We start from the raw sequence: 55,865 nt of genomic DNA on the forward strand, positions 1-55,865 counted from the left end.
CACCTACTCATCCTCGACGCCTCCGGCCTCAACCACGTCGCCACCATCCACCTGCCCCACCGCGTCAGCGCCGGACTCCACGGCACCTGGATCCCCGACGCCGCTCCGCAGCTGAGGTGACCTCAGACCGCCATCCTCCCAGCGGATCCCGGCCCCGCATCACACGTTGACACCGAAAGGCACCATCATGAACCTCCACAGGACCCCCGTGGTGTCCGCCCTGTCCGCCGTCGTCGGCGTCGCCCTCCTGGGCGGTACCGCCTTCGCCGACAAGGCCCCCGACGGTCACCTCCCGAGCCAGGTCACGGCCTGGGCCGCGGCCTGGAACGGCACCGATCCCAACCAGCTCGGCAGCCTCTTCACCAGCAACGGCACCTACACCGACGAGGCCGTCGTCTTCACCTCCCACGGCCGCCAGGAGATCAGCGGATGGAAGGCCCGCACCGACACGCTCATCGACCAAGTCCACGTCACCGTGACCGGTGCCTACCAGAGCGGTGACCACATCACCATCGAGTCGGTGTACGCCGGGCACATCAAGGGCGCGCCCAAGCCGTTCGCAGTGCCCATGGCCACCATCCTCGTCCTCGACGGGAAGCAGATCGCCAGCGACAAGGACTACTACAACCTCAACGCGGTTCTCACCCAGTCCGGCCTGCCCACTGACTGGACCCCCGGCAAGTAGGCACAGTCCTGAGTGCACGCGCCGGTCAAGGGCAGGGCCCGGCCAACACCGAGTGCAGACGCCGCTGGTCCCGGTACCCGCCAATGGGTACCGGGACCAGCGGGTACCAGCACCAGCGGGTACGCGGATCTCCGACGGCGGGGGTCGCGGAGACCCCGGCCTCCTGCCCGGGAAGTGGCTCACGCGGGTGGCGGCCGGCGAGCAAAGCTGCGACGACGGATCAGTTCGTGCAGGTGTCGGGCATCGATCACTGCGCCGACTTCTCCGCCGCGGTCGGCCGTCCGGACCTCTGTCGCCCTTCGACCGTCGCCTTCACGACCTCGGTCACCGTGGTGCTGTCGTACACGAAGTACCAGGAACCCGAAGCGGGCTGACAACTGCCGGGCTCGTCCTGGACGTTCTTCCCGTCCCGGGCCGGCACCTCCTGCCGGGCCGTGCAGCCGTCGGGCCGGGAGATCCACATGTCGGGCTCGTCTCGGGACGGACTCTCCCATCGTCCACGCGAGCGCGTAGTCACCGAGCTGACCGCGTCGAAGTACTGGTGGACCACTGGCGGCCGGCGCCCGGCGGCTGGAACGGGATCGATCCGCAGGGCGCAGAGCCGGGCGGCGGCGTCCGCGACGGAGGGCGGGCCGAGTTGACGGCAGTGGGCGACGGCGTCCTCCAGGCCGGCCGGGGCGGCTGCGCGCTCGCCGAGCGCGAAGGGTGCGGCAAGCAGCGCCTCCAGGGCGCGCCTCGTCCAGCGGGCTGCGGGTGTCGCGGGCAAGTCGCAGGGCACTGCTGGTGGAGCGTCAGCGCCGAGCACGGATCGTCCGTCCGCTCACTCAGGGGTCCGAGGCCGACTGGGCTGGTTCGGGACGGCAGTCCCCGGCAGTCCTGTCCGGGCAGGCCGCCCCCGCGCCACACGGACTCCTGCGACCGCGGCCGGAAAGCACAGGCAAGACATACGCGCCCGAACTCGCCGCCCGGATCCCCTCCCGCGACACCTGGCGCGCCGGCTTTCGCAGGACACAACCAGCGTCACGTAACACGGCTCACCCCATCACGTCCGCAGCGACACGCCACGGCAAGGGATGGATAGACGCCAGAAGATCACCTTAAGGGACTAATAGTACGTCAATCCTCTTTATTTCTCTCCCATTTGAAGCCCTGCTCAATGTTTCCAATGCCCCGATCAGCGCCATGGAGCCGCCCTTTCGAAATGCCCGGAATGACAGCCACGAATACGTTTGATCACAAGCCGGCTGACGAGTCGGTGTCTCAGAGGAAGAAACAGGAGAAGCGACATGAAGCTTTCCAGTTCCACTATGGTCACCGCCTCTGTCTCAGCCGCCGCAGCCCTCGTCGCGACCGGCATCACCTACGCCTCCGCCACTTCCGCCGAGGCGCCCCAGGCAGCCCCGGCCGGCGTGGCCGCGGCGCCCCTCGGCGGCAACTCCGGACAGGGCAAGGGCAACGAAGGAAAAGGCAACGAAGGCGGTGAGCACCACCACCGAGAGGGCCGCATCCTCGTCAACGAGCGGTCGTACTCAAGCCGCTCGGGTGACTGCATCACCGTGGTCAGCGGCCTCGGTGCCCGGAGCCTGAACGTCCTCAACGAGAGCCGCAAGACCGTCGAGGTCTTCCGCGGAGCCGTCTGCGAGAACGGCGCCCCCATCGCCACCGTCGGACCCCACAGCTCCAGCTACGGCCTCCACGTCGACGAGGACGACAACGTCCACGTCCGTGACGGCGTCGTCGCCAGCTTCCGCGTCACCCGCCACCACTGGGACGGCGGGGACGACGACTTCGGCGACGAGGACTGACCCGAAACCGCACCACCACACGGGGCCCCGGACCGCCGCAATCGGGCCAGGGACCACGGACACGGCCATTGTCCGACACCCCACACCCATCCAGACGCCGCCGGGCCCGGACACCAGGCACCACACCCCTGGTGTCCGGGCCTACGCACTTGCCCTCGCCAGCCGCCCCACCCGGGCATTCCCAGCCCCGAACTCCTCCCGCAGCCACGCATCCCCACACCGCCACCGCCGGCACTCTCCCTGGCGATTCCACCACCCCCGAACGGCTGCGGAACGCGCCACCCCTCTACGCGGCCATCACGCGCCACGGCCCCATCCCCCCGCGACGAGGCAGGCCCGCGGCGGCAGCGGACGCGGTGTGCGAGCCGGTCGCCACGGTGGTCGTCTCCTCGTTCGTGCCCAGGCCGGCGAAGAGGACCGCGTGAGCCAGCAGGGCATCGGCAACGTGCTCCAGGACGGCCGCCATGACTGCCTCCGCCTTGGCGGTCAGGTCGTCCACGGCCTTCTCCCCAACCACCTCGCAGCGACCGAACCACACCAACTGCCGCCCCCTCCAGTCAATCTGCGAAACGTCAGGTCAGCACACACACCACTGCGCGGATCCACTGACCGACTACAGGGGAGCCGGCTCGTACCGCGTCATCGGCTGCCCCCCATCCTGTCCTGGCCGGGTTCGGCCAGCGTCCGGAACCGGCCGGAAAAGTGCCGTCGCACGGTCCCTCAGCCGTCGACACCACCCTCGTGGACGTCTAGCGTTCCGGTGGCCGCAGGAACGCACCGGTGCCCATCGCTCCCCACCCGGAGGTCCACAAATGGCACGCCGTATGACCCGCACGGTCCACGCCGCACTCGCCGCCCTCGCGCTCGTCACCGCCGCAGCCACCACCGCCCATGCCACCACAACCTCCTCGCCGCGTCCGTCGGTCGGCACCCTGTGGACCTCCGACGCCACCGACAGTGGTGACGGCCAGAGCCATCTGATCGGCATCGATCCCTCCACCGGCAAGGAGACCGCCCGTATCGGCGTCGGTGCCGAGGCCGAGCCATGGTCCATCGCCGTCACCCGCAACGGCCGCACCGCCTACGTTGCCAACTTCCACAACGGCACCCTCGGCATCGTCGACACCTCCGCGAAGAAGATGACCACCGCCGTGCCACTCGGCATCGACGCCGACTACGTAACCCTGAGCCACGACCAGAAGTACGCGTACGTCACCTCGATGGTCGCCCAGCAGCTGGCCATCGTGGACACCGCCACGAAACGGCTCGTCAAGACGGTCACACTCCCCGGCCCCGCGGAGGGCGCCGCCGTCAGCCCGGACGGCAAGACCGTGTACGTCGGCGTCTACTCCAGGCATGAAGTGGTCGCTCTCGACACCCGAACGGGCGCTCAGCGCGCTGTCTTCTCCGCAGGCGGCCCGTTCGCCCGTCGTGTCCAGCTGAGCCCCGACGGCAAGCAGCTCTACACCACTGACTATTACGGCGGTGCCGTCGACGTCTACAACACCGCCAGGCCCGCCCAGGCGCCCAGAAAGGTCCCAGTCGGCGGCCGGCCTCTGGACCTCGCTCTGAGCCCCGACGGCCGCACGCTCTACGTCTCCGACACCCGCAGCGGGCTCGCTGCCATCGACACCCGCACCCTGAAGGCCCGGCAATTCACCATCACGCCGTCATTCGGTGATCTCGCGGTGTCGAGGGACGGCAAGGCGGTCTACCTCGCCCAGTACGAGTCCGCCGGTTCCGTGTCCGCCTTTGACGCCGGTTCCGGTGAGGTCACCGCGACCTTCGCCGACGGCCTCGCCTATCCCAATGGCCTCGCGCTGGGCCGCGCTTCATGACTACGTGACCTCCCGCCGGGTCGGCTAGGGTCGGCCCGGCACAGTACGTGACAGGGGGGCGGGCCATGTGGGAGCCGATAGGCCTCGACGAGGCCGCGGAGCGCGTCTACCACGCGATGTTGCGGGACTTCCCCGGCACCGCCGCCGCCTACGCCGAGGTGACCGGCTTGCCCGAGCCCGCCGTTCGCGACGCCCTCACCCGGCTTTGCGCCGTCGAACTCGCCGCTCCGGTCCCCGGCGGCGGCCATGTACCCGTCGACCCCCGTGTCGGCCTCGGCGCCCTCATCCGCAGCCGCCGCACCGATCTCGACCGTCTTCAACAAGCGGCCGACCAACTCGCGGACGAATTCCGCGAGACCCGGCTTCGCGACGACACCCGCCGCCTCACCGAGATCGTGCACGGAGCCCCCGCCATCGCGGCGCACGTGGCCGACCTGCTCGCAGCCACCGAGCGGGAACTGCTCGTCCTCGTCGGCCCCCCGTTCCTCGACCCCGGTGACGACAGTCTCGATCCGATGCTCGACGTGCTCGGCCGCGGTGTCACTTGCCGGGCCGTGCACGCCGCCGATGTCATTGCCGCACCCGGCGGCTACGCACAGGCCCAGCGCTTGACGCAGGCGGGCGAGCACATCCGCGTCCTGCCGGACATCCCTGTCAAACTGCTCCTCGCCGACCGCCGCCGTGCCCTCCTCCCCCTGTCCGCCAGCACGGACCGGATGATGGAGACCGCGGTGGTCGTCCGCGAGTCCGCCCTGACCCAGGCACTCGCCGCGATGTTCGAGGCACTGTGGGAGCGAGCCGTCCCCTTCGGCTCGGCGGACGTGACGATCACCGCCGAGGTCACCCCGCCCCCGGCCGACCGGGCGCTCCTCACGCTTCTCGGCACGGGCCTGAAAGACGAGGCGATAGCACGTCAACTCGGCATCAGCGAACGTTCGTTGCGTCGGCGCCTGACCCGCCTGCTGACCAGGCTCTCCGCCACCAGCCGCTTCCAGGCCGGTGCCCAGGCGGTGCGGCGCGGCTGGCTGTGAACCATCGGCGACATTGATCAGGCTGCGGCGCAGAGACCCGGCAGCGGCCTTGGCCAGGCAGGTGGCGGCTTCCTCCGCCATTCGGCCGCCGCGCGACGCACCGGTGATCTTCCGCGATAGCGCCACGGAGCGCAGGAGGACGTGTGCCGTCGATGCGCTCTCGGGACGGGCCGGCCGGAGCGGTCCGTCTTTCTATCTCCAACCCGTGTTGTTCCTAGAATGGCAGGGTGGAGGACATCGATGCGATCGCGGTGTTGCAGGATCCGGTGCGGCGCCGTCTGTACGAGTACGTGGTGGCACAGGGGCGCGAGGTCGGCCGTAACGAGGCCGCCGAGGCGGCCGGGGTGGCGCGCACACTCGCTGCGCACCATCTGGACAGGCTGACCGAGGCCGGGCTGCTGGAGAGCGGCAGTCGCCGTCTGACGGGCCGCTCGGGGCCGGGGGCGGGCCGGCCCGCGAAGGTGTACACGCGGGCGCAGGCGGAGCGGTCGGTGTCGCTGCCCGCCCGCGACTACCGCACGGCCGCCGAGCTGCTCGCCGAGGCGGCCGAGCAGGCCGGGCTGGACGACGGGCTCCGTGCGGCCGCGCGCCGCCGCGGTGAGGTCCTGCGCGGCTCGGCGGCGCCCTGCGGCAGCCTCGAAGAGGCCACGCAGATGCTGGCCGCCCGCGGCTACGAACCACACCTGGAAGGCATCGGAGACGCCAAAGGGGCGTCGGGGGCGGCCGCGCGTGTCGTCCGTATGCGCAACTGCCCCTTCCATACCGTCGCCGAACGCTTCCCACCGCTCGTGTGCGGCATGAATCTCGCGCTGCTGGAGGGGCTGCTCGGCACCGACGGCCCCGTCCGGGCTCGCATGGACCCCCGGCCGGGGGGATGCTGCGTAATCGTCGAAGCTTCTAAAAGCATTATTCACTGACATAGAAACGCAGGGCGCGGAGGGCCGAGGCCATGACCTCAGCCCGGCACGTCGCGCACCTCGCCCAGCTCGACGTCGCGGCACTGCGCCACCCCTTCCGCGACGCGCACATGATGCCGTTCGTCGAGAGGAGGGTCGGCCGACGCCACGGGGCCGCGCCCGGCAGGCGTGGACGTCATCCTCATCCTGTCGGTGCGGCAGTCCCGGGAGGCCCTGTGGGGCTTCACCTACCGAAGCGGGCACTTGGAAGTGACGCGGCGACGTCGCGAATGGTTCGAGCGGCGCGTCGAGGCGCTCCTGGTGGTCTGGCGGGTCCTTGCCGGTCGCCTCCCGGCCGTCGACGAGGCCCCTCAGCGGCTGGCGGACCTGCGAACGCACGGACCCGTCCCCGTGCGCGTTCTCCTCCTCCGTCACCGCCGTCGAGGCCGCCCAGCGGCTTCAGGCCGAGCCGTCGACGTGACCCGAGCAGTCCAGCCACCGACGCAGCCCGAGCAGTCCGGCCACAGCGCGCGGCCGACTCCGGGCGGCCGACCTCGCACGCGGTCCACCTCGGCGGCACAGCCACTGCGTCGGTGGCCACCGGTTCTGCTTTCGTCCGCCGCGGCCGCCTTCTGAAATCTTCTGCCGCCTTCTGAATTCTCTGCCGCGTTCTGAAATCTTCTAAGGGATCGCCAGCTCGGCCCAGATGGTCTTCCCGGACGAGGTGTACCGCGTGCCCCAGCGCTGGGACATCTGGGCGACGAGGAACAGGCCGCGGCCTCCCTCATCGTCCCGACGCGCTCGCCGCAGGTGAGGCGCGGTGTGCGCGGTGTCGGAGACCTCGCACAGCAGGCAGCGGTCCCTGATCAGTCTCAGCATGACGGGCCCGGTCGCATACCGGATGCCGTTGGTGACCAGCTCGCTCACCACGAGTGCGGCGGTGAAGGACACGTCGGACAGGCCCCAGGTGTCCAACTGGCGCTGGGTGACTGTGCGGGCGTGAGCCACCACGGCCGGGTCGGGCGGCAGCTCCAGGTCCGTCACCCGGTCAGAGCCGAGCCGCCGGGTGCGAATGAGCAGCAGTGTGGCGTCGTCCGCCTGCGGCCCGGGCGGCAGGGTCGACAGGGCCCGGTCGCACAGCTCCTCCAACGGGCATCGCTGCCAGGTGAGCACATGGGCGAGCCGGTCGATTCCGCTGTCGATGTCGGTGCGCCGGTCCTCCACCACGCCGTCGGTGAAGAACGCCACCACGCTGCCGCTGGACAAACCCACCTCAACGTTCTCGTAGGGCAGGCCGCCCAGCCCGAGGGGCGGTCCCGGCACGAGTGACGACAGGGCCACCGAGCCGTTCGCGTCGGCCACGATCGGCGGGGGGTGGCCCGCGCTCGCCCAGACGCACCGGCCGCTGACCGGGTCGTAGATGGCGTAGAGGCAGGTCACTCCGAGCGCCTCGTTGCCCGGCCCGTCGTCCGCGTTCGGTTCCGACTCCTGCGCGACCAGAGCGTCCAGCCGGGTGAGCAGCTCGGCCGGGTCCAGGTCCAGCAGGGCCAGGGTTCGTACGGTGGCGCGCAGTCGGCCCATGGTCGCGGCCGCGTGCACGCCGTGGCCCACCACGTCACCGACGGTCAGGCCCACTCTGGCGCCGGACAGCGGAATCAGGTCGAACCAGTCACCGCCCACGCCCACGCGGCTGTCGGCGGGAAGGTAGCGGTACGCCACGTCGACCGCGCTCTGCTCCGGCAGGTGCTGTGGCAGCAGGCTGCGCTGCAGTACCAGAGCTGCCGAGTGCTGGCTGGTGTAGCGGCGGGCGTTGTCGATGCCTACGGCGGCTCGCTCGGTCAGTTCCACGGCGAGCGTCTGCTCCTCGGGCCCGAACGGGTCAGGATTGCTGCTGCGCCGGAAGGTGACGAGGCCGAGGACCCCATCGCGGGCGAGCAGCGGGACGAAGAGGCAGGAGTGCGCGACGGCCGATCCCTCGCCGCCCGCCGCCTCGGGCCCGGAGGCGTCGACGACGGGGCGGCTGGTGGTCAGGCTCAGAGCCTGCGGTGACGACGGCGGGTAGGAGACGGGACTGGTCCGGAACTCCTCCGGCGTACGGCCGTGCATCCGCAGCAGGCTGTGCCCCGGCGCCGACCCCGTCGGTGGCTGCCGTCCCTCGATGACCGCCGGCGGGAGGTCCACCTGAACCTCGTCGGCCAGCTGCGGCACCGCCACGTCAGCGAGCTCCGCGGCAGTACGACGCACGTCCAGCGAGGCACCGATGCGCTTTCCCGCCCGCACGAGCAGCGACAGGCGTTCCTGGGCGTGGTAGCGGTCGGTGATGTCCAGGGACTCCTCGAACAGCCCCAGCGGTTCGCCTCGGGCGTCCACCAGCCGGTGGTACGAGCAGGACCAGACGTGCTCGCGCACCGGGTCGACGGGAGCACGACCGCGATAGTGCATGCCCATGATCGGTTCCCCCGTCTTCAGAACGTGCTCCATGATCTGGTCTTCGTCCGGGGGGTGGTGGCGGGAGATGAATTCACCTTCGGGAAAGAGATCCTCGGCCGGTCGCCCGATGTACGGGCCGATCCCCCCGAGCTCCAGATCGGTGGAGACGTTCCCCCAGACGACACACATGTCGGTGTCGAAGATCGTCAGGCCCACGGGAGACTCGGTCGCCAGTCCCTGGAGCATCGCGAGCTGCGCCTCCCAGCCGCGTTGCGCCTCCAGGTCGGCCGCGACGACGACGGTCGCGGCGACGCCCTGGTGCGCGAGCGGACTGAAGGTGACGGCCGCGCGCAGCGTACGTCCGTCCCGACAGCTGAGGTCCAGGACTGCGCTGCGGGGCCTGTGTGCCGTGCAGAGGGCGGACTGGCGCTGCCCCGGGGCCGCTGCCAGCAGCCGGGTGGCCGGCTTGCCGAGTACATCCTCCGGTGCATGGCCCAGGAGGCGCTGGGCCGAGGATCCCCATCCGGAGATACGGCCTTCGGCGTCCAGTACTGCGGCGGCGGCCTTGGAGAGGTCCAAAGGACTGTGGAAGTCGACGTTGGCCGCATTCGGAAAACGATCCATGGCACCGCTTCCCTCCGTGCTCCCTCAGCATCCCGTGCGGCACGACGGACGACAACCGCACACGCGATCGCCACCGGCCTGCGCAGAGCGACCGCCGATGACTGCCCGGCGGCGACCTGCCAAGGTGGGCACCCACCCACTGATCGAGAAGCTGCTGCCGGCTGGCACAGCCAGCGCGGTCCGTCGCTCTCCGGAGTCAAAGACCTGCGGCAGGAGAGGCGAGCGGAGCCGTGGTGACGTTCCTGGGACGACTGGCGACAGCCGGCTTGCCTGCCGCCCGGCACACCGCCGCCCTCAGTCACTCGCAGTCGCTCACAGTCGCTCGCTACGACGACCTGCTCGCGCTCTCCTCCCACAGTCACGTCTTCTCTGAACTTCGCTGCGTGAGAATGAGGCGCCGTTTCGTCTTGGCGCTATCGATGTGATGAGTGGACCGATCCGGAGTGGGCTCCCCTGCCTGGTGCCCGCACCGGCGTCGGACTAGGTTTGCGGTCGGCAACGGACGATCAAGCGGGGGAGCGCATGGCGGAGTTGGGTGATCTTGTGCGGCTGTTCGGCCCGCCTCCGGCTCGTGAATCGTCTCCGGAGGACTGGGCCGAAGTCGAGGACTATGTCGGCTCAGCACTGCCGTACGACTTCAAGGCGTTTCTGGACGCCTATGGCACGGGCGCGATCTGCGGCGAGCTGGTCGTCTTCCACCCGCGAGGTACCAGCCCGCTGCTCACTAGGATGCGGAAGGTCCACGAGTCGTTCGGCCAGTCGTGGCGGCGTGGCTCGGACGAGTATCCGTTCCGGTTCCACCCTGACCCGGGCGGCCTCATCTCCTGGGGATACGACTACTCGGGCGACGAGCACTTCTTTTGGCCGTGCGCCCAGCAGCCGGACCGCTGGAAGGTTGTCACCAACATCAACGGGGCCCACCCCGAGGTCTTCGACGGACCGTTCACCGACTTCGTACTCTCCTTCGTCAAGCGCCTGCGCGACGTGGATCCGTACCACGGCATCGATCCGGATGCCGTGGCGTTCCTTGAGCCGGAAGATCTGAACGAACTGGCAGCGCGTGGCGAGATCGGTCCAGTCAATCCGAGCTTCGAGCCGTTCTGACCTGCTTGGGGGCGTTCTTTCGCGCTTGATCGAGCGACGGAGCGCTTCATGGATTTTCCATGGCCTGCCGTAAGCCTCACGGTTGACGAGCGCAGGTGATCAGGCCTTATCAGGCCTGCCTGCTCCCCGGCTCTGTCGCGCTCTCCAGCCCGCGACGGTAGGCGGCCCACGCCTGCAACTCGTCCCTAGCTGTCGCCTCTACTTCATTCAACAGGCGTTGACGAACCTCGTCGTTGCGATTCTCTTCGGGAACCAACTGGTAACGCTGGATGGCCAGACGCAGTCTTGTCCAGGCTTCTGCGGCGAGGACATAACGTTCCGTGTAGTTGAATACCTGACGGAATCCTCCGATAAAGACCGTGGCTCCGGCCACGGTAGCTGTGACAACTGCGGGTGCCCCGACACCTGCGGCGACGACCGTGGCAGCCCCGGTGAACAGGGCCCCGAGCTCAGTCGCCCAGTGCCATCTGCGGGCACGCACACAGGTGCGCGCATACCAGGCCGAATCCGCGAGGGCCTGCGTGAGGAGTCGATCTTCGCCCGTTGACGACATGGGTATCTCCTTCAGCATCGGAACATACGAGTCCTTGGCCGACCGTGTGGTCGCGTACTTCTAGCGGTACTGCCCGGTGGAAGGACACTCCATCGCCGCGTGAAACGCCCAGTCGCTCGCCCGTCGGCCGACGTTTGCGGCGCGGGCGATCCAGTCGCCGGCGGACGTCTTGTGCCACTGGACGGCGACCTGGCTGTGGACGCCGAGCACTCGGCGAGGAGGGCGGCGGGCAGATCGGTGCCAAGGGTGAACAGGGTGGTGGGGCGGTCCCGCCGGGGCTGGATTCCGACCTTGTGGAGGCGCTGCCCGACTCGGTCATCACCGCGGGGTGTCCGGGAAGCCCACCGGGGACAGCCAGGGGACGTCGTCCGGTGTCTCGTGAAGCGTCGGGCGGCGTCGGACGTGCGCTGGCCGGCCGGGAGTTGTGACGAGGCGCTCGGCGGTGTGTTGCCCGAAGGCGTTCGGCTTCGGTCCGCAGGTCCACAGATCCACAGGTCCGGCTGGCCGTAGATCTGTGAACTGGCGACCTGTGGATTCACACCCGCCTGATGCAATTCCCGAGGAATGGCGTAGTGGTGGCGGTGTTGGAGGGCTTCGGCGATGGTCCCGTCGCCGCCGCGCGGCCGGCCCTGAGGGCAAGGGTCCGTCACATCGGGAGCGAGAGCAGGCGCACCGGGCCTGAGGGCCAGTGAGCGTTGTCGCGGAGGGGTGTCACCATGGTCCGCAGCGGCATGACGACGACGCGGGCCTCGGGTTGTTCGACGAGTACGTCCTCGTCCAGCAGGTGCCATCCGAGGCACTGGTACAGGGGCACGAGAGGAGGCCGGCAGAACAAGAGTGCGTGCTGAGGGCCCATGGCGCGGGCGTTCTCCAACGCGGCTGTGACAACGAGCCGTGCCAGTCCCCGGCCTCGCAGGTCGGGTGCGACGGCCACCCCGCCGACACCCACCACCTGAGTCTCGGCCTCGCCGATCACGACGGGCAGTCGCAACAGGCCGGCATGTGCCACGAGCCGGCTGCCGCGTCTGATCCCGACGTGTTCTTCTTTGGGCAGCCACGTCAAACCGGCCGCCGCCACACCGAAGGGATCATCGCCGTCGCCGAGGATCTCGTCCTGCTCCGCTTTCGTGTATCGCGGGAGCCGCACCACAGTTGGTATCGCAGAGTATGGGTTCTCAGTCATCCCCCCTATCATGATCTCTCCGCCGGGCACTGGCCAGGACATCCCTTCCAGCCGGTCTGCGCCATCCTGTGAGAGGGGCTCGTCTCCCCCGGCAGGTGCGAGGTCGGTCTCCGGTGGCGTCCCGGGCCGCGTCCCGCACCTGGACGACGGCAAGCCGGGGTGAACCATCCGCGGGCGTCGGCCGACCCTGCCCCACCGGCTCGCCGCCCAGTACCGGTACGCGCCGTCCGCAACACGATCCGCAGCGCCATCGACGACGTCCTCCACGAAGTCCCCGAGAAAGCCGACGGGTTCACCCCGTACGTCTCCCTCGCTACATCCCGAGCGCCAGCCCAGCTGCACCCGTCAGCCATGCCCTCGGCGAGTTCGAGTGCGCCCCAGCACGCACCCGGAAGACACCCCTCCCGCACCGACGACGCCGCGCCCGGTCGGCTGCACACGAAGAGGCGGGCCGCCCGCACCAGAAGTGGCCCGTCAGCAGATCGCCTCCCCTGCGTAACACCAACGCCGCCCAGGCAGGGGTCGCCCAGGGCAACACCTTCCTGAACACCGCGCTCCGATGACACACAACACCGTGTGCCCCGCCCACGCCCAAGTCGGCGTCCAGCTCGTCCTCATCGGAGTTGGGCCGGCCCGCGTACCGGGTTGTGATCGATCCGGGCGAGTACGGCCCGTGCCCGAAACGACTGCGGCAGCGGTTCGAGGTGCGAGGGGTGAGCCGGGGTCCGCCCGGCTCGTGAGAGCGGATTACCGAGCGGTGGCGGAACCCATGACCAGGACGGCGCGCCGCCTGCTCATCGCCCGGCCCAGGGTGGCCATCACACTGTTGCGCCGACCGGAGACCGTAATGGGCGGCGGCGTGCGGCGGTCGAGTGCCTTCAGGGCCGCCGCCACGACCTCCTGGGGCGTCTGGCGCTTGGTGCCGCCGCTGTACCGGGTTGGTGCCGTAGGGCCAAAGGCTGCCGGAGCGGGCACACTCTGCATCGCGGCATTGCCGACGACGGAGGGTCCACACGTTCCTGAGACAGCGAAACCGGATCGAAGGTTGGAATCAGGAGTCCGACGGGGCCTTGTAAAGCCGTACCGTGGCAGCGACTTTCCTCAGTGTCGCGTCCGGTACCTCGCCGGACACGTTCTTGGCACCGAAGAACGACCAGGAGACCAGGTCCCCTGCGGAGTTCTTGAAGGCGAAGACCCAGGCCTTGCCGTCCGATGCGCACTTCTTCGACTTCTTCACACCCACGGACCAGGCCGTTCCCAGGCTGCCCCTGAGACCGGAGTTCGTGGTGAACTCCTCGACGGTACCGGACTTCACCTTTGTCTTGTCCGGTTGGGCGTACGCCCCGTACACCCAGGTCTCCGGGTCGGAGCCCGCAATCTCCTGAGTGGTTTTGTAACCGTTGTTGCCCCTCGTGCCCAGCTGGGCCAGTGGTGTGTCCTCCAGCGTGCCGTCCCGGTCGTCGTCCGAGGAACACCACTTCTTCTGCAGCATCGCGACATTGCGGATCGCGATGAGGGGTTTGTCGTCCGGGTCCCCGTCCTTGGCGACGTAGCTGACCCAGTCGGCGGGCTGGACCTCCCATTGGGGCGGGACGTCGAACGCGATTCCCTGGGTCGGGTTCGTGAGGACCTTCCAGCCCTTGATCGTGGCGGTCCGGGTGTCGGGCCCCCTGGGATCGGTGGAACTCTGCGACGGCGAGGCGGTGTTGGTCGGCTTCGGGTCGGGCCCGTCGTGCTTGTGGTCGCCGAGCACCAGGAATCCGGTGACGCCCGCGGCAAGCACGACGGCCGCCGCGGCGACGACGGCGACGACGCTGGTCCGGTTCCGGCCGCCGCCCGTCGGCGGAGGCACGGGCCCGCCGGCAGCCGGCTGCGTGGGCGATTGCACCTGCCAGGGCTGAGGCTGCTGGTAGGGGTTCGGCTGGAACGGGCCGGGTCCGGGCTGCAGGTACGGATTCGGCTGGTGTCCGACCTGGGGCTGCTGCGGGTTCTGATCGCCCCTGAACTGCTGCTCTCCTGGCCACATGTGCCGTAACGATACGGCGGCCGCCTTCCGGAGCGCGACCGAGGGGTGATCCGGAACGGTAGTCGTTCTGGGTCGTCATACTGTGCGCAGCTGAACTCGCAGCGTACGCGGGGAAGTTGGCGTTGCAGGCACAGGAGGCCATGCGCCTGGAACCCGACCCCGGCTTCCTGTCGATCGTTCGGAGCTACCTCAACGGTCACGTCGACAGTGCGCCACGGCCGTGACTCGCGCCGTTATGACCGTGGGCACCGTGCGGCTGGTGACTCGTATCGGCGCGGCGGTACGGACCGCGGGGCGAACCGCGCCCGTCGGTCCCCGGGACCCGGAGCGGCCGAGCGGGCGGATCCTCGCCGCGCACCAGCCGTTTCAGGGCGCGAGTGGCCACTGATCCTTGCGAGCCAGACTCCAGTGCACCCGCCCTGCCCCGGGCACGCTCCGGCACGGTGCAGGCGGGCGGAGTACCACCGGGCGGGCCCGTTACGCTTGGGCTCTCCGACGACTGGTCGCCCGCCGCCCGGCGGGGGGGTACGGCGCTCGTGCGGCTGCCCCGGACCACCATTCCCAAGGACGGCAACCGAGTGTCTTTCTTCACCATCGGCCACCGCGGTGTCATGGCCGCCGAGCCGGAGAACACCCTGCGCTCCTTCCTGCGGGCCGAACGCGAGGGACTGGACGGCATCGAACTGGACCTGCACCTGAGCAGGGACGGCGAACTGGTCGTCATGCACGACGAAACCCTGGACCGCACCACGGACGGCTCCGGTCCCATCGCGGACCAGGAGTTGCGGCAGCTCAAGAAGCTCGACGCCGGCCTCGGCGAGCACATCCCCACGTTCGGTGAGGTACTGGACGCCGTCGGGCCGACGCTGCCGATCCAGGCGGAGATCAAGGACGTGGCCGCCGCCCGGTCGCTGGCCGGCGTACTCACCGACCGCGACCTGCTGGACCGTGTCTCGGTGCTGTCGTTCCACGACGCGGCGCTGATCGAGATCCACAACCTGCTGCCGCAGGCCCGCACCGTGCTGGTGGCAGGCCCCAGCGCGCACCGTGACACCTTCGTCGGCCGCGCTCAGAAGGTCGGTTCCACCCTGGTCAGCGTGGAGCTGCGCCAGCTGAACCGGGCCATCGTGGACAAGTGCGGCGCCGCCGGCATCGACGTGATGGCCTGGACCGTCAACGACGAGCGCGACCTGGAGCTGGCCCGGACACTCGGCCTGGTGGGCTGCGTGACCGACCAGCCCGGTATGAAGCGGCTGGTCGAAGCCACGGCCTGACCTCAGGGGTCCAGGACCGAACCGGCCGCCCATGCGGTCGGACGAGACCATGAATCCGACCCACTGGTTCCCCGGTTCCGACGCCGTCGAGCACGGTGCGACCGGCACAGTCCCCGGGCCCCGTACTCAATCGGAAAGGCGGGCCGCCCCCGTACCAGGATGCTGTGTTCCGGTGCATCGCCCTGGCGGCTCGAGCAGCAGGGGTCAGGGGTCATGGGTGGATGCCGGCCGCGGAGGGGGTCGCGGACCGTGCCGGGTGAGTCGACGGCTCCACCGTGCGCGTGCGTGAGGTGGGGGCCGAGCGCTGGGGTTGTGTCGGGGTTGCCGAGGTGGCGGAGGAGGGCGAGGCGGTCGTCGCCGGGGGGCGGGTGGGAACGGTCGTCGTCGTACCCGTCGAGGGGCGGGCGCTGGGACGAGGGGTGATGCTCACGGCAGCCGACTCGGCCGGGGTCGGCAGGGCCGTGGGGCTGCTCGCCGGAGGCGGAGCGAGGGGGACCGTCGGGGCGGCAGGGTCTTGGTGGGTGGTACGCAGCAGCGGTACGGCGAGGAGGGCGGCGACCGCGCAGGTCGCGCCGGCTCCGACGGCAGCGCGCAGGATGCGACGGCGGGCCGCGCCACGGCGGACCTCCTCGTACCGGCCTGGGGGTGGTGCCAGGTGCTCGGAGGGCGGCCGCATGATGACGGCGAGGGGGTCGTCGGGTTCGAAGTCCGGACCGTCGTCATTGTATGTGATCAAGGCTTCTCCTCAGGTGGGCGCGGAGCAGTTCGCGGGCCGCGTGCAGGTCGGCCTTGACGGTTCCTTCCTTGCGCCCGGTCAGCACGGCCACCTCCCGGATCGGCATGTCAGCGTAGTAGTGCAGGAGGATCGGTATGCGCAGCCGTTCGGGGAGTGCCTGGACGAGCAGGCGGACCGAGGGGTCGGTCTGCTCGGTGGGCGGGCGGACGGACGCCTCCACGGTGACGCGCTGCACCGCCTTGCGCTCGCGCTCCAGCTTGCGCCAGTGGTCCCGGACGATGTTGGCGGCCGTGACGTAGAGGAAGCCCCGGGGTTCCGATACGGACGTCCAGCGGGCCCAGAGGCGGGTGAACGCCTCCGAGGCGATCTCGTGGGCGGTCTCGTCGTCGTCGACCAGGCGGCGGCACCAGCCGGCCAGGCGCGGGTAGAGAGCGGCGAACAGCTCTGCTGCCGCCTTCTCGCGGGACCGTTTCAACGCTCTCCATGGGGGGTGAGGGCACTCGTCGCGCCCGGGGCGCGGACGGGCACCCGTGGGAAAGACCCCGGACCGACGGTGTACGTTCCATCGGCCCGGGATCGGGGCGGGCGGCGGCCGGTCAGTGGCTCGCGGTGCTCAACGCGGCGAAGACGATCACGTTGTCGAGATAGCCGTCGCCAGTACGGGGTCCGCCGCACGTGATGAGCCGCAGCTCCGGCCGGTCGACGTCGCCGTAGACCGCCTTGGTCGGAAAGTCGGCCTTGGCGACGGTCCGTACGGAGGTGACGGTGAACTCGGCCGACCTGCCGTTCTCCAGGCGCACCGTGATCCCGTCACCCCGGCGCAGCCGGTCGAGGTGACGGAAGACGCCGTCCCCGTAGCTGCCGACCGTGACATGGCCGAGGATCACCGACGGACCCATCTGACCCGGCGTCGGGGACTGCTGGTACCAGCCCGCTTGGTCGTGCGCGGTGATCGGGGGCACCTGCACGCTGCCGTCCTGCGCCAGCCCGAGTGGCATGACTGGGGTGTCGACGCCGATCTCGGGGATCCGCAGCCGCGCCGGGTCCGAACGGCCCAGCGCGTGCGGCGCGTTCGCCGGGTCCGCGGAGGACCGGGCGGGCGCGTCCGTGCCGCCGGGGCGGGTGAGCGCCGCTCCGTCGCCGCCGTGGCCGGCGCAGCTCACGAGCAGCGAGGCCAGTGCCGCGGTGACGAGCGCGCGCCTGGAGAGGTGGGTCATGCCCCGGTCGCCCGTCGGCGGCGTACGAGGAAGACCGCCGCGCCGGCCACCGCGAGGCCGCCGGCCGCACCACCGCCGATCAGCACGCCGTCCGAGCCGGAGCCGTCGGAGCCGGTGGTCACACCGGTGTTGGGGGCGCCGCTCGGCACGGCACCGACCTGGCCGCGCCCCTCACTCGGCGCGGCGGTCGGCACGGGGGTGGCCGCCCGGCTCGGCGCCCGGGTCGGGGCCGCACTCGGCTCCGCACTGGCCGGCGCGCTCGGCCGGGCCGACGGGCCGGAGGTGGCGGAGGGACGGGCGGTCGGGGACGCGCTCGCCCCATGGGCGAACGCGGGCACCGTGCTCGCCAGCACGGCGACGCACGCGGCTGCCGTGGCGCTGAGGACTGTTCGGCGCATGAATCGCTCTCTTTCGTCGGCCGGCCCGGCGGGTGGCCGGGCGGTCTGCGTGACGGATCGAGCGGAGAGACGAGACAGACTCAGCACAGGTTGTAAAGGGTTGGCAAAGCCATGCGAGGTCCGGGCTGTGGAGCATGGTCAGTCCCCGGGCAGGCACATGCCGGTTGCGGGCCGGTCACCGCAGGGCGTTCGCCACGCCAGGACAGCGCCCACTCGATCGCGGGACGGTGACAGCCGGACGCCCGCACCGTCCCCGCAGGCGGTGTCCCGGCGGGTCGGCCGGAGTCACGGCACCGGGCTTGGCCGAGCGGGTCCGGCGGGTGGGCTCGCCGAGCGGCGTTCAGCGGCACAGGGTGCGCAGGACGGTGAGGCAGTCCGCGCCCCGGCGCTGCGGGTCGGTGTCGGTGCCGGCCCAGGCGATCCGGGCGTCCGGCCGGATCAGGACGGCGGTGACGTCCCGCCAGACCGGGTGCGCCGCCTCGGTGTTGACGGTGGCTGCCCGCTGTTCCAGATCACTCGCGGGGCACGGTGTCCGCGTCCCGCCGAGGTCCAGCAGCAGCGGTCGGCCGTGGTGCATCAACGGGTGGGCAGTGGGTACGTCGGCCGTGTCCAGGGCGAGGCCTGCCAGCCGGGCGCCGGTCAGCGGGTGCGCGCCGGGTGCAAGGCCGGCGGGGAGCGGGTCGTCGAAGCCGGCGATCCGGCGGGCCCACTGGCGGTTGGTCTCCGGTTCGGCCAGCGCGGCGGACCACACCTCGCGCAACGCGATCTGCTCGGGGCTCGCCGCGGCGAACAGGGCGAGCTGCGCGCGGGTGTTGTCGATGACGGCGCGGGCGGCCGGCCGGCGCTCCGTGTCGTAGCTGTCGAGCAGTCCGTCGGGCGCCCGGTCCTGGAGGGTGGTGGCGAGCTTCCAGCCCAGGTTGGTGGCGTCCTGGATACCGAGGTTCATGCCCTGGCCACCGGCCGGGAAGAACATGTGCGCCGCGTCCCCGGCCACCAGCACCCGCCCGGCCCGGTACCGCGCGGCCTGGCGGGTGGCGTTGCCGTAGCGTGAGAGCCACCGGGGGTGGCGGATGCCCAGGTCCCGTCCCAGCAGCGTGCGGGTCTGCTCGCGCACCTCCTCCAAGGTCAGCGGTTCGCCGGTGCCGTGGTGCATGGTGGCCGTGGACAGGCCCGCCAGCCGGTGTACGCCGTCGCCGATCGGGGCCGCCAGGAACGAACCGGCCGGCCCGGTGGCGGCGAGCGGCGCGGTGGGCGGATCGTCGAGTTCGACGTCGGCGAGCCACCCGGTCAGGGTGGTGTCCTGGCCGGGAAAGTCGATGCCGGCCGCCTGTCGTACCGCGCTGCGGGTGCCGTCGCAGCCCACCACCCAGCGGGCCTGCACGGTCCGGTGGGTGCCGGCGGCCCGGATCACCACCTCGACGGCGTCCGGCCCCTGGGTGAGCGAGACGACCTCTTCCCCGCGCAGCACCCGGGCGCCCACGGCGACCGCGTGCTCTTCCAGGAGCTGTTCGGTGACGGACTGACCGAGCGCCAGCATGTACGGGTGCACCGCTCCGACGGTGGAGAAGTCCAGCCGGGTGGTCGCCGCGCCGAAGTGGCCGGTCGGCACTGGGGTGCCGCGTTCGATGAACCGCTGCGCGAGGCCGCGGGTGGCGAAGGTGTCCAGCGTGCCGGCCTGCATGCCGACCGCGCGCGACCGTCCGTCCGGTGCCGCCCGGCGTTCCACGACGGCCACCTCCACCCCGTGCAGGCGCAACTCCGCGGCGAGCCAGAGCCCCACCGGACCGGCCCCGGCGATGAGCACGTCGAGCATGACGACCACTTCCTCTCATCCTTGTCCGTTGGACAAGGATGAGCATGCCTTAGGATTGTCCATTGGACAACACGGATGCGGAAGCCGACCGGAAAGGCGCATCGCATGGGCACGACACGGGACGAGATCGTCACGGCCACCCTGGCGGTCCTCGACGAACAGGGACTGGGCGGGGTGACCATGCGCACCGTCGCCGCCCGGCTCGGCGTGCGGCACAACACCATCCGCTGGCACGCCTCCAGCAAGGGCCGCCTCCTCGAACTGGCCTCCGACGAACTCCTCGCGCACTGTCTCGACGAGCCGCTGCCCGAGGCGTTCCCCGACCGCCTCAAAGAGCTGAGCCGTCGCTGCCGCGCGGCGCTGCTCTCCCACCGCGACGCCGCCAGGATGGTCGCGGGCGTCTTCGCCGCCGAGCCCCACACGCTGCGTTACGCCGACACCGTGATCGCCACCTTGCTGGCAGCCGGCCACCCGCCACGCACAGCCGCGTGGACCCACTGGTCGATCTTCTACCTGACCCTGGGCCTCACCCAGGAACAGCAAGCCGCCCAAGAGACCGAACCGGCCCTCCTCCCGGACCAGGTACCGGCCAGCACCTACCCAGCCCTGACCTCGGCCCTGCCCTACGTCGGCCCCGACCACTTCGACCAGCGCTTCGAGTTCGCCCTCGACCTGATCATCACCGGCCTTCCCCGAACCGGGAGACCGGCCGGCCAGAGCCCTACCTCCGCACCAGCGGGCGGACCGGACGAAGACACTCGCGATGCGCCGTCCGGACCCGGCGGGACCGGCTGAGGTGCCCCGAACCTGACGGACACGACCCCCAGGGCCTCGGCGTCGTCACACGACGTCGGGTTCGTGAGGATCTGTCAGCTGGGCGAGGTGCCGGGAACGAGACAGGCACGGGCTTCCAAGCTCATCGAGTTCTCGACACTCTGCGCTTCGCCGCCCTGGTCACCGGGCTGACCGCGCAGACGCGGCGGGGCACGGTGACCGGGATGCCCACCGGCGCGGGGTCGACGCGCACCTGGTCCCACGACCGCGCGCACGCCTTCTCCTCCATGCCGCCTGGAACCCCGACATCCTGGGCCTCGCCCTGTCCCACCTGATCGTGCGCCAACTGCTGCCCGCAGACGCGGTGCTGACCGTCGCGGTCGACGACAGGCTGTTCAAGCGGCGTGGGAAGAAGGTGTCCGGCGCGGCCAAGGGGCCCAACGACCCTGCTCAACCTGGCCGCCACCTGCACCTCTACCACCCGTCTGGCCGCCGGCGCGGCCGCGCCGGAGCACACATGGCAAGGCCGCTGGTGACCAGCGCGAGGCCGTAGCCGTTGCCGGTGTCCGCGTCTCACATCTGAATCACGCGGACGGTGCCGGTGCGGAACGAGCCGTACCACAGGCAGCTGGCCTCGGCCAGGGGCACGGTCTCAGTGCGCTGACAGCGCGTGATCTCGGAGGATGGAAAGGTGCGGGTCGCGGCCAGGTCCTTCGGCGTGCCCGGACGAGCGCCCATCAGTGGCGCCGGCCGATCGAGGTCACCTTCGCCGAGGCCCGCGACCTGCTCGGGGCCGGCCAGGCCCAAAGCCGTACCCGCCCCGCAGTTGAGCGCGCCGTCCCGTTCGGCCTGTACTGCTACACACGGTCACCGTGGCCTGGTATGCGCTGCACCGCCGGTACCCCGCCGACGGCACCGAGCGCCACGAGCGGGCACCCGGGTATACCGCCAAGGCCGAACCGTCCCTGTCCGACATGAATTCCAGACTCCGACGCACGATCATCGCCGCCCGATTTCCGCACACCCGCCCCGGCCGGCCCACCGACGAGGAAATCCGCAGCGTCCAGCAGGTACGGGCCGCCGCCAGCCTCAACTCGCCGCGTGATCAACCGGACCTGTCAGATACGTCGAAAGGCGGGCGGGGTGCCCCGGTGGGCCATTCCGTCCTCGGTCAGCTCGATCTGGCGGAGCCGGCGACCGTCGGGGCCGAGCTCCATCAGGCAGGCCATCGGGGCGTCGTCCTGATCGCGACACCCGGGCCCGGCTCGCCGACCGGAACGACAACCCCCGCCCCTTCATCCGGACCAAGACCGCCGACGAGATCCTCGACAAGGTCGCCGCCCACTGCCGGCGATTCTCCGGCTCAGGTCACCGGTGTTCTCCCGTCCGGTTCTTCGGACGGCGGCCGGATCAGCGTCCCGATACCGGCGCAGAGCAGGTCCAGGCTGCGGGTGAACTTCTCGTCCGGCCCGTGCGCGGCCGCGGCGGCCACCGTCAGGGGGAAGCTCCGCTGGAGGGCGGCGACGTCCTCGGCGGTGACCGGCACCGCGGGTGGGTCGCTCTGTTCCTGGAGCACGTAGCCGGTGACGTGGCTGAGCACGGTGTCGGCGGCGGTGCCGCGGTGCTCCGGGGGCACGCCGGCCTCGGCGAGGGTGGCGAGCAACCGTTCCATCAGCGAGAGCGCGCCGGGGCTGAGGGTCTTCGGGCTGCCGGCGAGCATGATCGCCCCGCCGGGGTGCTGCCGGATGCTCTGCCGCAGGGCGACGGCCTGCGCCGTGACCCGGGCCCGCCAGCCTGCCTGCGCGGGCAGGCCGGCCAGGGCAGCCGTGCCGGCCTCGTACGCCTGCCGGACCACCCGGTCGGCCATCAGCTGGAGCAGCGCGGCCTTGCTGGGCACGTGGTAGTAGAGGCTGCCGGCGTGCACGTCGAGCCGGTCCGCGACCTGGCGCACGGAGAAGCCGTGGTAGCCGGTCTGGGCGAAGACCGCCATCCCCGCGTCGATGATCCGGTCTGCGGTCAGCTTCACGGCCGCAGTCTAGCGAGTCGGGCCCGCTTTCAAACACTGTTTGAAAAAGCCCCGGGTCACGCTACTGTCATGATCAGCAATATCGCACACGGCCTGGAGGGGGGCGGTGACGATGGACATCCTGCTGTTCAACGTGACCACGGCGGCACTGATGGTGCTGATGTTCAAAGGCGGTCTGGCCCTGGTCGGCCAGAGCACACTGGGCCGGCGGCGGATCCCCTGGGCGGCCGTAGCCCTGACCGGGCTCGCGCTCGCCGGGGTGGCCCTCCAGCTCTGCTGGTCAGGGGCGATGGGCGCGCTCGACGCGGACCCGTCGAAGTCCGGCTGGTGGCGCGTGGTCACCTCGGTCTTCATGCAGAACGGCGGCATCGGCGGGGCGGCCTGGAACATCGCCACCCTTGCCGCCGTCGCGGCCTTCGCCAACTGGTTCTGGGGTGCGCCGCTGACGCTCGGCCTGTTCGCCGCGGGCATCCTGCTGCCGGAGCAGATCGACAAACTGTGGGGCCAGACCTCCCACAGCACCGACCCCCGCAACTTCGCCGGCAGTTCCGGCGCCACCTACTTCCTGGGCGCGACGCTGGCCGCGGCCCTGCTGCTGCGCGGCGGCGCCGACGAGAACCCCGGCGAGGCCGTCGGCCAGGGCTCCGACGACGAGGGCGCGGGCCGCGGCAAGGCCGTTCGCAAGAACCGGTTGCTCGCGCTCGGCGTGCCGGCGCTCGGGCTGGCGATGTGGTTCGCGCAGGAGAACGGGCACGGGCTGGTCTCCGACTACGGCTTCGCCCTCGGCGCAGTCGCCTGGGCCGCGTTCCGCACCGTCCTGCACCCGGACCGCGACCTCCGGCAGCCACCGCGCACGACGGTCGCCTCGCTGACCGGGCTCGTCCGCCGGCGGACCCGCAGCATCGGCTAGCCGGCAGACCCCCGCCCCACCCCACTCGCGCCATTCCACCGTGACCACGAGGGAGACAGCATGTCGGAAAACCTGCGCCGGGACGTGTCGAAGCTCGTCGACCAGGCAGTGACCAAAATCCTGGAACAGACCGACCGCGACGTGGCCCGTACGGTCAACCGTGCGTTGGGCGTGAGCGACGGCGCCCCGGCGTTCGACACCGCCCGCTGGCAGGCCCGGCTCGACGAGCTCCTCGTCACCCACCACATCCCCGGCGCCGCCCTGGCCGTACTCGCCGACGGCGAGATCCACGAACTGGCCGCCGGCGTCCTGCACACCGGCACCGGCGTCACGGTGACCCCGGACTCCGTGTTCCAGATCGGTTCCGTCAGCAAGGGGTACACCGCCGCCATGGTGGTCCTGCTCGCCGACGCCGGGAAGCTGGACCTCGACGCGCCGGTCGCGGACGTCCTGCCGGACTTCGCGGTCGCCGACGCCGGGGCCACCCGGACGATCACGCCGCGCCAGCTGCTCAACCACACCAGCGGCATCGAGGGCGACTACGTCAACGACACCGGCCGGGGCGACGACTGCCTGGCCCGCTACATCGAGGGCGCGCGGACCGTCGGCCTGACCAACCCGCCCGGCGCCACCATGTCGTACTCCAGCACCGCCTACAACGTCCTCGGCCGGATCGTCGAGGTGGTCACCGGCCAGACCTGGGACGAGGCGCTCAAGGAGCTGCTCCTCACCCCGCTCGGGCTGGAGCACACCATGACCCTGCCCGAGGAGGTGCTGCGCTTCCGCGCCGCCATGGGGCACATGGGCGAACCGGGCGAGACCCCCGTCCCCACCCCGCTCTGGAACATGCTGCCGCGCTCGGCCGGCCCGTACGGCGGGATCAGCGCGACCGCCGCCGACGTGGCCCGGTTCGCACGGGCCTTCGTGGACGGCGGCGCCGCGCCGGACGGCACCCGGGTGCTGCCGGCCGCCGTGGTCGACGCGATGCTGACCCGCGAGGTCGAGATGCCCGACCAGTGGTTCCTCGGCGCCCACTGGGGCCTGGGCTGGGGCCTGTTCGAGTGGGACGGTGCGCGCGGCTTCGGCCACGACGGCAGCACCTTCGGCCAGCTCGCCTACCTGCGCGCCATCCCGGAGAAGGGCCTCGCCATCGCCCTGCTGACCAACGGCGGCGGCGCCGCGCCCAAGGTCTTCGAGGCGCTCTGCCGCGAGCTCTGCGCCGAACTCGCCGGGGTCACCATGCCAGGGTTCGCACCGGCCACCGAACCCCTGGCCGTGGAGACGGAGCCGTTCCTCGGCAATTACAAGCGCGAGGGCTTCCTCATGACCATCGCCGACGGCGACGGCGGACCGGGAACACTGCGGCTGAGGTACGAGGGTGCGGACGGCCTGGCGGGCACCTTCGACCCGCTGGTCTGGCACCTGACCCCGGTCTCGCACACACCGGCGAAGACGGTGTTCGCCGGCCGCCGCAATGAGAAGGACGCCTGGATACCCGTGGTGTTCTACGCCCTCGCCGACGGCAGCCGGTACGTCCACTTCGGCGTCCGGGCGACGGCCAAGTCCGCCTAGGCACCTGCGGGCGTGTGCCGGGGAACCGGGCGAAGAGGCCCCAGACGGCCGGCAGGTGGGCGACCGGTTGGCGGCCGGCGGATACGCCGAGCGGCCATTACCGTGCCGGCCTGGTCGGCCCCTGCCGTGAACACCTGCGCATACGCCGGGCTGACGACCCCACCGTACAAGTCGCATGGGTCGATCGGGCTGGGGGCCACGGGTCACCGCGCCGGGTACGTTCAACGCGTTCATCGCGTACGGCAGCCATGACCACCGGCACTCGGGCATCGGCTGGCACACACCCGTCTCCGTCCGCTTCGGAACCGGCGAGGCGGTCCGCGGCCAGCGGGCCGTCCCCCTCGCCGAGGCGTCCGCCCGCCGCCCCCGGCCACCCGAGTCCCGCACGGCCTGGGTCGACGACCTGGCCGGGCGCCGCGAACCGGCGAGCGCTCCCGGTGCGAAAGACGGGCCGTGGCACGGCGACTGACGGCTGATCAGCAGCCCGTGTGCGGGGCGGGCACCGAACTGGTGCCCGCCCCGCGCCGGGCCGGTCCGCGGGCGGCGTGGTCGGAGACCAGGGCCGGCGTTGACGACGTGGGTCTCGGGGCAGTACTCGCGCCGTCAGCGATGCAGCGGATGCCGCTTCCGTTCAACAACGGCGTGCTTCAGGCAACTTCGCCGGCCTACGGCGCGATGTCCTCCAGGCTGCGCCCGCTCGTCTCCTCCGCCCCGGCCACTGCCGTCAGCGAGCCGACGAGGGCGACGGCCGCCAGCGTCACGAAGACCGTTCCGAGCGCGCTGCCCGCGTAGACCGCGCCCACCGCGATCGGGCCGAGGATCACGCCCAGGCGGCCCATCGCACCGCCCAGGCTGGAGCCCAACGCCCTGATACGGGTGGGGAAGAGCTCCGGCGTGTAGAGGTAGAGGCAGATGTTGGAGCCGAAGAGGAAGACCGCGGCCAGGGATGTCCAGACCAGGACGCTCCCCGCCGAGCCTCCGGCCGACAGGCCCAGGAGCAGTAGGCAGAGCGCCGAGGCCCCCATGCACCAGATCACCGTGTTGCGGCGGCCGGCCCGGTCGATGGTGAGGGCGACGATCAGGCAGCCGAGCAGGCCCGCGCAACTCGTCACCGTCGAGTAGAGCAGCGCCGTCGGCAGACTGAGGTGGAAACGGGCTCCGTAGACGGTCGGCAGCCAAGACGTGATGCCGTAGTTGACGAAGTAGCCGGTGAACCAGAGGAATCCGACGACGAGGGTGCGCTTGCGGTACGCGCCGCTCAGCAGCTCGCGCAGGGCGCCCTTGACCCGGGGCGGCGCTACAGGCCGCGCGGGCTCCGGTTCCGGCAGCGGAGCGCCGGTGATCTTTTCTACCTTCTCCTCGATCGACGCCATCACCGCCAGCGCCTTCTCGTGCTTGCCGTGGTCCGCGAGCCATCGCGGCGATTCCGGCACGTACCGGGCGAGAGCGAAGCACAGCACGCCGGGGATCGCCGCGAGGCCGAACATCCAGCGCCAGCCGAGCAGGGGCACCAGCCAGGAGGCAAGCAGCGCGGCCGCGGTCAGGCCGGCCGGGAAGACCAGTTCGTAGAGGAGGACGAAGCGACCGCGCCGGCGGGCACGGGTGATCTCCGCGATGAAGGTGGCGGCGATCGGCACCTCGCCGCCGATGGCCGTGCCCTGGACGAAGCGCATCGCCATGAACGGCTCGGGCGAGGTGCAGAGCGTCAGTGCCAGGTTGCAGAGACTGGACAGCGCGATGCAGCCCGCGATGACCTTCACCCGGCCGAACCGGTCCGCGAGCCTGCCCGACACCAACGCGCCGATCAGCATGCCGATCGAGCCGACCGTCATCAGCGCGGTGGCATGTCCGGTGTCCAGGTTCCACTCGCTGCGCAGCTCAGGGAGCACGTACGCGATCAGGAGCTGGTCGAACGCCTCGAAGAAGGTGACGGCGCCGACGATGAGCCGGACCATCACCTGCCAGCGACACAGCGGCAGGCGTTCGAAGCGGGCGCCGACGGCGGCCGCGAGCGCGGCCGAGTCGCCTCGTCGACCTGTGGCGACGCGGGCTGCGTCGATCGTCATGGGTGGCCTCCGGATCCCGTACGGCAGTGCGTGAGCGGGCCCGCACGGGAGGGGTTCGGGCCGCGCGGCACGACGGAGCAACCGTGTGCCGGGCGGCAATGAGGGCGAGGGGGACGGCGAGCCGAAGTGGGGGCGCACGGACTGCGCCGTCGACCCGATTACGTAGGTGCTGAATGTCTCACCGCTTAAGTTCTACCGGTAGCCAGCCGAAGTTAGGCAAGCCTTATTCCTGACGTCGAAGAAAACGTTCTTCCATCGACCCCTTGTGATCGAAATAGTTAAGCCCTTAGATTTCTAGTACTTCGACACCGGGAGACGAGGCCAGACGGCCCGCCGCGTGCCGAGGCACCAGCACCGCCCTTTTCTGGAGGTTCACATGCCGCGCATCCCAGCCGACGAGATCCTCATCGCGGGCCACTGGCGACGCGGCGGCGGCCTGCCGATCCACACCGTGAACCCGGCCGACGGCAGCGTCATCACCACCGTCCACGCCGCCTCGGTCGACGACGTGGACGAGGCCGCGCGCGCCGCCGCCGCGGCCGCCGCCGCACCCGAGTGGCGAGGTCTCCTCCCGCATCAGCGAGCCCGCGTCCTGTACCGGATCGGTGACTTGACCGAAGAGCACGCCGAACACCTGTCGGCGCTGCAGACCGCCGACACCGGCAAGACCCTCGGCGAGACCCGCGCCCTCGCGCTGAGCGCCGCCGGCACCTTCCGCTACACGGCCGCGGCGCTGGAGACCGCCGAGGACGCCCTCACGCCGTCGCGCGGCCCGTACGTGACGATGAGCGTGTACGAGCCGATCGGCGTCGTCGGCGCCATCAACCCGTGGAACTCGCCGATCGCCTCCGACGCGCAGAAGATCGCGCCCGCCCTGGCGGGCGGGAACGCCGTCCTGCTCAAGCCCGCCGAGTGGACGCCCCTGGTGTCCCTCGCGTTCGGGCGCATCGTCCATCAGGCCCTCACCGAGGCCGGGCTGCCGACCGCGCTGCTCGCCGTCCTGCCTGGCAAGGGCAGCATCGTGGGTGACGCGATCGTCAGGCACCCGCTGGTCGGCCGGATCGGCTTCACCGGCGGCACCGGCACCGGGCGCACCATCGCTCGCACCGCCGCCGACAGGCTCATCCCCGCCGCGCTCGAACTCGGTGGCAAGTCACCGACGATCGTGCGCGAGGACGCGGATACCGCACAGGCCCTGGCGGGTGTGATGTACGGGATCTTCTCCTCGAGCGGCCAGTCCTGCATCGCCGGCTCGCGACTGTTCGTCCACTCATCGCTGTACGACTCCTTCATCGGCGAACTCGTAGACCGTGTACGGAAGTTGAGGATCGGGCCGGGTACGTCCCCCGACACACAGGTCGCGCCGCTCGTGCACCACAAGCACCGCGACGCGGTCGCCGCGTACGTCGAGCTGGCGCGCGAGGAGGGCGGGCGGGTGCTCTGCGGCGGCCACTCACCCGAGGGCGAGCAGTACGCGAAGGGGGCGTACTACCTGCCGACCGTGATCGACTCCCTGCCGAACTCGGCCCGCGTCTGCCAGGAGGAGATCTTCGGCCCGGTGCTCGTCGCACTCCCCTACGGCGACGAGGACGAGCTGGTCGCCGAGGCCAACGACTCCGTCTTCGGGCTCGCCTGCGGCATCTGGACGCGGGACGCGGGCGCCGCGTGGCGGCTCGGGCGTCGGATCGAGGCGGGGACCGTCTGGATCAACACGTACAAGCAGTTCTCCATCTCCACTCCGTTCGGCGGGATGAAGGACTCCGGGCTCGGCATCGAGAAGGGCCGCGACCTGATCCGCGCCTACCAGCGGCAGAAGTCCCTGTACTGGGGCACCGACACCGCTCCCCTGCCCTGGGCCAACTGACGTATTCCTTGGGAGATTCCGATATGAACCACCCTCCGATCGCCCGGCTGCGTGCGCTGCGCTCGGTCGAACTGCTGACCCCGGGCTTCGCCGAGGCCGCCGACTTCTACGAGGAGGTTTGGGGCCTGGAGGTCGTCGAGGCCGGACACAGCGCGAGCTGGCTGCGCGGCACCGGCGAGGAACACCACGCCCTGCAGCTGACCCGCTCCGAGAAGACCGGTCTGGGCCGGCTGTGCTTCGCGGTCGGCACCCCCGCCGAGGTGGACGAGGCCGCGCGCCGGCTCGAGGCGCGCGGGATCACGCTCGTCACCGGGCCCGGCCCTCTCGACCAGGTGGGGGGTGGCTACGGGCTGCGGTTCCACGACATCGACGGGCGGCTCGTCGAACTCTCCGCCGGCACCTGGGCGGTCGCGGCGCGCGGCCGGGACGAGGCACTGCCGGTCGGCGTCACACACGCGGTCCTCAACACCCCCGACATCGACGCCTCCGTCGCCTTCTACCGCGACGTGCTCGGGATGCGGGTCTCGGACTGGTCCGAGCACCAGATGGCGTTCCTGCGGTGCAACACCGACCACCACTGCATCGCCTTCAACCAGGCGCCGTGGGTCTCCCTCAACCACGTGGCGTACGAGATGAGTTCACTCGACCACTTCATGCGGGGGCTCGGCCGCCTCAAGCACCATGGGATCACCCCCGAGTGGGGCCCTGGGCGGCATGGTCCCGGCAACAACACCTTCTCCTACTTCACCGACCCGACGGGCCTGGTGTGCGAGTACACGTCCGAGGTCGCGCAGGTCGTCGAGGACGCGTGGATCTGCCGGACCTGGCGGCGCACGCCCGAGCTGTCCGACACCTGGGGCACCGCGGGCCCGCCGTCGAAGCGGATCCGCGCCCACATGGCGGGCACGCCCGACGGCAGCCCCGTCGTCCCGCCCGTCGACGCCGAAGGGGTCGCAGCATGAGCAGGGTTCGCAAGGTCGGTCTCATCGGCTGGGGGGCCATCGGCCGGATCGTCGGCAGCGCGGTGGCCGCGGGTGAGGTACCGGGGGCCGAGCTGGTGGGCATCGTCGACAACCGGCCGCTCGGCGACGCGGTTCCCGCTCCGCAGCTGACCGTGGAACAGGCCCTGGAGTCCTGTGACCTGATCGTCGAGGCCGCCGGGCAGGGGGTCGTACGGGAATGGGGCGAGGCGATCCTCGCGTCCGGTACGGACCTCCTGGTGGCATCCACGGGGGCGCTGACCGACGAGGAGCTGTCGAAGAAGCTCCTGGCCAGCGGGCCCGGCCGGGTGTACTTCACCGGTGGCGCGGTCGGCGGGCTCGACCTGCTGCAGGCGGTGCGCGCCATGGGCCCGCTGAACGAGATCAGGCTGACCACGACCAAGCTGCCCTCGACTCTCGAACAGCCGTGGATGAACGGGGAGTTGCTGGCCGCGATGCGCTCGGCGACCGAACCCGTCGAGGTGATGCGCGGAACCGCACGTGACGTGCCGGTCCGGTTCCCCAAGTCGACCAATGTCGCCGCCTCCGTGGCGCTCGCGGTCGGGAACCTCGACGCGGTACAGGTCAGCGTCATCGCCGACCCGGCGGCCGTACACACCTCGCACGTGCTCGAGGCGAGCGGCGCACACGGCTCGTACCGCTTCGAGATGCGCCACCTCCCGGACGCGGTCAACCCGGCCACCAGCCAGGTGGTTCCGTACGCGGTGTTGCGCTCGCTCGCGGCCCTTGCCGGACGCCCCGGGCAGATCCTGTGACCGCGTACGACATCACCGGACTGCATCTGGAGGAGAACGGCTCCGGTGGCCCGCTCGTACTGTGCCTGCACGGTATCGGTTCGTCCTGTGCCGCCTTCGCACCGCAGCTGGAGGCGCTCGGACGCGAGTTCCGGGTGCTCGCCTGGGACGCTCCCGGCTACGCCAAGTCGGCCGACCCCGAAGGCGAGTTCACCCTCGACGACTACGCCGACACCGCCGCCGCGGTGATCCGCGAACGCGGCGGCAGGGCACATGTCGTCGGCGTCTCCTGGGGTGGTGTGATCGCGCTGCGGCTCGCCACGCTCCACCCGGACCTCGTCGTCTCACTCACCGTCGCCGACTCCTCGCCCGGATCCGGCACGACCCCCGAGAGGGCCGCCGGGATGCGCGCCCGCGTCCACGAGCTCGCCGATCTCGGACCGCGAGCCTTCGCCGAGCGGCGTGGCCCCCGCCTGGTGTCCGACGACGCGCCGCACGAACTCGTCCAACGCGTCGTCGACACCATGGCCGCCGCGATCCGGCTGCCCGGATACGCATGCGCGGCCGCATCCATGGCCGGCACCGACCTGCGCGGCGAACTGGCCTCCGTCACCGCGCCCGCCCTCGTCCTGTGCGGCGACAAGGACCGGGTCACCGGCCCTCCAGCCTCCCAGGTCCTGGCCGGCGGTCTGCACAAGACCGCGTACGTGATCGTCAAGGACGCCGGTCACCTGGCCAACCAGGAACAGCCCGAGCGCTTCAACGCCTGGCTGCTCTCCCACCTCCACATCGTCACCAACTCCAAGACCAGCAAGGGATAGCCATCATGCCGCTGACCACCACCGAGTACGACAACGGCGGGGACCTCGCCAAGTACACCGAATCGCTGATCGCGTCCAAGGACTCCCGCGAGCCCGACTGGGGCACCCTCTCCTTCCAGGAGAAGGCCGGCCCGCAGTACAAGCGCGCGCAGATCCGCTACGTCGGCTCCGGCGCCACCGGCAACCACGAGGACGACAACCGCATCATCCCGTCCGGCGGCTTCACCTTCTCCAACATGCTGCTGCCGCCCGGCGCCGAGGGCCCCGCCCACACCCACCACGACGTCGAGGAAGCCTTCTTCGTTCTCGAGGGCAGGGTCCGTGTGGGCATCCACCGCGGGCCGGACGAGGTCGAGTACCGCACCCTCGGCTACCGCGACATGATCGTGGTGCCCGCCGGGGTGACCCGATCGCTGAAGAACGAGGGCGCCACGGACGCACTCTTCTGCGTGATCATCGGCACGCGGAAGCCGCAGGTGCCGACCTACCCCGAGTACTCGCCGCTGTACGGCGTCACCCGTGACTGACCAGCCTCGCAGGGTCGTCGTCACCGGCGGGGGCCGTGGCCTGGGGGAGGCCATGGCCCGCCGGGCGGCTGCCGACGGTTACCGCGTCGTCGTCGCGGAGCTCAACGAAGAGTGGGGCCGGCGGACCGCTGCGGCCATCCAAGACGCTGGCGGCGAGGCGGAGTTCGTTCCGCTGGACGTCGCCGACCCGGTGTCGGTCGAGGCGCTGGCCGCCCGAGTCGCGCCGGGCGGGCCCGTCTACGCACTGGTCAACAACGCGGCCCTCGCCAACGGTGTCGGCGGCAAGTACTTCCAGGACCTCGACGTCGAGGCGTGGGACCGGCTGATGACGGTCAACGCACGCGGGCCCTGGCTCGTCGCGAAGCACCTGCTCCCGCTGATGCCACGTCCCGGGCGCATCGTCAACATCGCTTCCGACGCGGCTCTGTACGGATCGCCGCGGCTCGCCCATTACATCGCGTCCAAGGGCGCCGTCATCGCGTTGACCCGGGCGATGGCCCGCGAACTGGGCCCCGAAGGCATCACGGTGAACGCGGTGGCGCCGGGCCTCACCGAGGTCGAGGCGACGGAGACCGTACCCGCCGAGCGGCACGCGCTGTACGCGAACAACCGGGCCATCGCCCGGCCCCAGCAGCCCGACGACCTGGTCGGGATGGTGTCGTTCCTCATCGGCGAGGAGTCCCGGTACCTGACCGGCCAAGTGATCGCCGTCAACGGCGGCTTCACGATGCACTGAACCACTCGCGCAAGGAGTTCTCATGGATCTCGGCCTCGCCGACCGCACCGTACTGGTCACCGGCGGCAGTTCGGGCATCGGCCTGGCCACGGTCAGGGCGCTGCTCGACGAAGGCGCCAACGTCGCCGCCTGTGGGCGCGACGCCGACCGGCTCGCCAAGGCGGCCGCGCACCTGAAGGCCGGTACGGACAGGCTGTTCGGCGGTGTGTGCGACGTACGCGACGCCGACGCCGTAGCCGACTTCACCGAGCGCGCGGCCGCGCACTTCGGCGGGCGCCTCGACGCTCTCGTCAACAACGCAGGACAGTCGCGCATGAAGCCGCTCGACGAGGCGACCGCCGAGGACTGGCGCGACGAGCTCGAGCTGAAGTTCGCGGGCGTGCTCAATCCGCTTGCCGCCGCCCGCCCTTACCTGCGCGCCTCGGGCGCTGCCGCGATCGTCAACGTCAACGCCGTCCTGGCCAAGCAGCCCGAAACCCGGCTGATCACGACGAGCGCGGCTCGCGCCGGCATCCTCAACCTCTCCAAGTCCCTCGCCAGCGAGCTCGCGCACGACGGCATACGCGTCAACTCCGTCTGTCTCGGCCTGATCGACACCGGCCAGTGGACCCGCCGCTTCGCCGCCGACGACAGCGGCCTGGACTACGACGCGTGGCAGGCCGAGATCGCCGCCGACCGGGGCATCGCGCTCGGGCGGCTCGGCCGGGCGGAGGAGGTCGCGTACGCGATCGTCACGCTGCTGTCGCCGCGCGCCTCGTACATCACCGGAACCAGTATCGACGTCTGCGGCGGAGTCGGCCGCGGCATCCTCTGAGGAGCCCTCGATGACCCCTGTGACCTACCGCAACGGAGGCGAGCTCCTCGCCGCCCATCTCAAGTCCCTCGGCGTCGACGCCGTCTTCGGTATCGTCTCCGTGCACAACCTCCCGCTCGTGGAGGCGATCGAGGCCGACCCGGAGCTGCGTTTCGTACCGGTGCGCCACGAGGCCAGTGCCGTCAACGCCGCCGACGCGTACGGACGGGCACGCGGCAGCATCGGCTGCGCGCTCACCTCGACCGGTACGGGTGCGGGCAACGCCGCCGGTTCGCTGGTCGAGGCCCTGTCGTCGGGGACGGCCGTCCTGCACGTCACCGGCCAGGTCGAGTCCGAGTACCTCGGCAGCGGACGCGGCTTCATCCACGAGACGAAGGACCAGCCCGGGATGCTCAGGGCGGTGTCGAAGTACGCCGCGACGGTCACCTCCGCACGGGATGCGGGGCACATCCTGCGCGAGGCGTCCGTCGCCGCCCTCGCCGCGCCCGGGGGCCCAGCGAGCGTCGAGTGGCCGATCGACCTGCAGTACGCGGCCCAGTACGACGTCGTCGAGGCGGCCGAGGGCGTCGGGCTTCCGGTGCCCGACGCCGCCGAACTGGCCGGTGCGCAACAGCTGTTGGCGTCCGCCCGGCGGCCGCTGATCTGGGCGGGTGGTGGCGCCAACACCGCTCGAAGCGAGCTCCTGTCGCTCGTCGAGGCGACCGGCGCCGGGCTGTTCACGTCCAACTCCGGCCGTGGCTCCGTACCCGAGGACCATGAGCTGGTCATCGGCAACTTCGCCACCACCCCCGCCGGCCGTGCACTGCTCGACGACGCCGACGTCCTCGTCACCGTCGGCACCCATTTCCGCTCCAACGAGAGCGCCGACTACGGCCTTCAGCTGCCCGAAGCGCACATCCAGATCGACATCGACCCCGCCGCCCTGGGTCGCGTCTACCCGGCCCGGCACGCCCTGCACGGTGCCGCGGCCGCCGTACTGCCACGGCTCACCGAGGCCGCGGCCCGCGCGGACGCCGACTGGACGGCCCGGACCCGCAGCGTCCGCGACCAGGTGCGCGCCACCCTGCACGACAGCATCGGCCCCCAGGCGGCCATCTGCGACGCCCTCGCCAAGGCCCTCCCCCGCGGCGCCGTCGTCGCCCGTGACGTGACGATCCCGTCCTCCTCCTGGGGCAACCGCCTGCTGCCGATGCACGATCCCCGGGCCAACGTGTTCCCGCGCGGCGGCGGCATCGGCCAGGGCCTGGGCATGGGCATCGGCGCGGCCGTCGCCCGCCCGGACGAACCGACCGTGGTCATCGCCGGCGACGGCGGGCTCGCCGTGCACCTCGGTGAGCTGCTCACGCTGGCCCAGGAACGACCGCGGCTGACCCTCCTCGTCTTCAACGACGGCGGATACGGGGTGCTGCGCAACATGCAGGACAAGTACAGCGAACGCCGCTTCGGCGTCGACCTGTTCACGCCCGACTTCGCGCACCTCGCCGCCGCCTGCGGGCTCCCGTACGCCCGCATAGCGGACGAGGGCGAGGCCGCGGACGTGATCGCCCGGGCGGTCGCCTCCGACGGTCCCACCCTCGTCGAGGTGGACCTCGTCGCGCTCGGTCCGATGAAGGACCCGTTCACCCCGCCCGTCAAGATCCCCGCCGCGTAGGGAGGCCCACAGCCATGAGCACCACCGAAGATCCACAGATGGACCTCCTGGTCCGTCGTATGACGTGGGAGGCGGAAGGCGTCCTCTCCGTCGAACTGACCCACCCCGACGGCAAGCCGCTCCCGGTGTGGGCGCCCGGCGCGCACCTGGACCTGCACGTGGGCGGCTACGTGCGCCAGTACAGCCTGTGCGGCGATCCGGAGGACACCGGGGTGTACCGGCTCGGCATCCTCAACGAGCCGTCTTCGCGCGGCGGATCGCGCCACGTGCACACCACACTGCGGCCCGGCCAGACTGTGCGGGTGGCCGGGCCGCGCAACCACTTCCCGCTCGACCGCGCCGCCTCGTACGTCTTCATCGCGGGCGGCGTCGGCATCACACCGATCCTGGCGATGGCCCGGCAGGCACAGCGGGACGGTATCCCGTTCCGGCTCGTCCACGGCGGGCGCTCGCGCGCGTCGATGGCGTTCGGCGGTGAGCTTGCCGCGCTGGACGGCGGCGAGGTGACCCTCGTACCGCAGGACGAGCAGGGCCACATCGACCTGGCACGCGCTCTCGACGGCCTCCCGAGCGACACGCTGGTGTACTGCTGCGGCCCGGAGCCGCTCCTGAAGGCCGTCGAAGAGGCTGTACCCGAAGGGCAGTTGAGGATCGAGCGGTTCGCCGCCCCGGTCGTAGAACGCCACGGCGACGACAGCGCCTTCGAGGTCGAGTGCCGTACGTCAGGGGTGACCCTGAACGTCGGTGGCGGCACCTCCGTCCTGGAAGCCGCCGAGAACGCCGGGCTGACTGTCAGCTCCTCCTGCCGCGAGGGCATCTGCGGCTCCTGCGAGACCCGCGTCCTCGCCGGTACCCCCGACCACCGTGACTTCCTGCTCAGCGAGGCCGAGCACGCCACCGGCGGGACGATGATGATCTGCGTCTCGCGCTGCGCCTCGGACCGCCTTGTCCTGGACCTCTGAAACCCGCACGGAGACCCCATGCCTGAGACCTGGCCCTATCTGGACCCCCACCAGACACGCGACCACGAGCCCACCCCGTACGAGCTGAGGCTCGCGCGCACTCTGGAGGACATCTTCACCAAGGACGGTCACGAACCGGCCGACGTGATCAACGGCCTCAACTCCCGCCGACTGCGAACGCCCACGGGCGAGCCGTGGACCGAGGAGTCCTTTCGCGCCGAGATGCACCGCCTGGGAGCCTGACGTGACACTTTCGACCCGCGACACCGCCGAGCACATCTACGCCCACGGGCTGCGCAACCAGTGGCACCCCGTTGTGCCGTCCCGCATCGTCAAGCCCGGGGGCATGCGCAAGGTGACCGCCCTCGGCGAGAACTGGCTGCTTTTCCGCAAGTCCGACGGCACCCTCTCCATGCTCGCCGACCGCTGCCCGCACCGCGGCGCCCCGCTGTCACTCGGCAAGCACCTGGGCGACCGGGTCGCCTGCTGGTACCACGGCGTCGAGGTCGACGGCTCCGGCAAGGTCGCCTCCGTGCCTGGTCTGCCCGGCTGCAACCTGGAAGGCAAGGCCCTCGTCACCTCGTTGCCCGTCCGCGAAGTCGCCGGCGCGATCCTCGCCTACTTCGGCGACGGGGAGCACCCCGACCCGGCGGAACTCGCCCTCCCCGACCCTCTGGTGGACGACGAGATCTCCGCCTTCCTCTGCTACGCCGAATGGAACGTCCCGTGGCGCTTCGCCATGGAGAACCTGCTCGACCCGATGCACGGCGCGTTCCTGCACCGCGAGTCGCACACCATGTTCGACGGCGGCACGACCGCGAAGTTCCGCATTCGGGAGACCGACCGCGGCTACTTCTTCGAGAAGACCGACCAGCGCGGCGTCAACTTCGACTGGGTCGAGCTGTGCCGCACCGGCGTGGACTGGGTGGACCTGTCCATCCCGTACCCGCCGTCGGCAGGGCCCGGTGGCCCCTTCGGCATCGTCGGCATGGCCTGCCCGGTCGACGCCGAGCGGACCGGCGTCTTCTTCTGGCGCTACCGCAAGGTGCGGGACTGGCAGCGCGACACCTGGCGTTTCCTCTACAAGACCCTCATCGAGGCCCGCCACTGGGAGGTCCTGGAACAGGACCGCGTCATGCTCGAGGGCCTGCCCCGGGATGCCGACCAGTACGAGAACCTCTACCAGCACGACCTGGGAGTCGTCCGCCTTCGCCGCCTGTACCAGGCGCAGGCGAAGCAGCAGTCGAAGGCACGGCCGACAGCCGGCAACACCGACTGAGCGGTGTCCCGCGGCGCTGGACGGACGTCCTGACCACGGTGTTCCCCGCCGGGTACGGGCTCGCGGCGTGCTGTGTGACTCCCCTGTGCGAGGCGGTGCTCGGGGTCCGCCGCGGGCTCTTCGTGAGCGTCGGAGGTCACGCTGGCCTGCGGCTCCCGGCTGCCGCGGCGGCCGGGTCAGCTCGGGGCCGTCCCGTCCTCCCCCGCCGCGTCGGAGTCGACGATCGAACGCTCCAACTTGGAGAGCAGGCGGGCCATTTGACGCCGCTCGGCGGGTGAGAGTCCGCCGAGCATCCGGCGTTCGTTCTCGAGGTGTTCGGCGAACACCTCGTCCACCTTCGTCAGCCCGGCGTCGGTAAGGCGCGAGTACACGACGCGCCGGTCGTCGGCGTCGCGCTCGCGTACGATCAGGCCGTCCTTTTCGAGCCGGTCAAGGCGCAGGGTCACCCCCGCCGAGGAAATCAGCCCGGAGGCGGCAAGCTGCCCGGCGGTGAGGCGGTACGGGGCGCCGGCCCGGCGCAGCGCGGTGAGCACGTCGAACCCGGCGACGGACAGCCCGTGCTCATCGAGCTGCGAGGTCATCCGCGACTGGTACTGCAGATACGACCGGTGCAGTCGGGCGAGCACCTCAAGCGGCGAGGTGTCCAGCCTGGGCCGCTCGCGCGCCCAATCCTCAACGATCCCCGCCACGGCATCCGGTCGCTTCGCCGCCCTGCGCTGAGTCATGTCTTCCCTTCGCGGCACACGTCTGATGCTGAAATCTTAGCCCTAAGAGAAAGTACTCCCCATTCCGCAGTCGGCTCCGCCCCCGGAAGAAGCGCAAGGCCGTGAGGTCAAGGGGTTCGCAGCCCGCCCTGCCCGGCGCCCGTGGCCGCGCGTCACCCCGGCGGACCGCCCTTTCCCGGCCGCACTCCTCCACCGGTCTTCCAGGCCGAAGCTGCGGCGGCTGCCGCTGGTCGTCTCACCGCAGACGGTCCCGAGAGGGACTTCGGGAAAATCCACCCCGTCAGGCTGGTTGACCACATGCCCCCCCTGGTCGGGCGGAGTGACGGCATCGATGGCTGTTACAGGTTCCTGACACTTCTCCATGAACGCCCTCCCGCGAGGGCACGTCATACGTCCCGTAGGACGCACCCGTCACGGTGAGCACCGGTGTGAGAACCCGGTGCTTGGAGAAGGGGAACCATGACCGCCAAGCTGAACCGCGCCGTCCGTTGCACCACCCCCGTGCCGGCCGTCGTCGCGAGCGGCACCGGTGCCTCCGCATGCGGCCCGTCCAACGACTCCTCCTCGAACGCCGCAGCCCCCTCCGGTACGGCGATGACCTCCTCGGCCTGCGGGCAGGGCGGTACGCAGGACGCGCTCAAGGGTTCCTTTTGGACCGGAGCGAAGAAGGCACAGCAGCACTCGCGCGCCGACGCCGTCAACGGCTCCTGCGCCGCCGCGAGCAACCGTTGCCACACCGGCGAGCTCAACTACAGCCGGGGCTCCGCGCACTGCGGCAGCCCCGACGTGAACGCCGCCAACCAGCAGATCGCGGCAGCGAGGCCGACGAACAACGGCGGGCGCACCCGCACCCTGTACGGCTTCCCGGGCATCCGCCTGATCGGCAAGACCGGCCAGACCTGGAACCTGCCCCGCTCCCAGGACAAGCCGAGCACCATCACCCTGCACCCCGGCGACAGCACCGCCCTGATCACCATGAACATCCTGCCGATCCCCGCGAACACCAGCGACAGCCGCCCCTTCGCACCGGGCAAGGCCCTCATCACCCCGCCCGACGAGACCACCCATGTCACCCTCGTCCGGCCCTGCGGTGGCACCCTGTGGGACCAGGCCGGGACCACCCCCACCCCCGAGACCTTCGTCAACCCCATCGGCCTGGGCTGACCCCACCGCACACCCCCGCCTGTCCGCGACGCCGAGCCCGCTCCTCGTGCTCCGGCTTCGAACGGCCCGCAGGCGGCCTGGCGGCCTGGTGGCTGCGGGTCTCCCCGCAACCGGGCGGCCCGGCACTCCGGCGCCACGACCCGGCGCCTTCTCTCTCCCCCCAAGGAACCGGGGCGCTTCAGCAAGCGGCCCCGCCCGCCTGGCGGGCCCGAGCCAGGCGGTCCCGTGCCGCCGGCCGCGGCCACGGCGCCGCCCATCCATGACGACAGGAGCAACTCAGGTGAACTCCATGCCTTCTCCCGACGCCCTCGAGACCATCGACGACATCCGCCGCCGCTTCTTTCCCGTGCGGCTCCCGGGCGCGGGCAGCGGAGTCGGCCGGTGCGTCGACGAAGCGACGTTCCGGGAGGCGGTCGGACAGATCTACGCGTCCGTCTTCCCGGATCGGGACGCCCACCCGTACCGCCCCAAGTCGGAAGAACTGGTCGTGGAATACCGGAGGCTCCACCAGGAACGGATCCTCATCGAGGACGCGGACGGGAGGTTGATGGGATGGCTGAAGGGCCGGATGGCGGACCCTGACACCTTCTACCTGGGCACGAGCGGAATGCTGCCCGAATACCGCGCACAGCGCATCGCCGCCCTCTGCTACACCAAGCTGCTGGACTACCTGCAGGCGCTCGGGTACGAGCGTGTGACCTCCGAGCATCACCCGAGCAACCGCACCGCGATGATCTTCCAGCTCAAGCACGGATTCAGCATCGAGGGCATGAGCCTGGACGAGCGCTGGGGGCCGATGGTCAAGATGGTGCGCTTCTTCGACACGGACCGCCAGGCCGAGTTCGACCGGCGTTTCGGCTTCGAGCAGTACCCGAAGGGCGTCTGACCGCGCTCTCCGCCCACGCGCCGCACATCTTGGCCCCGGCTCCCACTCAGCGACCCGATGAGGAAGCGTGCACATCACCTACCTGCTCGCCACCAGCAGCAACGCCATCTACGACGGAAAGTACGGTCAGCACGGGCGCTACCACACATACGGCCAGCAAAGCTTCGTCCTCGACCTGATAGGGACGATGAGCAGAGCGGGCCACACCGTATGGCTCACCATCGACGATCCCTCCAGGTTCGCCCTGACCTCGACATTACGTGGCATGGACTCCGTCACCGTGACGGAGGAGATCGATCCGTCGGGCAAGACGGATCTGATCCTGGTCGACGATGTGCACGACGAGATGCTGATGCAATTCAGGGAGCACATACCGGCGTTCAGGATCGTCCACCACGCGGGACGACGCTCGTCCGACTACCTCGTCGCGCGCTGCGAGCGTTTCCTGTGCATGACGGAGAACGCGCTGTCGCTGCAACGGAGGTACCTTCCCCGGGATCGGGCAGTCCTCGTACACCAGGGCGTCGACCTGGAACGCTTCCCCGCCGTCCTCGGCAAGAGCCGCCCGCGGCGACCGCGGGTCCTGCTCTACTGCCGGCTGGACTCGGGGCGCGAGGCGCTCCTCGGCCAGATCATCGAGAACATCGATCGCGAAGAGCTCCTCGTGTACGTGGCGGGCGAAGGCCCGGGGTTCTGGCAGACCAGCGACCGCTTCGGCAGCGAGATCATCCTCATCAACCACGTGCCGTGCCAGTCGATACCCAACCTGCTCGGGGAGATGGACGTGGTCATCTCCCTCGGGCGCGGTGCGATGGAGGCCATGGCGACCGGGATACCGACGCTCTGCGCGGGCCACTGCTACGCCGGCCCCATCACGGCGGACAACATCGCCTCCCTCATGCGGTACAACCTAACTGGCGTCGGCAGCGACCGGGACGTGTCGCTCGTCATGACGGACATCCGCGAGGCACTGGACACTAACCGGCACGGCGTGCGGGCGCTGGCGGAGGCGCGACTGTCGGCCGACGCCTTCATGCAGAGCGTGTCCGACCTGTACGCACAGATCTCCGGATGACGGACGAGGCGACGGGCGGGGCGGCGCGCGCCGCCGCAGCCGGTCAGGCCGGGACCAGTTCACCGAGGAAGCGGCACTGCACGCCCAGTCCCTCCACGTACCGACCGACCTGACTGCGACGCGGTGGTCGAACGCCTGCCGGGCGTGGACTCAAGGGTGATCCCCTCGTCGAACGCACCATTGCGACCGTTGCCCCCGGTGTACAGTCGCCGGACCTCGCTGCGGTCCCCGCCGGGGACCGCACCAGACTCGACGGCGGTGGTCGGCGGACGGCACACGGGAGCGACCGAGTCCGAGCCTCATACAGGTATGTCACCGCCTCATCGGACGCGCCCTGGGGTGGCCTGTTCCGTCCGGCCCGGCGGCACGGTCCGCAGGTGCTGGGCGGCCTCGGCGGCGGTGTAGGAGGAGGTGAAAGTGAACGCGCGCGGGGACGGTCCGTGCGCCCGGAGGTCCGCCAGCCGCTGAAGGGCCTCGTCGACGGTCGGGAGGTGACCGGCGGGGACCCACCAGAGCACCAGGTGCGCCTCGACGTGCCGCTCGAACCATTCGCGGCGTCGCTGCATCGCTTCCAGGTGGCCGCTGCGGTAGGTGAAGTCCCACAGGGCCTCCCGGGTCTCCCACACCGACAGGGTGACGATGACGTTCTCGCCCGCCGGGCGCAGGCCGGTGGCGTCGGCCGCGCCCTCCTCAACGAGCCGCCACACAAAGCCGGGTGCGCCGTCGGCGGCGGAGTTGACCGGGTCGAGCATCTCGACGAACGGCGCCATCCGCGGGTCGTCAAGGGGGTGTCGGAGCGTGGCGACGTTGAGGTGGGCGAGGTGGGCGGCATGCACGGATGCGGTCATGGCCTCATCCCAGCATGGCCCCCATTTCTATGTCAATGAATGTTGTTTTTAGAAATCTCGACCACCACGCAGCACTCCCCCGGCCGCGGGTCCATGCGGGGGCGGGCAGCCGGTCGTTGCAGCAGGCGTGCTGCCGGCCAGTCAGCGCAAGCCGGTGAGAGCCCGGCCGGACCAGGTGTCGATCACCACCTGGCGATGGTGCGGGCGCACCGCCGACACGGCGGCGGCGTAGTTCTCGTCGACCTGTGCCGCCTCGGCAGCGTCCGGCTTGGCATTCGTGCAGGACGTGCCGGGGCCGTGACCGGACATGATCTCCGAGCACGGGCCGCCGTAGTCGTCGGGCAGACCGAGGATGTGCCCGGTTTCATGCGCCGCGATCCGGGTCGCGTCGTAACCCTCGTCCACCGCTTGCTGACCCAGCTGCACGTCACCGTTGCCGCCGGGGAAGATCGGCCCCAACGTGGTCTGCGGCCATCCGCTGGTCGCCTCGTAGACGTAGTCGGCCGAGCCGGGGGTACTCGTGGGCTCCAGGCGAACGTTGTGCACCGCGTCGTTCCAGTTCTGCACAGCCTGCTTGATCGGGCCCGCCCACTGACCGGCATCGCTGGCGTCGTAGGTCAGGGTGACCACAGCTGGGGCCACGCGCGGATCGGAATGGGCCGAAGCGACGCCAACCGTAGTGCTCAGCAGGGCCGGGATGATTGCCGTCAGGACGGCGATTCGCTTGATCATGAGACTGGTGCGCCTCCTTGGGTCTCAACTGATGTCCGCAGTAAACGAGTTCGTTGCGAACATGACAATCTCTCGGTCGGCAATCGGGCCTCGCGTCTGTCAAGTTGTCTCAAAATGCACAGGAGTTGACAGCGGACCGGACGGCAGAAGGGTGGAAATCCCTGCCCGGTGGCCGCGAGTCCGAACGGGCGCAGGGGATCGAGCGGCGGCAGGCCGCAGCGCGGAACCAGATCGTTGAACTGTGCGATCCAGTGAACAGGCCTGCGTCGCCCGGCGGCTCGACAGCGAACAACACACCCGCAGCCGCCTGCGTGGTCTGGTCATCGCGCGACAGACGTACTTGAGTGCCAGTCGCCGAACCAGCGAAGGAGGGGGGCGTTCCCGCGCGGGAACGCCCACCGCTGTGTGAAGCCCAGCGTGCCGCTGGAACGCATGGGCAGGAACTACCGTCCGGCTGTACCTCAGTTGCAGAAGTTGAGAAGGTCGAGGATGCCGTCGCCGCACGCGTTCTCGTCCTCGCCGCCGTGGCCGTGGGCCGGGCCGGCCTTGGTGGCGACGTGCATGGCGGGCGTCGCAGCCACGGCGGACGTGGCAGTCGCCGCCCCCGCCGCACATGCGATGCCCACGGCGACGCTCACCGCGCATGCTCGCGAAATCCAGGAAACGGTCTTCTTGGGGTGAGGTGTAGTGATCATGAACTCACCATGCACACCCTCGTGACCAGTTGCCCGCCGAGCGCATCCGAGCGGGTGAGCCACCCAGGACCTGTGTCCTGGCAGCCGTCCCGACACATCAGGTCCCGCACCGCTCCCTCGAACCGGGCGTGGTGCAGGGCATCCAGCCCGGGCGGCCCGTACCGCAGGCCCTGCGCACGAACCGCTTCGCACCGCATCCTCTGCCGCCGCTGGCAGAGCCGGCCTCCGCCAACCGCGGCCGCGGGCGGCCCGACGCCAGCCAGGATCCACCAGTGGGCCGGCAGCCAGTGCTGCCAAAGTCGACGACCGTCGCCCTGCCGCCGGACCGGACGATGATGTCGGACGGCTTGATGTTCCGGTGGGTCAGGCCCGCCTCGTGAGCGGCGTCCAGGCGTCGGCGGCACACGCCGCCGCGTACGGGGCGTTGGGCAGGGGAGGCCGTCCGGCTGCCAAGACCGCACTCGGGGACTTGCCGGGGAGAGGCTGCACACCGGGTAGGCGTGCCGCCGCCCGTCGTGCACCGCGGAGCCCAGGTCGTGCACGGTGACGATGCGCGGATGGGCCAGGCCGGCGACGACAGCGGCCTCGCGGGCGAGACGGGCCACCCGCCGGTCGTTGTCCGAACTGCCGTCACAGGTGGGGACTTGACCGCCATCAGCCTCACCCTCGGGGCCGTACGCCTTCCGGACCTTCCGACGAACCCGTCCTTACCGATCGGCTCGATCGGCTGGTATCGCCCCACAGTTGCTTCGGCCCCATGGTCGATGGGGTCTGCGGAGACTTCCCCCACCCCCTCGTGCCGGGATCTTGCTCAGGGCTGCGTGCCGGCAGGCGCTGCACTGGCGTTCGGTGATCTGCTCGTCGCTCGCAAAGATTATGAGACCGGCGCGTCATTGTCCGATTTGCAACACTTCTCACTAATATCTCGTAAGTGAAAGAAGTCGGTCTACCAGAGATCGCATCCATTCACTTTCACGGAGACGACATGCAGAAGCTTCGCAAGGCTGCCGTCCTGGTCGCTGCCCTCGGCAGCGTCGGACTCATGACCGCCGGCACCGCCTACGCCGGCGGCCACGGCGGCGGCCACGGCGACCAATTCAACATCCAGCAGAGCTCCAGCTGCAGGTCGCACGACCTGAACCTCGACGTCCTCGGCGAGGTCGGAATCCTCAACGGCCTGCTGGGCAACGGGCTCAACGGCGAGGGCAACCCGGGCGCGCAGGCCAGCCACCTCGGCTCGACCATGGGCTGCAGCAACAGCGCCTTCTAAGGCAGGCGCGCCTCTCACGCGGAGCGAGGGGCGCGTCGGGTTTCGCATCCGGGTGCCGCACGCCCGGGATGCCAGACGCACGGGCGCCCCGCCCCTCGACCGTGGAGGGCGGGGCGCAAGTCGTGCGCCGGCCGGCGGACCGAACGCGTGCGCCTCCAGGGTGATCCCTGATCCTGTGGAGTGCCCCCGTGAGCCGGGGGCATGTGGTGGTGGGGCGGTACAGGCGGGACAGTGTCTGGCCGTTCCACTCTGGCCATGACGAGACGTCAGATGACCGACCATGTGCGCCGCCTGCCTGCCGTACTGTCTCCTCTGCCCTGTTCGCCGGTTTCCCGCTGATGGGTTGTTCATCTGGCACGCCCAGCAGTACCTCGACTGGCGGAAAGGGCGCCACTGGAGGATCGACCGTGTACGCCGCACGCGATCTCCCCGGCCGTCACGTGGGCGAATCCGGGACAACGGCTCTCTATGCGCTGCCGTCAATGAATTGCCCGCTTCGGTGTCTCGAAGTAAAGGGCTGGGACGGCAGACGTTCGGCCGTACGAGCAGTTAGTTCGATGACCGGTTTTTCGGGATGAATGCCGGGGTAGCTTGGCGGCGACTTGTCGTCCTGACGGAGGAGAAAGCCATGCGCGTACGCAGAGCCCTGGCCATTGCGATCACCACCCCTGTCCTGCTCGCCACGATCGGAATGAGTGGTGCTTCCGCGGCGACTCCGCGAAGGGCCACGGTCGAGGGTTCGACCGCCCGGCCTGGGCCTACCCTCGACAGTAGGCACGGAGAGGCACCTGACAGCACGCATGGCGAGGCGCCTTACAGCAGGCATGCCAGGGCCAAGGAGTTGGCCAAGGAAGATATGGAGCCGGACGGAGGACTCATCGGCAATATCACAGGTGAGCTCTTGGGCCGCGTTTAAACGACGCTCCGGCGCCTGTTCGGCTTGGCAATTTCTCGACCCTGCGGGCGTACTTGCGCCGATCCCATTCCGTGGCACCCTTCGGAATGGATTCGCGACCATTCTGGATTCACCAACAGCGTCCCATCGTCGGTCGAGGTGGAATTATGTCGGTGTGCCGTCGCCCACGCGTGGGCGGCAGGTGCAGTCGGCCGTCAGGGGTGCCGACCGGTAGCCGGAGGCCCGTCGGAGGCGAACCGGGCACCACGCGGGGCCGGTCGAACGCATGCGGGGCGGATCGGATGGCCGAGCCGCCGGGCCGCCGGGCCTTCGCAACGGAGCAGTTCACTCGTTCACGGCCTGCGCGCAACGGCAATCACCGTCACGACGGTGACGTGCACCCTCACTGGGGCACACCAGCACCGACGGCACAACGAGCACTGCGCATCTGGAGTTTGGCGTCAGTGGGCGCCGAAGACGGTATCCGCGCCGAGGGCGTCGTGGTCGGCGGGATCCAGCCCGCGCATCAGGAGCCTCTGATGGTGACCGTGACCGCCGTCTCACCGATCGGGCAGAAGCTCGCCGGCGCGGCGATGCCAAACCTCTTGCCCTCGATGGTCGGTGTGGGGGCGCCCAGGTCGACCATCACCCCCTGAACGGGCGCCAGTGACGCGGCGGGTGTCGGGGTGTGGGGCGTGCGCGAGGGGTGCGGCAGGTTTGGTGGGAGAGTCGAGAACGCCGGAGGTGACGCTCATCAGCGCCGCTGCCGCCAGTGCGGTGGTGGAGAGCGCGGCGCGTCGGCCGCATCGGCGGCGCGCCGCCCGGTTCCTGACCTGTGCGCCTGTGGTCGGGACTGGTGAGGTGCCGTGTGCGGCCAGATGGTGGAGCCGGGCGGACAGCTCCGTCTCGACGACCATCGTCCCCTTCCAGGTGTCCCGCCCGGCTGCCGCGCGGTGATCGGGATGCGGTTCGTCCTGTTGCTGGTGTCGACGGCCATCATGTCCGTCCTCGTGTCGACAGTGGCGACCAGCGACGGGCCGATGGTGAAGCGGCTCACGCCGTGCGAGCCGCAGCGAGGGGGGGGTGACCTTGGAGCCGGGCTGCCAGTAGGTACTACGGGAGCGGAAGTCGGCCCGTTGCCCGTCCTGGAGGTCGTGCTCCTGCACCCAGCTCCAGGCGCCGGTCGCGCCGGACGAGCTCTGTACGCGCAGCCAGCTCTCCACGGCCTTGCGAACGGCGGCGAGGACCGGCCGGGGGAAGGTGACGGATGTCGGCATCCCCACACCCATCGTGTCCCCGTCGGTCACGTGCACCTGGCCCTGCGCGAGCACGGCGGGCTCCGGCACGGACGGAGCCGGGCGCGTGTCGGACGCCTTGCCTGCCCGGTCGCTGTTCCCGCCCGTGGCCTTCGCGGCGACCGCAGCGGACGCCCGGGCATCCGGTGCGTTGGCGGACGCCCGTACACCGGTATCCGCGTCCCTCGAGCAGCCAACGACCGGGAGTAGCGCGACACAAACCGTGACAGCGGCGCCGGCACGGCCGATGGTCCGACCGGCCGAATGGGGGGCGGAGAGAAGGCAGCCAGGCTGATGGAGCAGGTTGGCATCCCCCTCTGGCACGGCCCTGCGAGGCCTCACGCCTCCGTCCCGCACGACAAGGGAGAACCGCTACGGCAGGCCACTACTGACCCGGGAACCGGCGGTTTCAGATGCCGAGACGGAGGCCGAGGGGGGAGCCCACAAGAGTGCTGACGGGTTGTTCGAGAAGATCATCGGTAATGTCGTCGGTGCCCCGTTTCTGGGCAGCCAAGGCGGGGGCGATGGCTCCGAGGGAGAGCAGTGCGCTCACTGCTGCAACGGTCACGATGCGGCGGACAGACATCACGGTGGTTCCCTCTCGGCGAGGAGAAGCGCTGGACGCATGGTCGGGCAAGAGACTTCCCGCCTACCAGGCCCGTGCACGCTTTACGTCACTCGTTCGAGGGGCGGCCGCCCCCGCCCACGGACGCTTGACAGAGGCATTGAGATGCGCCACGCGCGGGGAGGTTTCCGGACCTCGGAGCGCGGCCTTCGTACGACCTGGCCGGTGCACCCCTTCGACGCCACCGGGCGGGTGCCGTCGCCGTTCTTCTTCGGCGTCGCCCGGGCTGCAACCAGGGCCTGGCGGGCGAAGTTGACGCCGTCAGCCCGCTGCCGCCCGGCGCTCGCAGTGGGCCGGTCCTCCACGACAGGTGTGTCCTGGCAGAACCAGGCCAGTCAGGGCTGAGCCGACAGCCCCTCCCAGCTTGCCCGACGGGTGCACCACCACCGTGCCCGAAGCCGCATAGGATTCGAACACCAGAACTCGGCCCGTTCCAGCGCCGAAGTGACTTCGTTCCTGGAGACGACATGAGCAGCGCCCTTCTCGTGATGGACGTCCAACAGGCCATCGTGGACATCGCCGACGACGACTCCGGATACCTGTCACGTCTGCGCAGGGCGATCGACGGGGCCCGGGCGGCGAACGTCCCCGTGATCTACGTGGTCATCGCGCTACGACCCGGCTTCCCGGAAGTCGGCACGCGCAACAGGCCTCTCGCTGCCATCGCGCGGGCAGGCCTCTTCGTCGAAGGCGCCCCGGGTACCGAGATCCACCCCGAGGTTGCGCCCCGGCCAGGCGACGTGGTGGTCACCAAGAGACGCGCGAGCGCGTTCTCGGGCAGCGACCTCGACATGGTGCTGAGGGCACGCGGTATCGACAGCCTCGTGCTCACCGGCATCGCCACCAGCGCTGTGGTGCTGTCCACCGTGTGCCAGGCCAACGACCTGGACTTCGGCCTCACCGTCCTCTCCGACGCCTGTCTGGACACCGACCCAGAGATACACCGCGTCCTCATCGAGCGACTGTTCCCGCAGTGGGCGGATGTCGTCACCGTCGACGACTGGGTCAAGGCCGTCGCACCTCAATAACGGCAGGCCCGGCACGACAACACAGGTGGCCGCGGGGGTGGCGGCGCGAACGACACAAGGTCCCGCTGACGCGACCGGATTCCCGTGGCACGAGTGAGAGGCCGGCGAAGGGCGCCAGGCGGTCGGCCGTGCCGAAGGCCTCCGGGTCGCCGCCGGTCGCGCGGATGAACTCGGCGCCGAGGAGGGCGCCCGTGCCGGGCAGGCTGCAGACCAACGTCGCGTGTCGCTCCTCGTCGAACCGGGCCTCGATGAGTGCGCCAGGTTCGGCGATCTACTTGTCCAGGGCCTGCACCACCTTTGGCGGTGCAGGCGACCATGGCGGCCGCGAAGCTCTCTCCAGGCGGTGGGGTACGCGTCTCCGGGTGGTCTCGACTGCTGCATCGGCCAGCGATGCGGCGTTCCTCACCCTGCGGTGCTTCGGCCAGGTTCCGATCCGCTTGGCCCTGCTGCGGCGGATCGCGGCCGACGTGTGGCAGCAGGTCAGCAGCATGACCTGCCTCTTCCTGCTCAGGTTCCATCACCGCTCCAACACGGGAAAGAAATGGTGCAGTTGGGACCTCGGCCGGTTGGTCCGACGGCTGCGGTCGTCGACGAGGCCGAGGCGGCGCACGGTCAGAGAACGCACCAGTCAGAGCGGCCCCGCAGACCCCGCATCACCCCCGACAGGCGCTCACCCCTCCTCGCACGGGAGTGTCGGCAGCACGCTGCCGGTGACCCGGAAGAAGCCCGGCACCAAGTGCACGGACCAGGTCAACTACGCGAACGACCCCCGCTCCAACGCCGTCATCAACACCATCGGCGAGCGAACCGGCTACTGCCCCGTGCCGCAGCACGCCAGCACCCCGCCGGGTACCCCGCACAAGCCGGGTCCAGGTGCACCGACCAGATCGACTACGCCGCAGACCACCGCTCCAACGCCGAAATCAACACCATCGGTGAACAGACCGGCTACTGCCCCCAGTCCAGAACTGACCAGCCCGCTCCTCCCCCGCAACCTGGAACGCCAACTCGGCGACGGGCAGGTCCGGTTCGCTCCGAGTGACCGCGTGTCCATGGCGGCGCTACAGCCGGTCACCATCGTCGCCCTGCCTGTCGCCCCGGAAGCCGCCCGGCCCACCCAGATCACGTCAATCAACCGTCGCCAGGCTCAAGCTCCCCGCAGCAATGCCTTCCTGAGGGCGGCAGCCCGGGCACGTCGCACATGTCGCGGGGCTTCGCACAGGTCCGGGTCCGGCATGCGAAACCCGTCGTCCTCGAACCGGGGGACGACATGCACGTGCACGTGATGAAGCACTTGACCTGGGATGCGGTTGTTTTGCGTCACCGTGCTTCCGACAGACCCGTAGGCGTCCTTCACCGCAGAGGTCACTCTTGCTGTGACCTCGAAGATCTCATGCAAGAGACCAGCTGGCACGTCATGCAGGTCGGTCACGTGAGACACCGGCAGGACGAGGGCATGACCAGGGTTGCTCTGCCGCTGCTTGAGCGCAGGAACGACGAAGACGTTTTCCGAGCGGTAGGCGACCAAGTCCTCATCGACCTCGCCTTGCCCGATCCTGCAGAAGACGCAGTCACTCACCCCAGAGACCTCCGAAGTCGCCTCACGCTGGCCCTACCCAGTTATGTCGCCGATTCTGGCAGGACATCACCCAGACGGACATCCCCATTTCCCAGAGCTCGCGCACTGCGGGATCTGGATTCACATGAGCGGGAACCTGACTGCTTACGCCCTTGCTCCCAGACCATCTAGTTTCGTATCAAGTAGGGACAGAGAGCAGGTCTGGCAGAAATCAAGACTCCGACCGGCGTTTCGTGAAGCCTCGGTTCGCCCAGCCCTGCCACAGCCGACGCCCGGTTCGGATCACCAATGCACCTATCCGAGCCCTTTCCGGACGTCCCACGGGCGAGAGAGGCGCGATGTGGGTATCCCATTCCGCGCAAGGTGACCTTGGGATCGATGAGGAGATCGGCTATGTACGCAGTAGTGCGACGCTACGAAGGGGTGACCGACCCTACCGAGGCAGGACGCCGAGTGAACGACGGATTCGTGCCTATCCTGCGCCAAGTCTCCGGATTCGTGGCCTACTACTGGGTTGACGCCGGAAATGGAGTGATGGTCTCCACCGGCGTCTTCGAAGACCAAGCCGGGGCCGAGGAGTCGATCAGGAGGGCGGCGGACTTCGTCCGGGACAACCTCGCCTCATTGCTCCCCAACCCTCCCCAGGTCGCGGCCGGCCAGGTTGTGGCTGCTGGGTAGTGCCACCCTGCGGAGTGGCGCTGGATCCCACGTACCCCCATTCCAATGACCTGCCCCTTCACGAAACTCCGGCCAGTCCCTTGAAACTCCCCACTCCTCGCCATAGGTGCGGACAGAGCTGCTCGCCCCACTTCCCACCACGTGCACGCTGACTTCCAGACCCACGCTGCAAGGGAGGCGCTGTCCCCGACAGTTCGAGTGGGAGCCGATAGGACGGATCGAACGGGAGCCGCTTTTCATCTTGTGACCGGCTATCAGGACGGCTCCGTGCCCGTGATCGACATGTGGAAAGCGAGCCACCCCTTTCGGGTCATCCCTCCAGGTTCACGCAGGTCGGAGCGGGTGTCGGCCCGATGCGGTGTCGACAGGCCGAAAGCGTGGTGGTGTCCCGGACCTCCTCGGGCCGCGTCCCTGACAGGCGCGCGCCAGGTGGGTCCGGCGCCTCTCCGAGGCAGCCGGGGTCTGCGGCTGTGTGATGCGGCTGCCCCTGGGGTTCGTGGAACGATCGCCGGGCCGGCGTCGGTGCCGGCCAGGTCCACCTCGTAACGGTGGAGTTTCTGAGGCCCGGGTGAGCCAGCACCTGGAGGTCGGCGAACGGATCGTCAGAACCGAGGCGCTGCACGGCGGCATCACTGCCGAAATGCGGAGGCTGACCATCGGCACGCGGGACGGAGGCACCCGTGACCTGGTGTTGCGGAGCTTCGTGAACGTGGAGCACGCCGAGGAATGGCTGAGCAGGGAGGCCGGTAGCCTGACCCTGCTCACGGGACCGGCGTGCCGGCTCCTGGGCTGGTCTCGGTTGATCCGACCGCCGCGCATTGCGCGTATCCGTCGCTCCTGATGACACATCAGGAAGGCAGGACGGTCCTCGACGACCAGGGAGGGGAGACGCGCCTCCCACTGCTGGCCCGTCAACTCGTGGCGATCCACGCGTGGCGACCCGCCGAGCGGCCCCGGGAGTATGTGGCGTTGACGACCACCGACACCGTGGTGACTCCGAAGGCGCCGAGACGGCGGCATGGGCCGCGGCGATCGACGTGATCCGCAAGCCCGCGCCGCGCTATGCAGGGCGATTCCTGCACCGGGACTTCCACCCCGGCAACGTGCTGTTCGACATGCCACCCACAAGTGCGGCAGGTGCCCGGATCACCGGCGTCGTCGACTGGGCGGCTGCCTCCTGGGGCTCGGCGGATCTCGATGTGGCGCACTGCTCCACCAATCTCGCGCTGCGGCACCGTCCGGCATGGGGTCTGCGGTGGCTGAGGCGTTTGAGGAGGCGGGCGGGGTGCTGGCCTCGGCCGCGAGCGAGCGGCTGCACTGGCGGGTGCGGGACGGGCTAGCGTGCTCAGAAGAAGTGCAGTTGGTGGTACAGCCATGGTGGGAGGCAGGGAGGACGGAGCTGACGACACGAGCCGTGGCGGAGCGGCTGGACGGCTATGTCACTGCCCTGAGAGACGTGCTGGGCTGAGTCAAAGCGGTCCATGGTGCGGCCCCGGGCTCATCATTCGCCGCTCATCCAAGTAGGGATTCGCGCGGACCCTGGGGACTTCGGGGCTCTGACCACGTCTGTGTGAAGCCCCGGGTCAACAGCGTGAATCCTGAATCCGTACTGCATCGCAGTAGTCCATTCAGCCCCGTTGCAAGAACGCAAGCATGTTCTGGCTGGCGTCGGGCGGTGGTGGTCAGGGTTGCCTGTGTTTCCTCGTGTTGCCTGTTCGCAAGACATCAACCCGTGGTCAGAGCGGTCCGCCACCGGCGTGGCGCCCGACGCGATTCCTGACTCGCCGAGCGCCTGGGCCGGGAACCTGGTGAGCCGGCCGGCCTCGGCCGGCTCGGCGACCAGTTCGTACAGCCGGGCGGTGAGCCGCTCGGCAACCCGGCAGGAGCCTGCGCGAGTCGGCGAACACGTTCGTCGACCGATGCTCTCCGACCAACGCGAGAATCCGCTGCTCGACATCGGGTCAGAGGGACGACCGCCGCTCCGGTCCCGCCGCCGAGTCGGACACTTCGCCGGCGCCCTCCCCGAGCGTGGCCACGTCCGCAACCGAGCCTTCCACCCGCAGCCGGACCGGTTCCCGGTTCGCCCGCGGCACGATCTCGACCGGCTGCTCGCCGGCGAGGAAGGTGCTCATCACACCCCCGTCCTCGTCCGTCCCACCGACAGGTTCCGGCCCGCCGATCAGCAGCTTCACCGGCGGAGCCGGGGCGCGAGCACCGTGCGCACGGCCTTGGCCACCTTGCCCCCCGCGGATCCGTCCTCTTCTTCGGGTTCCGGTTCGAGCATGCGCTGAATCTGCAGCAGCAGCTGGTTGGTCGACCGCCAGAGTGGGACGAACATGCCGGCGACCGGCCCGACGCCCTGGATCGGGCCGTTGGACAGCTCGGTGACCTTCTTGGCGTTCGTGACCGTTGTCGGGTCCCGAAGGATCAGGTGCACCTCATCGTCGACCAGCCGGATTTCCATCTTGCGCGCGGCGGATTCCTCCGGGTTCGCGTCCGAGGTCGTTTCCGGGTCGAGTTCGTCGATCTTGGCGGCGACCGCGTCCGGGTCGACCCCGAGTTCACGCAGCGCCCTGGCCGCCATGCTGTTCTCCGTCCGCAGCATCGCCTCCAGCAGGTGATGGCTGCCGACCGGTGCGCCACCGGCCAGCGCGCTGGCGGTGGAAACGGTGTCCTCGGTGGCAGGTGTGCCGGCCGGCCACGGGCCGGTCGCGACATCCTGGGACCCCTCCAGCGCTGCCAGCACCGCGGCACGGATCTTGCTGATCGGATTGATCCGTTCGCCGAGCACCTTCGCGCCGACGCCCTCGCCTTCCCTGACGAGGGCGAGCAGGATGTGCTCCGTACCGATGGAGTTGTGGTGCAGCTGCTGCGCCTCGCGCAGGGCGAGTTCCAGCGTCTTCTTCGCGCGCGGCGCGAACGGGATATGGCCGCTCAGCTCCTCCGTGCCGGGCTTGACCACCGCGGCGATATCGGCCTGCGCCGTCTCCTTGTCGTACCCGAGCTGGTGCAGGACCTTCGCCGCCATGCTGTCCGGCGCGTCGAGCAGTCCCAACAGGATGTGCTCTGTGCCGATGTGTGTGTGCTTGAGCTGCCTCGCCTCCTCCTGAGCCGTCACGACCACCTTGCGGGCTTTCACCGTGAACTTTTCAAATGACATGTCTTCATGGTCTCAACCCTGTCAATACACTGTTTTTGATAGGGTCGCCCTGTTGAAGGGAGGGTGTGATGGATACACCGTCGGACTGGGAGGACCGGCTCGCGCGCTGGCAGAGCGAGCTGGAGTTGTTCGAGCAGCTGGACGAGACACCCTGGGTCACACTGGCCAAGGCGGAGGCCGAGACCGGCGTTTCCCGCTCGGCCCTGCGGTCCTGGTACCGCAACGGCGAGATCCGATCCCGGTTGGTGGACGGCCCGAACGGGCCACAGCGCCTGGTCCAGCTGGACGCGGTGATCGAGCGCGCCGCCGCGTCACCGCGCATTCAGCGCAGGGCGGAACGAGAAGTCAGTCTGGAAGCCCAAGTCACCTTGCTGCGGCACCGGGTTGATCAGCTTGAGCTGCGGCTGGCCGCACTGGAGCGGAAGTGACGGGCGCGAGCAACACCGCGCCATCGGCCCGGAACGGTGCCACCGTCACCGAATCCTCCTGCTCATTCACGGCCAGGGTGTACGGCCGATCCCCGATGAAGAAAATGTCGTATGGGCTCGAATTCTGCTGCACAGTCTCACGGCTGACTGCATATCGACCGCACTGCATATCGACCGCACCTATGAAGTGGTCGCGCGAACTGTCGCGGTCGTCGAGTGTGTTGAGGAAGGTCGCGACCAGCACGTCAGTCGCCTCGGCCGCTTCCGCGTGCGGGGGGGATGCCGCGGCACAGGTGGGCTGACTTGGCGATCGTGGTGAAGGGGGCTCGGCCCGGCGGTATTCGCGTCCTCAAGAATCGAGCCCCTGGAATACCGGCGACGGCTGTTCTCGGTTCGAGGAGACGAGGGTGCGGGGCTGATGTTGGCGTCTTGTTTCAACGCCTCCAGACGTGTGCGCACTTTGTCGCCGATGAAGGTGAGCGTGTGCAGCTCCGTCTCGGCGAGGTGGCCGATGAATGCGTCTCGGACGTCGGCCACGTGCCACAGAGCCGCAGCTTTGATCAGGTCGCTGTCCCAAGGGTGATGGTGATGACGGCACCCCGCTGGTCAATCTGACACCGCTCACGTTTCACCAGGCCGCGGGTCTGCATCCGGCTCAGGTGCTGGGACAGGCGGCTCTTCTCCCAGTCCAGCAGTTCGCCGAACTCGGAGGAGTTCAGCCGGGAATCGGGAGCTTCCGAGAGGTGGGCCAGGACCTGGTAGTCGGCGCGGGAAAGCCCGCATCGGGCGCGCAGCCGCCGTTCAATGAACGCCGACAGGTCTTCTTGCATTGTCATCAGGCTGCGCCAGGACGACTGTTCTTGTTCGTTCAGCCACCGAGCCTACGTCATGACCGCTACCCTAATGCTTGGTTCACATGTGACTCAGCCACGGCGTAGGTTCAAGTTCACGCGTTACCCAAATGGGGAGCGCGGTCATGACTGCACCCACGCGGCAGGCGATCGTCGGCGGCGGGATTGTCGGGACGGCCTTGGAGTGGCTGTTCGCCCGAGCCGGTATCGAGGTCAGCATCGCCAATACCCGCGAGCCTCAGTCCCTTCACCCGTTCGCAGCGTCGCCTGGTTCCGGCGTCAAATCCTTCAATCAGCTGGCGGTCAATGCCCGGGCCGCCGAACTCGGCCCCGAGGTGGATCGACGGAACATTTTCATCGCGACCGACTCGCCGGAAGCCGGTGTACGCGGGTCGCGGAGCTCGTCGGCGACCGGGCCTGGCCACCGTGCAACTGGGCCGGAACGACGAAGGCGGCCGCCTGGTCCAGGCGACCAACTCCCTCGTGCTGCGCAACTTCATCGCGCGGCCGCCCCGCGGAGCAAGGTCGAGCTGTGCTTCACCCCGACGAACGCGTCCTGGGCCAAGCCGATCGAGGCACAC

Annotated in this window: 58 protein-coding genes and 3 pseudogenes (1 of these 61 running past the window's edge); 37 read left to right on the top strand and 24 right to left on the bottom strand. The window is 69.9% G+C overall.

The window, feature by feature from the left end; all coding sequences use genetic code 11:
• The first annotated feature begins 9 nt into the window (after positions 1–9).
• Both ADK64_RS45035 and ADK64_RS17600 read left to right on the top strand, forming a co-directional pair.
• Positions 10–120, top strand: a complete 111-nt coding sequence (locus ADK64_RS45035) for a carotenoid oxygenase family protein (RefSeq protein WP_420712994.1) — start codon at positions 10–12, stop codon at positions 118–120.
• Positions 121–187: 67 nt separating this feature from the next.
• A complete protein-coding gene (locus ADK64_RS17600; RefSeq protein ID WP_053660015.1) occupies positions 188–685 on the top strand; it encodes a nuclear transport factor 2 family protein in 498 nt (165 codons plus the stop codon).
• 247 nt (positions 686–932) lie between these two features.
• On the opposite strand, the gene ADK64_RS17605 is transcribed toward ADK64_RS17600, so the two are convergent.
• Positions 933–1,451 (bottom strand): hypothetical protein, encoded by a 519-nt coding sequence (locus tag ADK64_RS17605; protein ID WP_159046279.1) that lies wholly within the window; start codon positions 1,449–1,451, stop codon positions 933–935.
• 520 nt (positions 1,452–1,971) lie between these two features.
• Between ADK64_RS17605 and ADK64_RS17610 the strand changes: the two genes are divergently transcribed.
• Entirely contained in the window at positions 1,972–2,490 is a 519-nt protein-coding gene (locus tag ADK64_RS17610; RefSeq protein ID WP_053660019.1) for a hypothetical protein, read from the top strand.
• A 286-nt stretch (positions 2,491–2,776) separates the two neighbouring features.
• Here the strand turns inward: ADK64_RS17610 and ADK64_RS17615 are convergent, their stop codons facing one another.
• Complete coding sequence (locus ADK64_RS17615; protein ID WP_107093008.1) at positions 2,777–2,989, bottom strand: hypothetical protein; 213 nt, start codon at positions 2,987–2,989, stop codon at positions 2,777–2,779.
• A gap of 313 nt (positions 2,990–3,302) precedes the next feature.
• On the opposite strand from ADK64_RS17615, the gene ADK64_RS17620 reads away from it, so the two are divergent.
• The 3 genes from ADK64_RS17620 (at position 3,303) to ADK64_RS17630 (ending at position 6,276) form a co-directional block, all read left to right on the top strand.
• Entirely contained in the window at positions 3,303–4,328 is a 1,026-nt protein-coding gene (locus tag ADK64_RS17620; RefSeq protein ID WP_159046280.1) for a YncE family protein, read from the top strand.
• Between the two features lie 65 nt (positions 4,329–4,393).
• Entirely contained in the window at positions 4,394–5,359 is a 966-nt protein-coding gene (locus ADK64_RS17625) for a TrmB family transcriptional regulator (protein WP_053660024.1), read from the top strand.
• 227 nt (positions 5,360–5,586) lie between these two features.
• Positions 5,587–6,276, top strand: coding sequence for a helix-turn-helix transcriptional regulator (locus tag ADK64_RS17630; RefSeq protein WP_053660026.1), 690 nt, complete (start codon positions 5,587–5,589; stop codon positions 6,274–6,276).
• Positions 6,277–6,314: 38 nt separating this feature from the next.
• Here the strand turns inward: ADK64_RS17630 and ADK64_RS47365 are convergent, their stop codons facing one another.
• Entirely contained in the window at positions 6,315–6,455 is a 141-nt protein-coding gene (locus tag ADK64_RS47365) for a hypothetical protein (RefSeq protein ID WP_234384609.1), read from the bottom strand.
• A 13-nt stretch (positions 6,456–6,468) separates the two neighbouring features.
• Here ADK64_RS47365 and ADK64_RS47370 point away from each other — a divergent pair, with 13 nt between their 5' ends.
• The gene (locus ADK64_RS47370) at positions 6,469–6,891 is read left to right on the top strand and encodes a DUF3291 domain-containing protein (protein ID WP_234384620.1); all 423 of its coding nucleotides are present in this window, start codon (positions 6,469–6,471) and stop codon (positions 6,889–6,891) included.
• A gap of 45 nt (positions 6,892–6,936) precedes the next feature.
• Here the strand turns inward: ADK64_RS47370 and ADK64_RS17635 are convergent, their stop codons facing one another.
• Positions 6,937–9,309, bottom strand: a complete 2,373-nt coding sequence (locus ADK64_RS17635; RefSeq protein ID WP_053660028.1) for a SpoIIE family protein phosphatase — start codon at positions 9,307–9,309, stop codon at positions 6,937–6,939.
• Positions 9,310–9,852: 543 nt separating this feature from the next.
• Between ADK64_RS17635 and ADK64_RS17645 the strand changes: the two genes are divergently transcribed.
• The gene (locus tag ADK64_RS17645) at positions 9,853–10,413 is read left to right on the top strand and encodes a hypothetical protein (protein WP_234384610.1); all 561 of its coding nucleotides are present in this window, start codon (positions 9,853–9,855) and stop codon (positions 10,411–10,413) included.
• A gap of 109 nt (positions 10,414–10,522) precedes the next feature.
• Here ADK64_RS17645 and ADK64_RS43085 read toward each other — a convergent pair whose 3' ends face one another.
• The 3 genes from ADK64_RS43085 to ADK64_RS17660 all read right to left on the bottom strand — a co-directional run bounded on the left by ADK64_RS43085 (position 10,523) and on the right by ADK64_RS17660 (position 14,175).
• Positions 10,523–10,984 (bottom strand): SLATT domain-containing protein, encoded by a 462-nt coding sequence (locus ADK64_RS43085; RefSeq protein WP_234384611.1) that lies wholly within the window; start codon positions 10,982–10,984, stop codon positions 10,523–10,525.
• A gap of 628 nt (positions 10,985–11,612) precedes the next feature.
• Positions 11,613–12,149: a GNAT family N-acetyltransferase gene (locus ADK64_RS17650; RefSeq protein WP_053660207.1), complete on the bottom strand. Its 537-nt coding sequence runs from the start codon at positions 12,147–12,149 to the stop codon at positions 11,613–11,615.
• 1,051 nt (positions 12,150–13,200) lie between these two features.
• Entirely contained in the window at positions 13,201–14,175 is a 975-nt protein-coding gene (locus tag ADK64_RS17660; protein ID WP_053660035.1) for a hypothetical protein, read from the bottom strand.
• A gap of 578 nt (positions 14,176–14,753) precedes the next feature.
• Between ADK64_RS17660 and ADK64_RS17665 the strand changes: the two genes are divergently transcribed.
• Positions 14,754–15,449 carry a glycerophosphodiester phosphodiesterase gene (locus ADK64_RS17665; protein ID WP_053660037.1) on the top strand — a complete coding sequence of 232 codons (696 nt, stop codon included), beginning with the start codon at positions 14,754–14,756 and terminating at the stop codon, positions 15,447–15,449.
• Between the two features lie 211 nt (positions 15,450–15,660).
• Here the strand turns inward: ADK64_RS17665 and ADK64_RS45040 are convergent, their stop codons facing one another.
• The 5 genes from ADK64_RS45040 to ADK64_RS17685 all read right to left on the bottom strand — a co-directional run bounded on the left by ADK64_RS45040 (position 15,661) and on the right by ADK64_RS17685 (position 19,613).
• Positions 15,661–16,185: a hypothetical protein gene (locus ADK64_RS45040; RefSeq protein WP_107093010.1), complete on the bottom strand. Its 525-nt coding sequence runs from the start codon at positions 16,183–16,185 to the stop codon at positions 15,661–15,663.
• Complete coding sequence (locus tag ADK64_RS17670; RefSeq protein ID WP_053660039.1) at positions 16,169–16,660, bottom strand: RNA polymerase sigma factor; 492 nt, start codon at positions 16,658–16,660, stop codon at positions 16,169–16,171. The genes ADK64_RS45040 and ADK64_RS17670 overlap by 17 nt, the downstream gene beginning before the upstream one ends.
• Positions 16,661–16,781: 121 nt before the next feature.
• Positions 16,782–17,402: a class F sortase gene (locus ADK64_RS17675; RefSeq protein ID WP_053660041.1), complete on the bottom strand. Its 621-nt coding sequence runs from the start codon at positions 17,400–17,402 to the stop codon at positions 16,782–16,784.
• Positions 17,399–17,800, bottom strand: a complete 402-nt coding sequence (locus tag ADK64_RS17680; protein WP_053660042.1) for a hypothetical protein — start codon at positions 17,798–17,800, stop codon at positions 17,399–17,401. The genes ADK64_RS17675 and ADK64_RS17680 overlap by 4 nt, the downstream gene beginning before the upstream one ends.
• Positions 17,801–18,140: 340 nt before the next feature.
• On the bottom strand, positions 18,141–19,613 hold the full coding sequence (locus ADK64_RS17685; protein ID WP_053660209.1) for an FAD-dependent monooxygenase: 1,473 nt from the start codon (positions 19,611–19,613) through the stop codon (positions 18,141–18,143).
• Positions 19,614–19,718: 105 nt separating this feature from the next.
• Here ADK64_RS17685 and ADK64_RS17690 point away from each other — a divergent pair, with 105 nt between their 5' ends.
• A complete protein-coding gene (locus tag ADK64_RS17690) occupies positions 19,719–20,408 on the top strand; it encodes a TetR/AcrR family transcriptional regulator C-terminal domain-containing protein (protein WP_234384612.1) in 690 nt (229 codons plus the stop codon).
• Between the two features lie 552 nt (positions 20,409–20,960).
• On the opposite strand, the gene ADK64_RS17700 is transcribed toward ADK64_RS17690, so the two are convergent.
• A complete protein-coding gene (locus tag ADK64_RS17700; protein WP_053660046.1) occupies positions 20,961–21,194 on the bottom strand; it encodes a hypothetical protein in 234 nt (77 codons plus the stop codon).
• Between the two features lie 556 nt (positions 21,195–21,750).
• Positions 21,751–22,413, bottom strand: a complete 663-nt coding sequence (locus tag ADK64_RS17705) for a TetR/AcrR family transcriptional regulator (RefSeq protein WP_053660048.1) — start codon at positions 22,411–22,413, stop codon at positions 21,751–21,753.
• A 112-nt stretch (positions 22,414–22,525) separates the two neighbouring features.
• Between ADK64_RS17705 and ADK64_RS17710 the strand changes: the two genes are divergently transcribed.
• The 3 genes from ADK64_RS17710 to ADK64_RS17720 all read left to right on the top strand — a co-directional run bounded on the left by ADK64_RS17710 (position 22,526) and on the right by ADK64_RS17720 (position 25,364).
• Positions 22,526–23,323 carry a hypothetical protein gene (locus ADK64_RS17710; RefSeq protein WP_053660210.1) on the top strand — a complete coding sequence of 266 codons (798 nt, stop codon included), beginning with the start codon at positions 22,526–22,528 and terminating at the stop codon, positions 23,321–23,323.
• Positions 23,324–23,383: 60 nt separating this feature from the next.
• A complete protein-coding gene (locus ADK64_RS17715) occupies positions 23,384–24,895 on the top strand; it encodes a serine hydrolase domain-containing protein (RefSeq protein ID WP_078992694.1) in 1,512 nt (503 codons plus the stop codon).
• A 175-nt stretch (positions 24,896–25,070) separates the two neighbouring features.
• Positions 25,071–25,364, top strand: coding sequence for a hypothetical protein (locus ADK64_RS17720; RefSeq protein WP_053660049.1), 294 nt, complete (start codon positions 25,071–25,073; stop codon positions 25,362–25,364).
• A 196-nt stretch (positions 25,365–25,560) separates the two neighbouring features.
• Here ADK64_RS17720 and ADK64_RS17725 read toward each other — a convergent pair whose 3' ends face one another.
• Complete coding sequence (locus ADK64_RS17725) at positions 25,561–26,961, bottom strand: MFS transporter (RefSeq protein ID WP_053660051.1); 1,401 nt, start codon at positions 26,959–26,961, stop codon at positions 25,561–25,563.
• A 376-nt stretch (positions 26,962–27,337) separates the two neighbouring features.
• Between ADK64_RS17725 and ADK64_RS17730 the strand changes: the two genes are divergently transcribed.
• The 11 genes from ADK64_RS17730 to ADK64_RS17780 are packed head-to-tail and all read left to right on the top strand — an operon-like array spanning position 27,338 to position 37,350.
• On the top strand, positions 27,338–28,825 hold the full coding sequence (locus tag ADK64_RS17730; RefSeq protein ID WP_053660053.1) for an aldehyde dehydrogenase family protein: 1,488 nt from the start codon (positions 27,338–27,340) through the stop codon (positions 28,823–28,825).
• 23 nt (positions 28,826–28,848) lie between these two features.
• Positions 28,849–29,787 carry a VOC family protein gene (locus ADK64_RS17735; protein ID WP_053660055.1) on the top strand — a complete coding sequence of 313 codons (939 nt, stop codon included), beginning with the start codon at positions 28,849–28,851 and terminating at the stop codon, positions 29,785–29,787.
• On the top strand, positions 29,784–30,581 hold the full coding sequence (locus ADK64_RS17740) for an aspartate dehydrogenase domain-containing protein (RefSeq protein WP_053660057.1): 798 nt from the start codon (positions 29,784–29,786) through the stop codon (positions 30,579–30,581). The genes ADK64_RS17735 and ADK64_RS17740 overlap by 4 nt, the downstream gene beginning before the upstream one ends.
• Positions 30,578–31,381: an alpha/beta fold hydrolase gene (locus ADK64_RS17745; RefSeq protein WP_053660058.1), complete on the top strand. Its 804-nt coding sequence runs from the start codon at positions 30,578–30,580 to the stop codon at positions 31,379–31,381. Before ADK64_RS17740 ends, ADK64_RS17745 begins: the two co-directional genes overlap by 4 nt.
• A gap of 5 nt (positions 31,382–31,386) precedes the next feature.
• Positions 31,387–31,908, top strand: a complete 522-nt coding sequence (locus tag ADK64_RS17750; protein WP_053660060.1) for a cupin domain-containing protein — start codon at positions 31,387–31,389, stop codon at positions 31,906–31,908.
• Complete coding sequence (locus ADK64_RS17755) at positions 31,901–32,644, top strand: SDR family oxidoreductase (RefSeq protein ID WP_078992695.1); 744 nt, start codon at positions 31,901–31,903, stop codon at positions 32,642–32,644. Before ADK64_RS17750 ends, ADK64_RS17755 begins: the two co-directional genes overlap by 8 nt.
• 22 nt (positions 32,645–32,666) lie before the next feature.
• Positions 32,667–33,458 (top strand): SDR family oxidoreductase, encoded by a 792-nt coding sequence (locus tag ADK64_RS17760; protein ID WP_053660063.1) that lies wholly within the window; start codon positions 32,667–32,669, stop codon positions 33,456–33,458.
• Between the two features lie 10 nt (positions 33,459–33,468).
• Complete coding sequence (locus ADK64_RS17765; protein ID WP_420712990.1) at positions 33,469–35,109, top strand: thiamine pyrophosphate-binding protein; 1,641 nt, start codon at positions 33,469–33,471, stop codon at positions 35,107–35,109.
• A 14-nt stretch (positions 35,110–35,123) separates the two neighbouring features.
• On the top strand, positions 35,124–36,071 hold the full coding sequence (locus tag ADK64_RS17770; protein WP_053660065.1) for a PDR/VanB family oxidoreductase: 948 nt from the start codon (positions 35,124–35,126) through the stop codon (positions 36,069–36,071).
• 18 nt (positions 36,072–36,089) lie between these two features.
• Complete coding sequence (locus ADK64_RS17775) at positions 36,090–36,314, top strand: recombinase-like helix-turn-helix domain-containing protein (protein WP_053660066.1); 225 nt, start codon at positions 36,090–36,092, stop codon at positions 36,312–36,314.
• 1 nt (position 36,315) lies between these two features.
• Positions 36,316–37,350 carry an aromatic ring-hydroxylating oxygenase subunit alpha gene (locus ADK64_RS17780; protein WP_053660068.1) on the top strand — a complete coding sequence of 345 codons (1,035 nt, stop codon included), beginning with the start codon at positions 36,316–36,318 and terminating at the stop codon, positions 37,348–37,350.
• A gap of 176 nt (positions 37,351–37,526) precedes the next feature.
• Here ADK64_RS17780 and ADK64_RS17785 read toward each other — a convergent pair whose 3' ends face one another.
• Positions 37,527–38,075, bottom strand: a complete 549-nt coding sequence (locus tag ADK64_RS17785) for a MarR family winged helix-turn-helix transcriptional regulator (protein ID WP_053660070.1) — start codon at positions 38,073–38,075, stop codon at positions 37,527–37,529.
• Between the two features lie 459 nt (positions 38,076–38,534).
• Here ADK64_RS17785 and ADK64_RS17790 point away from each other — a divergent pair, with 459 nt between their 5' ends.
• From ADK64_RS17790 to ADK64_RS17800, 3 genes are all read left to right on the top strand, one after another.
• A complete protein-coding gene (locus ADK64_RS17790; RefSeq protein ID WP_053660071.1) occupies positions 38,535–39,239 on the top strand; it encodes a DUF4232 domain-containing protein in 705 nt (234 codons plus the stop codon).
• Positions 39,240–39,528: 289 nt separating this feature from the next.
• Positions 39,529–40,125 carry a GNAT family N-acetyltransferase gene (locus ADK64_RS17795; protein ID WP_234384613.1) on the top strand — a complete coding sequence of 199 codons (597 nt, stop codon included), beginning with the start codon at positions 39,529–39,531 and terminating at the stop codon, positions 40,123–40,125.
• A 67-nt stretch (positions 40,126–40,192) separates the two neighbouring features.
• Complete coding sequence (locus ADK64_RS17800) at positions 40,193–41,200, top strand: glycosyltransferase family 1 protein (protein WP_053660074.1); 1,008 nt, start codon at positions 40,193–40,195, stop codon at positions 41,198–41,200.
• 320 nt (positions 41,201–41,520) lie between these two features.
• Here the strand turns inward: ADK64_RS17800 and ADK64_RS17805 are convergent, their stop codons facing one another.
• Positions 41,521–42,048: a DUF3291 domain-containing protein gene (locus ADK64_RS17805; RefSeq protein WP_053660076.1), complete on the bottom strand. Its 528-nt coding sequence runs from the start codon at positions 42,046–42,048 to the stop codon at positions 41,521–41,523.
• 141 nt (positions 42,049–42,189) lie between these two features.
• Positions 42,190–42,780 carry a snapalysin family zinc-dependent metalloprotease gene (locus ADK64_RS17810; RefSeq protein WP_053660078.1) on the bottom strand — a complete coding sequence of 197 codons (591 nt, stop codon included), beginning with the start codon at positions 42,778–42,780 and terminating at the stop codon, positions 42,190–42,192.
• A gap of 1,680 nt (positions 42,781–44,460) precedes the next feature.
• Between ADK64_RS17810 and ADK64_RS17815 the strand changes: the two genes are divergently transcribed.
• Together ADK64_RS17815 and ADK64_RS46675 are read left to right on the top strand one after the other, a co-directional pair.
• Positions 44,461–44,745, top strand: coding sequence for a hypothetical protein (locus ADK64_RS17815; RefSeq protein WP_053660079.1), 285 nt, complete (start codon positions 44,461–44,463; stop codon positions 44,743–44,745).
• 1,359 nt (positions 44,746–46,104) lie between these two features.
• Complete coding sequence (locus ADK64_RS46675) at positions 46,105–46,296, top strand: hypothetical protein (protein WP_053660081.1); 192 nt, start codon at positions 46,105–46,107, stop codon at positions 46,294–46,296.
• Positions 46,297–46,734: 438 nt separating this feature from the next.
• Here ADK64_RS46675 and ADK64_RS49045 read toward each other — a convergent pair.
• A pseudogene (locus ADK64_RS49045) lies at positions 46,735–47,292 on the bottom strand (Ig-like domain-containing protein); the annotation flags it as partial.
• A 735-nt stretch (positions 47,293–48,027) separates the two neighbouring features.
• Between ADK64_RS49045 and ADK64_RS17825 the strand changes: the two are divergent.
• Positions 48,028–48,588: a cysteine hydrolase family protein gene (locus ADK64_RS17825; protein ID WP_053660082.1), complete on the top strand. Its 561-nt coding sequence runs from the start codon at positions 48,028–48,030 to the stop codon at positions 48,586–48,588.
• Here the strand turns inward: ADK64_RS17825 and ADK64_RS43090 are convergent.
• Together ADK64_RS43090 and ADK64_RS17830 are read right to left on the bottom strand one after the other, a co-directional pair.
• Positions 48,566–48,802: a transposase gene (locus ADK64_RS43090; protein ID WP_159046282.1), complete on the bottom strand. Its 237-nt coding sequence runs from the start codon at positions 48,800–48,802 to the stop codon at positions 48,566–48,568. The two genes, ADK64_RS17825 and ADK64_RS43090, sit on opposite strands and share 23 nt — an antisense overlap.
• A 933-nt stretch (positions 48,803–49,735) precedes the next feature.
• Entirely contained in the window at positions 49,736–50,167 is a 432-nt protein-coding gene (locus ADK64_RS17830) for an HIT family protein (protein ID WP_053660084.1), read from the bottom strand.
• 453 nt (positions 50,168–50,620) lie between these two features.
• On the opposite strand from ADK64_RS17830, the gene ADK64_RS17835 reads away from it, so the two are divergent.
• The 4 genes from ADK64_RS17835 (at position 50,621) to ADK64_RS47385 (ending at position 52,313) form a co-directional block, all read left to right on the top strand.
• Positions 50,621–50,845: a hypothetical protein gene (locus ADK64_RS17835; protein WP_234384614.1), complete on the top strand. Its 225-nt coding sequence runs from the start codon at positions 50,621–50,623 to the stop codon at positions 50,843–50,845.
• Positions 50,846–51,413: 568 nt separating this feature from the next.
• Positions 51,414–51,686: a hypothetical protein gene (locus ADK64_RS47375; RefSeq protein ID WP_053660088.1), complete on the top strand. Its 273-nt coding sequence runs from the start codon at positions 51,414–51,416 to the stop codon at positions 51,684–51,686.
• A 91-nt stretch (positions 51,687–51,777) separates the two neighbouring features.
• A complete protein-coding gene (locus ADK64_RS47380; RefSeq protein ID WP_324614413.1) occupies positions 51,778–52,185 on the top strand; it encodes a phosphotransferase in 408 nt (135 codons plus the stop codon).
• On the top strand, positions 52,101–52,313 hold the full coding sequence (locus ADK64_RS47385; protein ID WP_234384623.1) for an aminoglycoside phosphotransferase: 213 nt from the start codon (positions 52,101–52,103) through the stop codon (positions 52,311–52,313). Before ADK64_RS47380 ends, ADK64_RS47385 begins: the two co-directional genes overlap by 85 nt.
• A 493-nt stretch (positions 52,314–52,806) precedes the next feature.
• Here the strand turns inward: ADK64_RS47385 and ADK64_RS17850 are convergent, their stop codons facing one another.
• Together ADK64_RS17850 and ADK64_RS17855 are read right to left on the bottom strand one after the other, a co-directional pair.
• A complete protein-coding gene (locus ADK64_RS17850) occupies positions 52,807–52,977 on the bottom strand; it encodes a hypothetical protein (protein WP_159046283.1) in 171 nt (56 codons plus the stop codon).
• A gap of 56 nt (positions 52,978–53,033) precedes the next feature.
• The gene (locus ADK64_RS17855; protein ID WP_234384615.1) at positions 53,034–53,900 is read right to left on the bottom strand and encodes a Clp protease N-terminal domain-containing protein; all 867 of its coding nucleotides are present in this window, start codon (positions 53,898–53,900) and stop codon (positions 53,034–53,036) included.
• Between the two features lie 173 nt (positions 53,901–54,073).
• Between ADK64_RS17855 and ADK64_RS17860 the strand changes: the two genes are divergently transcribed.
• A complete protein-coding gene (locus tag ADK64_RS17860; RefSeq protein ID WP_053660094.1) occupies positions 54,074–54,433 on the top strand; it encodes a hypothetical protein in 360 nt (119 codons plus the stop codon).
• A gap of 560 nt (positions 54,434–54,993) precedes the next feature.
• On the opposite strand, the gene ADK64_RS17865 is transcribed toward ADK64_RS17860, so the two are convergent.
• A complete protein-coding gene (locus ADK64_RS17865; protein ID WP_159046284.1) occupies positions 54,994–55,263 on the bottom strand; it encodes a MarR family winged helix-turn-helix transcriptional regulator in 270 nt (89 codons plus the stop codon).
• 146 nt (positions 55,264–55,409) lie between these two features.
• On the opposite strand from ADK64_RS17865, the pseudogene ADK64_RS47390 reads away from it, so the two are divergent.
• Together ADK64_RS47390 and ADK64_RS43100 are read left to right on the top strand one after the other, a co-directional pair.
• Positions 55,410–55,580: pseudogene (locus tag ADK64_RS47390) on the top strand (NAD(P)-binding domain-containing protein); the annotation flags it as partial.
• Positions 55,581–55,784: 204 nt separating this feature from the next.
• Positions 55,785–55,865 (top strand): annotated as a pseudogene (locus ADK64_RS43100) (IS630 family transposase); its annotated part runs 205 nt beyond the window's last position; the annotation flags it as partial.

The sequence above is a fragment of the Streptomyces sp. MMG1121 genome (genome assembly GCF_001280015.1).
Classification (GTDB): Bacteria; Actinomycetota; Actinomycetes; order Streptomycetales; family Streptomycetaceae; genus Streptomyces.

Coding starts and splice junctions, on each gene's coding strand:
- ADK64_RS17720 (WP_053660049.1), top strand. CDS start 25,071: ATGGGTCGATCGGGCTGGGGGCCACGGGTCACCGCGCCGGGTACGTTC.
- ADK64_RS17725 (WP_053660051.1), bottom strand. CDS start 26,961: ATGACGATCGACGCAGCCCGCGTCGCCACAGGTCGACGAGGCGACTCG.
- ADK64_RS17850 (WP_159046283.1), bottom strand. CDS start 52,977: ATGAGCACCTTCCTCGCCGGCGAGCAGCCGGTCGAGATCGTGCCGCGG.
- ADK64_RS17610 (WP_053660019.1), top strand. CDS start 1,972: ATGAAGCTTTCCAGTTCCACTATGGTCACCGCCTCTGTCTCAGCCGCC.
- ADK64_RS17600 (WP_053660015.1), top strand. CDS start 188: ATGAACCTCCACAGGACCCCCGTGGTGTCCGCCCTGTCCGCCGTCGTC.
- ADK64_RS17810 (WP_053660078.1), bottom strand. CDS start 42,780: ATGATCAAGCGAATCGCCGTCCTGACGGCAATCATCCCGGCCCTGCTG.
- ADK64_RS17650 (WP_053660207.1), bottom strand. CDS start 12,149: ATGACTGAGAACCCATACTCTGCGATACCAACTGTGGTGCGGCTCCCG.
- ADK64_RS17675 (WP_053660041.1), bottom strand. CDS start 17,402: ATGACCCACCTCTCCAGGCGCGCGCTCGTCACCGCGGCACTGGCCTCG.
- ADK64_RS17750 (WP_053660060.1), top strand. CDS start 31,387: ATGCCGCTGACCACCACCGAGTACGACAACGGCGGGGACCTCGCCAAG.
- ADK64_RS17765 (WP_420712990.1), top strand. CDS start 33,469: ATGACCCCTGTGACCTACCGCAACGGAGGCGAGCTCCTCGCCGCCCAT.
- ADK64_RS17815 (WP_053660079.1), top strand. CDS start 44,461: ATGCAGAAGCTTCGCAAGGCTGCCGTCCTGGTCGCTGCCCTCGGCAGC.
- ADK64_RS17860 (WP_053660094.1), top strand. CDS start 54,074: ATGGATACACCGTCGGACTGGGAGGACCGGCTCGCGCGCTGGCAGAGC.
- ADK64_RS17685 (WP_053660209.1), bottom strand. CDS start 19,613: ATGCTCGACGTGCTCATCGCCGGGGCCGGTCCGGTGGGGCTCTGGCTC.
- ADK64_RS17620 (WP_159046280.1), top strand. CDS start 3,303: ATGGCACGCCGTATGACCCGCACGGTCCACGCCGCACTCGCCGCCCTC.
- ADK64_RS17710 (WP_053660210.1), top strand. CDS start 22,526: ATGGACATCCTGCTGTTCAACGTGACCACGGCGGCACTGATGGTGCTG.
- ADK64_RS17775 (WP_053660066.1), top strand. CDS start 36,090: ATGCCTGAGACCTGGCCCTATCTGGACCCCCACCAGACACGCGACCAC.
- ADK64_RS17715 (WP_078992694.1), top strand. CDS start 23,384: ATGTCGGAAAACCTGCGCCGGGACGTGTCGAAGCTCGTCGACCAGGCA.
- ADK64_RS17795 (WP_234384613.1), top strand. CDS start 39,529: ATGCCTTCTCCCGACGCCCTCGAGACCATCGACGACATCCGCCGCCGC.
- ADK64_RS17770 (WP_053660065.1), top strand. CDS start 35,124: ATGAGCACCACCGAAGATCCACAGATGGACCTCCTGGTCCGTCGTATG.
- ADK64_RS17735 (WP_053660055.1), top strand. CDS start 28,849: ATGAACCACCCTCCGATCGCCCGGCTGCGTGCGCTGCGCTCGGTCGAA.
- ADK64_RS17790 (WP_053660071.1), top strand. CDS start 38,535: ATGACCGCCAAGCTGAACCGCGCCGTCCGTTGCACCACCCCCGTGCCG.
- ADK64_RS17760 (WP_053660063.1), top strand. CDS start 32,667: ATGGATCTCGGCCTCGCCGACCGCACCGTACTGGTCACCGGCGGCAGT.
- ADK64_RS17625 (WP_053660024.1), top strand. CDS start 4,394: ATGTGGGAGCCGATAGGCCTCGACGAGGCCGCGGAGCGCGTCTACCAC.
- ADK64_RS47365 (WP_234384609.1), bottom strand. CDS start 6,455: ATGACGTCCACGCCTGCCGGGCGCGGCCCCGTGGCGTCGGCCGACCCT.
- ADK64_RS17740 (WP_053660057.1), top strand. CDS start 29,784: ATGAGCAGGGTTCGCAAGGTCGGTCTCATCGGCTGGGGGGCCATCGGC.
- ADK64_RS17785 (WP_053660070.1), bottom strand. CDS start 38,075: ATGACTCAGCGCAGGGCGGCGAAGCGACCGGATGCCGTGGCGGGGATC.
- ADK64_RS43085 (WP_234384611.1), bottom strand. CDS start 10,984: ATGCTGAAGGAGATACCCATGTCGTCAACGGGCGAAGATCGACTCCTC.
- ADK64_RS17805 (WP_053660076.1), bottom strand. CDS start 42,048: ATGACCGCATCCGTGCATGCCGCCCACCTCGCCCACCTCAACGTCGCC.
- ADK64_RS17825 (WP_053660082.1), top strand. CDS start 48,028: ATGAGCAGCGCCCTTCTCGTGATGGACGTCCAACAGGCCATCGTGGAC.
- ADK64_RS17680 (WP_053660042.1), bottom strand. CDS start 17,800: ATGCGCCGAACAGTCCTCAGCGCCACGGCAGCCGCGTGCGTCGCCGTG.
- ADK64_RS17730 (WP_053660053.1), top strand. CDS start 27,338: ATGCCGCGCATCCCAGCCGACGAGATCCTCATCGCGGGCCACTGGCGA.
- ADK64_RS17635 (WP_053660028.1), bottom strand. CDS start 9,309: ATGGATCGTTTTCCGAATGCGGCCAACGTCGACTTCCACAGTCCTTTG.
- ADK64_RS17660 (WP_053660035.1), bottom strand. CDS start 14,175: ATGTGGCCAGGAGAGCAGCAGTTCAGGGGCGATCAGAACCCGCAGCAG.
- ADK64_RS17690 (WP_234384612.1), top strand. CDS start 19,719: ATGGGCACGACACGGGACGAGATCGTCACGGCCACCCTGGCGGTCCTC.
- ADK64_RS17865 (WP_159046284.1), bottom strand. CDS start 55,263: ATGCAAGAAGACCTGTCGGCGTTCATTGAACGGCGGCTGCGCGCCCGA.